Origin of the sequence: Sinomonas albida (assembly GCF_004919045.1) — a bacterium.
In the GTDB taxonomy this organism is placed as follows: domain Bacteria; phylum Actinomycetota; class Actinomycetes; order Actinomycetales; family Micrococcaceae; genus Sinomonas; species Sinomonas albida.
The window spans coordinates 1-56,820 of the sequence record NZ_SWDW01000012.1 but is presented as its reverse complement, the minus strand read 5'-3'; the positions used below and the strand labels follow the sequence as shown (position 1 = coordinate 56,820).

The 56,820-nt window shown below is 68.9% G+C and carries 53 protein-coding genes and 1 tRNA gene (1 of these 54 only partly in view); 19 read left to right on the top strand and 35 right to left on the bottom strand.

Going from position 1 to position 56,820, the window contains the following annotated elements:
• The 3 genes in view from E6A26_RS12860 to E6A26_RS12850 are tightly spaced (at most 57 nt apart) and all read right to left on the bottom strand, a layout consistent with a single transcriptional unit that may run on beyond the window.
• A protein-coding gene (locus E6A26_RS12860) for a metal ABC transporter permease (protein ID WP_136611599.1) crosses the window boundary here: on the bottom strand, nt 1-531 show its 5' portion. Its footprint begins 381 nt before the window's first position; 531 of the gene's 912 nt are visible here — the first part of the coding sequence; the start codon lies at nt 529-531; its stop codon lies beyond the left edge, outside the window.
• Nucleotides 518-1,372: a metal ABC transporter ATP-binding protein gene (locus tag E6A26_RS12855; protein ID WP_211129121.1), complete on the bottom strand. Its 855-nt coding sequence runs from the start codon at nt 1,370-1,372 to the stop codon at nt 518-520. The genes E6A26_RS12860 and E6A26_RS12855 overlap by 14 nt, the downstream gene beginning before the upstream one ends.
• 57 nt (nt 1,373-1,429) lie before the next feature.
• Nucleotides 1,430-2,401: a metal ABC transporter solute-binding protein, Zn/Mn family gene (locus tag E6A26_RS12850; RefSeq protein WP_136611598.1), complete on the bottom strand. Its 972-nt coding sequence runs from the start codon at nt 2,399-2,401 to the stop codon at nt 1,430-1,432.
• A gap of 341 nt (nt 2,402-2,742) precedes the next feature.
• Between E6A26_RS12850 and E6A26_RS12845 the strand changes: the two genes are divergently transcribed.
• Nucleotides 2,743-2,826: transfer RNA gene (locus E6A26_RS12845), tRNA-Leu, on the top strand.
• Nucleotides 2,827-2,909: 83 nt separating this feature from the next.
• Here the strand turns inward: E6A26_RS12845 and E6A26_RS12840 are convergent.
• From E6A26_RS12840 to E6A26_RS12830, 3 genes are read right to left on the bottom strand one after another with little or no spacing between them, the layout of a single operon-like run.
• Complete coding sequence (locus tag E6A26_RS12840; protein WP_136611680.1) at nt 2,910-3,788, bottom strand: MaoC/PaaZ C-terminal domain-containing protein; 879 nt, start codon at nt 3,786-3,788, stop codon at nt 2,910-2,912.
• Between the two features lie 41 nt (nt 3,789-3,829).
• Entirely contained in the window at nt 3,830-5,209 is a 1,380-nt protein-coding gene (locus E6A26_RS12835) for a 3-oxoacyl-ACP reductase (protein WP_136611597.1), read from the bottom strand.
• A 10-nt stretch (nt 5,210-5,219) separates the two neighbouring features.
• A complete protein-coding gene (locus E6A26_RS12830) occupies nt 5,220-6,524 on the bottom strand; it encodes an acetyl-CoA C-acetyltransferase (protein ID WP_136611596.1) in 1,305 nt (434 codons plus the stop codon).
• Nucleotides 6,525-6,611: 87 nt separating this feature from the next.
• Between E6A26_RS12830 and E6A26_RS12825 the strand changes: the two genes are divergently transcribed.
• The 3 genes from E6A26_RS12825 (at nt 6,612) to E6A26_RS12815 (ending at nt 9,992) form a co-directional block, all read left to right on the top strand.
• Nucleotides 6,612-7,334 carry a TetR/AcrR family transcriptional regulator gene (locus E6A26_RS12825; RefSeq protein WP_136611595.1) on the top strand — a complete coding sequence of 241 codons (723 nt, stop codon included), beginning with the start codon at nt 6,612-6,614 and terminating at the stop codon, nt 7,332-7,334.
• Nucleotides 7,331-9,421 (top strand): acyl-CoA dehydrogenase family protein, encoded by a 2,091-nt coding sequence (locus E6A26_RS12820; RefSeq protein ID WP_136611594.1) that lies wholly within the window; start codon nt 7,331-7,333, stop codon nt 9,419-9,421. Before E6A26_RS12825 ends, E6A26_RS12820 begins: the two co-directional genes overlap by 4 nt.
• A gap of 121 nt (nt 9,422-9,542) precedes the next feature.
• A complete protein-coding gene (locus E6A26_RS12815; RefSeq protein ID WP_234865454.1) occupies nt 9,543-9,992 on the top strand; it encodes an Hsp20/alpha crystallin family protein in 450 nt (149 codons plus the stop codon).
• 88 nt (nt 9,993-10,080) lie between these two features.
• Here E6A26_RS12815 and glgA read toward each other — a convergent pair whose 3' ends face one another.
• Nucleotides 10,081-11,283 carry a glycogen synthase gene (gene glgA / locus E6A26_RS12810; protein ID WP_136611593.1) on the bottom strand — a complete coding sequence of 401 codons (1,203 nt, stop codon included), beginning with the start codon at nt 11,281-11,283 and terminating at the stop codon, nt 10,081-10,083.
• A gap of 110 nt (nt 11,284-11,393) precedes the next feature.
• Between glgA and glgC the strand changes: the two genes are divergently transcribed.
• Both glgC and E6A26_RS12800 read left to right on the top strand, forming a co-directional pair.
• Complete coding sequence (glgC, locus tag E6A26_RS12805; RefSeq protein WP_136611592.1) at nt 11,394-12,851, top strand: glucose-1-phosphate adenylyltransferase; 1,458 nt, start codon at nt 11,394-11,396, stop codon at nt 12,849-12,851.
• Nucleotides 12,852-12,862: 11 nt separating this feature from the next.
• Complete coding sequence (locus E6A26_RS12800; RefSeq protein WP_136611591.1) at nt 12,863-14,332, top strand: SDR family NAD(P)-dependent oxidoreductase; 1,470 nt, start codon at nt 12,863-12,865, stop codon at nt 14,330-14,332.
• Nucleotides 14,333-14,530: 198 nt separating this feature from the next.
• Here E6A26_RS12800 and E6A26_RS12795 read toward each other — a convergent pair whose 3' ends face one another.
• From E6A26_RS12795 to E6A26_RS12780, 4 genes are all read right to left on the bottom strand, one after another.
• Nucleotides 14,531-15,454 carry a hypothetical protein gene (locus tag E6A26_RS12795; RefSeq protein WP_136611590.1) on the bottom strand — a complete coding sequence of 308 codons (924 nt, stop codon included), beginning with the start codon at nt 15,452-15,454 and terminating at the stop codon, nt 14,531-14,533.
• A 205-nt stretch (nt 15,455-15,659) separates the two neighbouring features.
• Nucleotides 15,660-16,511, bottom strand: coding sequence for a transglutaminase family protein (locus tag E6A26_RS12790; protein ID WP_136611589.1), 852 nt, complete (start codon nt 16,509-16,511; stop codon nt 15,660-15,662).
• Complete coding sequence (locus E6A26_RS12785; protein ID WP_136611588.1) at nt 16,508-17,434, bottom strand: alpha-E domain-containing protein; 927 nt, start codon at nt 17,432-17,434, stop codon at nt 16,508-16,510. The genes E6A26_RS12790 and E6A26_RS12785 overlap by 4 nt, the downstream gene beginning before the upstream one ends.
• 55 nt (nt 17,435-17,489) lie before the next feature.
• Entirely contained in the window at nt 17,490-19,046 is a 1,557-nt protein-coding gene (locus tag E6A26_RS12780; protein WP_136611587.1) for a circularly permuted type 2 ATP-grasp protein, read from the bottom strand.
• 110 nt (nt 19,047-19,156) lie between these two features.
• Here E6A26_RS12780 and pepN point away from each other — a divergent pair, with 110 nt between their 5' ends.
• On the top strand, nt 19,157-21,778 hold the full coding sequence (gene pepN / locus E6A26_RS12775; protein ID WP_136611586.1) for an aminopeptidase N: 2,622 nt from the start codon (nt 19,157-19,159) through the stop codon (nt 21,776-21,778).
• Nucleotides 21,779-21,882: 104 nt separating this feature from the next.
• Here the strand turns inward: pepN and E6A26_RS12770 are convergent, their stop codons facing one another.
• From E6A26_RS12770 to E6A26_RS12750, 5 genes are all read right to left on the bottom strand, one after another.
• Nucleotides 21,883-22,941 carry a lipoate--protein ligase family protein gene (locus tag E6A26_RS12770; protein WP_136611585.1) on the bottom strand — a complete coding sequence of 353 codons (1,059 nt, stop codon included), beginning with the start codon at nt 22,939-22,941 and terminating at the stop codon, nt 21,883-21,885.
• A gap of 114 nt (nt 22,942-23,055) precedes the next feature.
• Nucleotides 23,056-23,313, bottom strand: coding sequence for a type B 50S ribosomal protein L31 (locus E6A26_RS12765; RefSeq protein ID WP_136611584.1), 258 nt, complete (start codon nt 23,311-23,313; stop codon nt 23,056-23,058).
• Nucleotides 23,314-23,442: 129 nt separating this feature from the next.
• On the bottom strand, nt 23,443-24,249 hold the full coding sequence (locus E6A26_RS12760; RefSeq protein ID WP_136611583.1) for a TrmH family RNA methyltransferase: 807 nt from the start codon (nt 24,247-24,249) through the stop codon (nt 23,443-23,445).
• Nucleotides 24,246-25,043, bottom strand: coding sequence for a sulfite exporter TauE/SafE family protein (locus E6A26_RS12755; protein WP_407695384.1), 798 nt, complete (start codon nt 25,041-25,043; stop codon nt 24,246-24,248). Before E6A26_RS12755 ends, E6A26_RS12760 begins: the two co-directional genes overlap by 4 nt.
• Before the next feature lie 2 nt (nt 25,044-25,045).
• Nucleotides 25,046-25,849, bottom strand: a complete 804-nt coding sequence (locus E6A26_RS12750) for an ABC transporter ATP-binding protein (RefSeq protein WP_136611581.1) — start codon at nt 25,847-25,849, stop codon at nt 25,046-25,048.
• A gap of 66 nt (nt 25,850-25,915) precedes the next feature.
• Here E6A26_RS12750 and serB point away from each other — a divergent pair, with 66 nt between their 5' ends.
• Complete coding sequence (gene serB / locus E6A26_RS12745) at nt 25,916-26,794, top strand: phosphoserine phosphatase SerB (RefSeq protein WP_136611580.1); 879 nt, start codon at nt 25,916-25,918, stop codon at nt 26,792-26,794.
• A 202-nt stretch (nt 26,795-26,996) separates the two neighbouring features.
• Here the strand turns inward: serB and E6A26_RS12740 are convergent, their stop codons facing one another.
• On the bottom strand, nt 26,997-27,764 hold the full coding sequence (locus E6A26_RS12740) for an SDR family oxidoreductase (protein WP_136611579.1): 768 nt from the start codon (nt 27,762-27,764) through the stop codon (nt 26,997-26,999).
• Between the two features lie 41 nt (nt 27,765-27,805).
• Nucleotides 27,806-28,531: a beta-ketoacyl-ACP reductase gene (locus E6A26_RS12735; RefSeq protein WP_136611578.1), complete on the bottom strand. Its 726-nt coding sequence runs from the start codon at nt 28,529-28,531 to the stop codon at nt 27,806-27,808.
• A gap of 192 nt (nt 28,532-28,723) precedes the next feature.
• Between E6A26_RS12735 and E6A26_RS12730 the strand changes: the two genes are divergently transcribed.
• Genes E6A26_RS12730 through E6A26_RS12715 form a run of 4 tightly spaced genes read left to right on the top strand, consistent with a single transcriptional unit; the run spans nt 28,724 to nt 30,876 of the window.
• Nucleotides 28,724-29,236: a DUF3099 domain-containing protein gene (locus E6A26_RS12730; protein WP_136611678.1), complete on the top strand. Its 513-nt coding sequence runs from the start codon at nt 28,724-28,726 to the stop codon at nt 29,234-29,236.
• Nucleotides 29,237-29,247: 11 nt separating this feature from the next.
• Nucleotides 29,248-29,478, top strand: a complete 231-nt coding sequence (locus tag E6A26_RS12725) for a hypothetical protein (protein ID WP_136611677.1) — start codon at nt 29,248-29,250, stop codon at nt 29,476-29,478.
• A gap of 1 nt (nt 29,479) precedes the next feature.
• Nucleotides 29,480-30,394, top strand: a complete 915-nt coding sequence (locus tag E6A26_RS12720) for an SURF1 family cytochrome oxidase biogenesis protein (protein WP_136611577.1) — start codon at nt 29,480-29,482, stop codon at nt 30,392-30,394.
• Entirely contained in the window at nt 30,391-30,876 is a 486-nt protein-coding gene (locus tag E6A26_RS12715) for a YbaK/EbsC family protein (protein ID WP_136611576.1), read from the top strand. Before E6A26_RS12720 ends, E6A26_RS12715 begins: the two co-directional genes overlap by 4 nt.
• Before the next feature lie 146 nt (nt 30,877-31,022).
• Here E6A26_RS12715 and E6A26_RS12710 read toward each other — a convergent pair whose 3' ends face one another.
• Nucleotides 31,023-31,295: a hypothetical protein gene (locus tag E6A26_RS12710; protein WP_136611575.1), complete on the bottom strand. Its 273-nt coding sequence runs from the start codon at nt 31,293-31,295 to the stop codon at nt 31,023-31,025.
• Nucleotides 31,296-31,406: 111 nt separating this feature from the next.
• Nucleotides 31,407-32,141, bottom strand: a complete 735-nt coding sequence (locus tag E6A26_RS12705) for a hypothetical protein (RefSeq protein ID WP_136611574.1) — start codon at nt 32,139-32,141, stop codon at nt 31,407-31,409.
• Nucleotides 32,142-32,656: 515 nt separating this feature from the next.
• Between E6A26_RS12705 and E6A26_RS17645 the strand changes: the two genes are divergently transcribed.
• On the top strand, nt 32,657-32,803 hold the full coding sequence (locus E6A26_RS17645; RefSeq protein WP_168928746.1) for a hypothetical protein: 147 nt from the start codon (nt 32,657-32,659) through the stop codon (nt 32,801-32,803).
• Nucleotides 32,804-33,018: 215 nt separating this feature from the next.
• Here the strand turns inward: E6A26_RS17645 and E6A26_RS12700 are convergent, their stop codons facing one another.
• The 8 genes from E6A26_RS12700 to fdh form a co-directional block, all read right to left on the bottom strand.
• Entirely contained in the window at nt 33,019-33,768 is a 750-nt protein-coding gene (locus tag E6A26_RS12700) for a hypothetical protein (RefSeq protein ID WP_136611573.1), read from the bottom strand.
• Between the two features lie 30 nt (nt 33,769-33,798).
• Nucleotides 33,799-35,808 (bottom strand): Tox-REase-5 domain-containing protein, encoded by a 2,010-nt coding sequence (locus E6A26_RS12695; RefSeq protein WP_136611572.1) that lies wholly within the window; start codon nt 35,806-35,808, stop codon nt 33,799-33,801.
• A gap of 71 nt (nt 35,809-35,879) precedes the next feature.
• A complete protein-coding gene (locus tag E6A26_RS17935; protein WP_234865452.1) occupies nt 35,880-36,299 on the bottom strand; it encodes a DUF6507 family protein in 420 nt (139 codons plus the stop codon).
• On the bottom strand, nt 36,256-37,338 hold the full coding sequence (locus E6A26_RS12685) for a DUF6177 family protein (RefSeq protein WP_136611570.1): 1,083 nt from the start codon (nt 37,336-37,338) through the stop codon (nt 36,256-36,258). The genes E6A26_RS17935 and E6A26_RS12685 overlap by 44 nt, the downstream gene beginning before the upstream one ends.
• 125 nt (nt 37,339-37,463) lie before the next feature.
• Complete coding sequence (locus E6A26_RS12680) at nt 37,464-39,065, bottom strand: ABC-F family ATP-binding cassette domain-containing protein (protein ID WP_136611569.1); 1,602 nt, start codon at nt 39,063-39,065, stop codon at nt 37,464-37,466.
• Nucleotides 39,066-39,102: 37 nt separating this feature from the next.
• A complete protein-coding gene (gene nrfD / locus E6A26_RS12675; RefSeq protein WP_136611568.1) occupies nt 39,103-40,038 on the bottom strand; it encodes an NrfD/PsrC family molybdoenzyme membrane anchor subunit in 936 nt (311 codons plus the stop codon).
• Nucleotides 40,035-40,853, bottom strand: coding sequence for a 4Fe-4S dicluster domain-containing protein (locus E6A26_RS12670; RefSeq protein ID WP_136611567.1), 819 nt, complete (start codon nt 40,851-40,853; stop codon nt 40,035-40,037). Before E6A26_RS12670 ends, nrfD begins: the two co-directional genes overlap by 4 nt.
• On the bottom strand, nt 40,850-44,095 hold the full coding sequence (gene fdh, locus E6A26_RS12665) for a formate dehydrogenase (RefSeq protein WP_136611566.1): 3,246 nt from the start codon (nt 44,093-44,095) through the stop codon (nt 40,850-40,852). Before fdh ends, E6A26_RS12670 begins: the two co-directional genes overlap by 4 nt.
• 250 nt (nt 44,096-44,345) lie before the next feature.
• On the opposite strand from fdh, the gene E6A26_RS12660 reads away from it, so the two are divergent.
• From E6A26_RS12660 to E6A26_RS12650, 3 genes are read left to right on the top strand one after another with little or no spacing between them, the layout of a single operon-like run.
• Nucleotides 44,346-44,972: a biotin transporter BioY gene (locus E6A26_RS12660; RefSeq protein ID WP_136611565.1), complete on the top strand. Its 627-nt coding sequence runs from the start codon at nt 44,346-44,348 to the stop codon at nt 44,970-44,972.
• Nucleotides 44,969-45,685 carry an energy-coupling factor ABC transporter ATP-binding protein gene (locus tag E6A26_RS12655; protein ID WP_136611564.1) on the top strand — a complete coding sequence of 239 codons (717 nt, stop codon included), beginning with the start codon at nt 44,969-44,971 and terminating at the stop codon, nt 45,683-45,685. The genes E6A26_RS12660 and E6A26_RS12655 overlap by 4 nt, the downstream gene beginning before the upstream one ends.
• The gene (locus tag E6A26_RS12650) at nt 45,682-46,308 is read left to right on the top strand and encodes an energy-coupling factor transporter transmembrane component T family protein (protein ID WP_136611563.1); all 627 of its coding nucleotides are present in this window, start codon (nt 45,682-45,684) and stop codon (nt 46,306-46,308) included. Before E6A26_RS12655 ends, E6A26_RS12650 begins: the two co-directional genes overlap by 4 nt.
• Before the next feature lie 3 nt (nt 46,309-46,311).
• On the opposite strand, the gene E6A26_RS12645 is transcribed toward E6A26_RS12650, so the two are convergent.
• The 7 genes from E6A26_RS12645 to E6A26_RS12615 all read right to left on the bottom strand — a co-directional run bounded on the left by E6A26_RS12645 (nt 46,312) and on the right by E6A26_RS12615 (nt 53,776).
• Nucleotides 46,312-47,517 (bottom strand): thiolase family protein, encoded by a 1,206-nt coding sequence (locus tag E6A26_RS12645; RefSeq protein WP_136611562.1) that lies wholly within the window; start codon nt 47,515-47,517, stop codon nt 46,312-46,314.
• Entirely contained in the window at nt 47,498-48,898 is a 1,401-nt protein-coding gene (locus E6A26_RS12640) for a class I adenylate-forming enzyme family protein (RefSeq protein ID WP_136611561.1), read from the bottom strand. Before E6A26_RS12640 ends, E6A26_RS12645 begins: the two co-directional genes overlap by 20 nt.
• A gap of 132 nt (nt 48,899-49,030) precedes the next feature.
• Nucleotides 49,031-49,378 carry a metal-sulfur cluster assembly factor gene (locus tag E6A26_RS12635; protein ID WP_136611560.1) on the bottom strand — a complete coding sequence of 116 codons (348 nt, stop codon included), beginning with the start codon at nt 49,376-49,378 and terminating at the stop codon, nt 49,031-49,033.
• Between the two features lie 9 nt (nt 49,379-49,387).
• Nucleotides 49,388-50,167, bottom strand: coding sequence for a Fe-S cluster assembly ATPase SufC (gene sufC, locus E6A26_RS12630; protein WP_136611559.1), 780 nt, complete (start codon nt 50,165-50,167; stop codon nt 49,388-49,390).
• Nucleotides 50,168-50,242: 75 nt separating this feature from the next.
• Nucleotides 50,243-51,523 (bottom strand): Fe-S cluster assembly protein SufD, encoded by a 1,281-nt coding sequence (gene sufD / locus E6A26_RS12625; protein ID WP_136611558.1) that lies wholly within the window; start codon nt 51,521-51,523, stop codon nt 50,243-50,245.
• On the bottom strand, nt 51,523-52,992 hold the full coding sequence (gene sufB / locus E6A26_RS12620; protein WP_136611557.1) for a Fe-S cluster assembly protein SufB: 1,470 nt from the start codon (nt 52,990-52,992) through the stop codon (nt 51,523-51,525). Before sufB ends, sufD begins: the two co-directional genes overlap by 1 nt.
• A gap of 31 nt (nt 52,993-53,023) precedes the next feature.
• A complete protein-coding gene (locus E6A26_RS12615) occupies nt 53,024-53,776 on the bottom strand; it encodes a helix-turn-helix transcriptional regulator (RefSeq protein ID WP_211129119.1) in 753 nt (250 codons plus the stop codon).
• 125 nt (nt 53,777-53,901) lie between these two features.
• Between E6A26_RS12615 and E6A26_RS12610 the strand changes: the two genes are divergently transcribed.
• The 3 genes from E6A26_RS12610 to E6A26_RS12600 are packed head-to-tail and all read left to right on the top strand — an operon-like array spanning nt 53,902 to nt 56,602.
• Nucleotides 53,902-54,894: an ABC transporter ATP-binding protein gene (locus tag E6A26_RS12610; protein ID WP_234865448.1), complete on the top strand. Its 993-nt coding sequence runs from the start codon at nt 53,902-53,904 to the stop codon at nt 54,892-54,894.
• Nucleotides 54,891-55,631, top strand: a complete 741-nt coding sequence (locus E6A26_RS12605) for an ABC transporter permease (protein ID WP_268815407.1) — start codon at nt 54,891-54,893, stop codon at nt 55,629-55,631. Before E6A26_RS12610 ends, E6A26_RS12605 begins: the two co-directional genes overlap by 4 nt.
• A 41-nt stretch (nt 55,632-55,672) precedes the next feature.
• Nucleotides 55,673-56,602 (top strand): COX15/CtaA family protein, encoded by a 930-nt coding sequence (locus E6A26_RS12600; RefSeq protein WP_136611555.1) that lies wholly within the window; start codon nt 55,673-55,675, stop codon nt 56,600-56,602.
• The last annotated feature ends 218 nt before the right edge of the window (nt 56,603-56,820 follow it).

Genomic DNA, 56,820 nt, shown 5'->3' with positions numbered 1-56,820 from the left:
AGCAAATAGCAGCCTGCGGCCGATCACCGCAAGGATCACGAGCACTCCCGCGCCGACTGCACCCAGGATCGCGACCTGCCCCGTCGTGATACCCAGGAAATCGCCGAATAGGATCGCGGTAGGGCCTTCCAAGAGGCCCTTGTAGAGGCTCATGAACAGATAGCCGCACGCCAGCGCGAAGGCCTGCACCGTGCCGGTCAGAGCGGACTCCTCCGCGCCGCCCTCCCGGTCCCGGCGGGGAAGTGCGGCGATCACGAGGGCGGCCGCGACACAGAACCCGAGGTAGCCGAGGGTCGTGCTCGCACCAAGCAGGACCGCCATCGATGCCCCGGGGAACGCCACGACCGAGAGCGTGTGCGCCGCGAATGTCTGCCGGCGCAGGACCACGAACCACCCGACGACTCCGCACACGAGGGCGACTATCAGGCCCGCTCGGAAGGCGTTGACCATGTATAGGTAAGACCACATGTCCTGGAAGTCCGCCACGAGGTTCCAGGAGAATACGGGTGCGCCCGCCTCAGCCGGCCGCATCGCGGACCCCTGCGCTGTGCCGGTCCGTGTGGGCCGCGGGGGCTTCCGGCTGCCCGACGACGACCAGCCGGCCGTCGCCCGTGCGCAGCACCTCGACGCGGGTCCTGTACAGCCGCGTCAGCGTCTCGGAGGTGATGACCTCGGCTGGCGTGCCAGCCGCCGCGCCCCCCTCGGCGATATACACGACCCGGTCCAGATGGTGCAGTATCGGGTTCACATCGTGCGCCACGATCACCACGGACACCCCCTCCTCGGCGCAGATCCGGCCCAGCAGGCTGGCCACCGCACTCTGGTTCGGCAGGTCCAGGCTGTCCAGGGGCTCATCGAGCAGGAGCAGGCGGGGGCCGCGCACGAGCGCCTGGGCAATCAGGAGCCTCTGCTGCTCCCCTCCTGAGCACTGCCCGATGGGTCGGTGCGCATACGCCTCGGCTCCTACGAGCTTGATCACTGCTTCCACTCGGTCGCGGGCCTCCCTCGCGCGCGACCGGCCGAGGCCCGGCAGCGGAATGCCCCAACGGTCTCCGTCGAGGCCGAGACGGACGATGTCCGTTCCCCGGATCCGCACTCCCGCATCGAAGCTGCGCCGCTGCGGCAGGTAGCCGATCGCGGTGTTGCGCTGCCCGGGTGCCGCGCCCAGTACCGTCACCTCGCCCTCCGCCGTCGGCTGCATTCCCAGGAGGACCTTGATCAGGGTGGACTTGCCGGCCCCGTTGGGGCCCAGGACGGCGGTGAACTCCCCGGGGCCGACGGTGAGGTCCAGGCCCGACCAGAGGGGTCCGTCCGGCCACGCGAACAGCTGCGCCGCGCACCGCGAGCACTGGTTCCGGGCCGGGCACTTCATGACCCTTGTCCATGTGGGCCTCCTGGGCCGGGCGGGCCCCTCTGGTCGAGCGGACGCTCACTTGCCCGTGGCCTGCTTCAGCGCGTCGGCGATGCCCTGCAGCTCCTGCGTCTGCCAGTCCTGGAAGCTCGCGCTGGCCGGGGCGAGCGTCTCGGTCACCTGGGCGACCGGGATGCCCTTGGCCTTGGCGGCCTCGACCTGCGCGGCGACGTCCGGGTTGGAGTTCTGGGTGTTGTAGACGTAGATCTTGATCTGCTTGTCCGCGATCTGCTGGTCGATCGTGGCCTTGTCCGCCGCGGTCGGGTCGGTCCCCTCGCTCTCGGCGTCCAGGAAAGTCTCCGGGGTCAGCATCTGCAGGCCCAGGCTCTCGGCCATCGGGGTGACGATCGACTCCGACGCCCCGATCGGCGAGCCGCCGTAGGTGGACTTGATGTTGGACTCGAGCTGGTTGTACTTGGCCAGAGTCTGGGTGGTGAACGTCTGCTTCTGCGCGTCGAAATAGGACGCGTCGGCGGGGTCGATCTTCTTGTAGTCGGCGGTGATCTGGTCGATGACCTTGTTCACGCTCTCCGCCGAGTACCACTGGTGTGGATTGTCGCCTTCCTTCTTCCCCAGCAGTGTGCCGACATTAAGCGCGGTCCTGGCCGTGGACGGATTCGCGGAGAGCAGCTTGTCCGACCACGAGTCGTAGCCGATGCCATTCGCGATCACGTAGTCCGAACCAGCCACGGTCCGGCCGTCTGCGGCTGTGGGCTCGTAGGAATGCGGGTCAGTGTCCGGGTTGGTGATGATGCTCGCGACCTTCACGTGGTTCCCGCCGAGCTGAGAGGCGATCGAGCCCCAGAAGTTCTCGGCGGCCGCGACCTGGATCACCTTCGAGCTCCCGCTGCTGCTCGGGCTTCCCTGGGCACTCGCTGTCGGCGCGGTCGTGGAGCACGCGCTCGTGGCGGCGACGGCCGCGATGGCCGCCGCGCCGAGGACCGCGCGGGCAGAGCCGCGACGAGCGCGGGAAGACAGGGGCACATGCATGATACAAAACTCCTTCGAATGGGCTGGGCCCTCCCCGCAGGGTCCAGCTCGGGTCAACACCCCCACCTACTTGATAATGCATCTCATTAACAACACATTGCACCCGTCAGTGCAAACTGACGCTCGGGAGGCGGATCAGGCGGTCCCGGACCGGCAGGCCTCCAACGGCACGGCCATCCCGAAGGTCCGATTCCTGCCGTCGCACCGCCCGTGGACACACGGCGGCGACGGCGGAGCGGCGCGCCCATCGAAGGGTCATCGAGCCCTCCGTGATGGTGTAAAGTATTTACTCGTTGCCCCGAGGGAAATTGCTTGATGCGGGTTCTTTTGGGCGTCGCTCTGCGCGGGTGGCGGAATGGCAGACGCGCTAGCTTGAGGTGCTAGTGCCCGATTAGGGCGTGGGGGTTCAAGTCCCCCTCCGCGCACAAAGAGAACACCCCGGTCCGATGGACCGGGGTGTTCTCGCTTAAGCGGCTGTTCTGGCCTCAGCGGTTGTTTGGCTAAGCGGCTAGAGCCGCTCGACGCTGCCCACGAAGTGCCGCCGGCCCGACGTCGGACTCCACCCGACGAAGGCTGAATGAACCCACGCGCCGTGGGCGTCGGTCGAGTCGCCGATGTTCAGGCACACCCGCGCCGGCAGGAACACCGGTGCCTCGAACTTGACGTCCCACGCGAACGCATCGCCCTTCTGGGCCCCGACCTCCGCGAGGGCGCGCGATGCGGTGTACATGCCGTGCGCGATCGATCGCCGCATGCCGAGAGCACGGGCCGAGATCGAACTCAGATGGATCGGATTGAAGTCCCCTGAGACGGCCGCGTACTCGCGGCCCGTCTCGGATCCGAGCCGCCACAGGGCCGTGGGGAGCGGCGCACGGAACTCTTCCCGCGGCTCCGCGACCCGAGGCTTGTCGACGGACGGCAGGAACACGCCCTTGGCCAGATACGTCGAGACGCCGCGCCAGACAACGTCATCGCTTCCCGCATGCCGCACCTCGGTGACCACGTCAACCTGGGTTCCCGCGCGATGGCCGATCAAGCCCTCTGCCCACGCCGTCACGTCCAAGAGGTCTCGGTACAGGACCGGCTTGCGGTACTCGACATGGTTCCGCAGATGCACCATGCCGAGCAGGGGCAGCGGGAAGTCGTCCCGCCCCATGACGGACATGGCAGCCGGAAAGGAGAGGGCGTGGAGATAGCCCGCCGGTGCTATATCGAGCTTGGTCTCGCTGAGCAGCGCCTGGTACTCCGTCATCTTCACGAGATCGGGCAGCACCCCCGTGACGTGGTGGCGCGCGGCGGGCAGCGTGGCACGCCCCTTCCCCTTGCCGACGAGCTTCTTCGCGGCCTCGCGCGCCGCGCCGACGTAGAGCCGCGAGAGCGAGGGCATCTCGGGGAGCTCGACCGTCTCGATCCCGCGGGCCGGCGCGCTCACTGCCCCACCAGATTCTGGCCGCAAACGCGCAGCACGTTGCCGGAGATTCCGCCGGCCGCGTCCGAAGCGAGGAACGCGATGGCCTCCGCGACGTCGACCGGCAGGCCGCCCTGCTGCAACGAGTTCAGTCGGCGGGCCACCTCGCGGGTAGCGAACGGGATCTTCGCGGTCATCTCTGTCTCGATGAAGCCCGGCGCGACCGCATTGACGGTGCCGCCTCGGGCGGCGAGCCGCGCCGCCGTCGACCGCACCATGCCCACGACCCCGGCCTTCGACGCCGCATAGTTCGTCTGGCCACGGTTGCCGGCGATGCCGCTCGTCGAGGAGACCGAGACGATATGGGCGCCGTCGCCGAAGTGATCGGACGCGAGCAGCGCGTCGTTGATGCGCAGCTGGGCCGCGATGTTCACCGCGATGACCGAGTCCCACTTGGCGGCATCCATGTTGGCCAGGAGCTTGTCCCGCGTGATGCCCGCGTTGTGGACCACGATGTCCAGGCGGCCGTGACGCCCTACGGCGTGCTCGAGGATGCGCTCGCCGGCGTCAGTTCGCGTGATGTCGAGCTGCAGCGCCGTCCCGTGGACCTCGTTCGCCACCCTCGCGAGGGACTCGCCGGCTGCGGGCACGTCGACGGCAACGACCTTGGCCCCGTCGCGCCCGAGAGTTCGCGCGATCGACGCACCGATGCCGCGTGCCGCGCCGGTGACCACGGCGACCTTTCCGGCGAGCGGCCGATCGGGGTCGAGCGGCAGCGCTCCCCCGTCGGTGCCGACCGTGAGGAACTGCCCGTCGACAAAGGCGGACCTGCCCGACAGCAGGAAGCGCAGCGCCCCCAGCACGCTCGGTGCGTCCGCCCCAACACCCTCGGCCAGGAGGATCCCGTTCGCCGTGGACCCGGACCGGAGCTCCTTCGCCAGCGATCGCAGGATGCCCTCGACGCCCTGTCGCGCGGCCGCGAGGGACGGCTCGTCCGCCGCCGACGCGCGGCGCGACACCGTCACGACGCGCCCACACGCGGCAAGAGAACGGAGAGCGCGCCCGGCCGCAAGCACGGGGGCGCTCAGCCCCTCAGGGCCCTCGACGTCGTCGAGGACGAGGATGATGGCCCCGAGCTTGGGGCGGCGAGCACCGTCGGAGCCCGCCTCAGGCGACGCCCCGCCGTCGTCCGCCCCGTCGCGCCGTACCTCGACGCCCCAGCCTTCAAGCGCATCCGCGAGCGCCTGGGCCGAGGGCCCGGAGCCGACCACGAGCGCTGGGCCGGGGAGCCGTTCGTCCGCCGCGTACCGGCGCAGGGCGACCGGCTGCGGGAGCCCGAGACGCTTGGCGAGGTCACGGCCCCAACCGCGGCTCACGAATGCTGTGTACTTGTCCGTCATGCCGTCCCCCTCAGCGAGCCTCGAGCACCGCGGCGACGCCCAGGCCACCGGCCGCGCACACCGAGATGAGGCCGCGGGCCGGGCGCCCGTCGACCTCGCCCCGCTCGTGCAGCTGCTTCGCGAGCGAGGCCACGATTCGTCCGCCCGTCGCCGCAAACGGGTGCCCGGCGGCGAGGGACGAACCGTTGACGTTGAGCTTGGCGCGGTCGACCTTGCCGAGCGCACCGTCGAGCCCGAGCCGCTCACGGCAGAACTCCTCGTCCTCCCACGCCGCGAGGTGCGAGAGCACGGTTCCGGCGAACGCCTCGTGGATCTCGAAGTAGTCGATGTCCTCGAACGTGAGCCCAAGCCGCCCGAGGAGCCGCGCAACGGCAAACACGGGAGCCATGAGCAGCCCGTCCTTGCCGTGCACGAAGTCCACCGCTGCTGCCTCTCCATCCACGACGTCCGCGAGGATGGGCAGGTCCCGCGACTGCGCCCAGTCCTCCGACGCCAGCAGGACGGTCGAGGCGCCGTCGGTGAGCGGGGTCGAGTTCCCCGCCGTCATCGTGGCGCGATCCCCGAGCTGCCGCCCGAACACGGTCTTGAGCTTCGCCAGCTTCTCGAGCGACGTGTCGGCGCGCAGGTTGCTGTCCCGCGTGAGGCCTCGGTACGGGGTCACGAGATCGTCGAAGAAGCCACGCTCGTAAGCCTCGGCGAGGTTGCGGTGGCTCGCGAGCGCGAGCTCGTCCTGCGCCTCGCGCGTGACGTTCCACTGCACTGTGGTGAGGGCCTGATGCTCCCCCATGGAGAGGCCGGTGCGCGGCTCGTTCGTGCCGGGCGCGACTGGAGTCACGTCTTTGGGCCGGATCTTGGAGACGGCCTTCAGCTTCTGCTGGAGGGTCTTGGCCCGGTTGAGCTCGAGGAGCGCGTGGCGCAGGCCCTCGCTGACCACGATCGGCGCGTCGGAGGCGCTGTCGACCCCGCCCGCGATCGCGGATTCGATGCGCCCGAGCTTGATCTTGTCGGAGAGGCCGAGGACGGTCTCGAGGCCGGTCGCGCAGGCCTGCTGGACGTCGTACGCCGGAGTCTCCGGGGACAGGGAGGAGCCGAGCACGGCCTCGCGGGTGAGGTTGAAGTCGCGGGAGTGCTTGAGCACTGCGCCCGCGGCGAGCTCGCCGATGCGCTCATCCTGGAGCCCATACCGGGCCACGAGCCCGTCGAGCGCGGCCGTCAGCATGTCCAGGTTCGAACTCATCGCATAGGCACCGTTCGATCGGGCGAACGGGATGCGGTTGCCGCCGACGACGACGGCCTTGCGCACAGTGGACATCATGCCTCCGTATACGTGGGCCGGGCGCGCGCCCGGCCGCTGATGTGAGCTGAGTTACCGATACCAAGCGTACCTGATACGCTGGGTATCGTGAACCTCCCCCGAGCGGCGCGCCAAGCGGCGCGCGCACCCGAGCTTCCAGCGCACGACGGCGCCACGGCGGCGCCCGTCGATGGCCGCACCGCCCGCTGGGCGACCCATCGCGAGGAGCGGCGCACGGAGCTCATCCGCTTGGCGCGCCGAGCGGTCCACCGCCTGGGCTCCGAGGTCCCCATGGAGGACATTGCGGCCGCCGCCGGAACCTCCAAGTCCGTCTTCTACCGCTACTTCGGGGACAAGGCGGGCCTCCAGGCCGCAATGGGGGAACTCGTGCTCGCACAGATGCAGACCCGGATCGGCGAGGCAGCCCGGGCGGCACAGACGCCGCATGAGGGGATCCGCGCAATGGTCGCCGCCTACCTCGGAATGGCGGCGAGCTCACCCCACGTGTATGAGTTCGTGACGCGAGTCCCGTCCGGCGGCCCCGCAGACGCCGAAGCCGGCGCGGCGTTCGGGACCTTCTTCGACGCCGTCGGCAGCATGATCGAGGAGCCCATGCAGCGCCTCCTCTCCCCCGGGCGCCACGCCACGATCCTCTACTGGCCCACGGCGGCGATGGGCCTGGTCCGCGCCGCTGGCGAGCGCTGGCTCGAAGCCCCGGAAACGCCTTCCAAGCCCACCCTCGACGCGATGGCCGCGATGATCGCCGATTGGCTCTTCGCCGGCATCGTCGCCGAATCAGACACCCCGAATTCGAGCAAGGAGACGCCATGACAGAACTCGCCCCCGGCGCCACCGACTCCGCGGCAGATCTCGCCGAGGATCCCACCGAGACCGCCGATGACGTGCGCGTCGACGTGGCAGCCCTGAGCGACCAGCTCCTGGGCACGTGGGCGGAGACGCGCCGCGTGGCCCGCGCGCTCGCCGGCAACGCGGAGCTGCACAAGCTCGAGGGACTCACGCACCACGAGCACCGCGAGCGCGTCTTCGGCCAGCTCAAGTACCTCGTGGACCACAAGGCGGTCCACCGTGCCTTCCCGAAGGAGCTTGGCGGCGACGAGGACCACGGCGGCAACATCGCGGGCTTCGAGGAACTGGTCACGGCGGATCCTTCGCTGCAGATCAAGGCCGGCGTCCAGTGGGGACTGTTCGGTGCGGCGGTCCTGCACCTGGGCACCGAGGAGCACCACGCCAAGTGGCTCCCCGGCATCATGTCGCTGGACGTGCCCGGCTGCTTCGCGATGACGGAGATCGGCCACGGTTCGGACGTGGCCAGCATCGCGACGACCGCAACGTACGATCCCGAGACCGAGGAGTTCGTGATCCACACGCCGTTCAAGGCGGCGTGGAAGGAATTCATCGGCAACGCTGCCAAGGACGGCCTCGCAGCCGTGGTCTTCGCGCAGCTCATCACGAAGGGCGTCAACCATGGCGTCCATGCGCTCTACGTGCCCCTCCGTGATCCCGACACGAAGGACTTCCTTCCCGGAGTTGGCGGTCAGGACGACGGGGTCAAGGGCGGACTCAACGGCATCGACAACGGCCGGCTCCACTTCGACCACGTCCGCGTGCCCCGCACGAACCTGCTCAACCGCTACGGCTCGGTCGCCGCGGACGGCACCTACTCCTCTCCGATCGCGAGCCCCGGCCGCCGCTTCTTCACCATGCTCGGCACGCTCGTGCAGGGACGCGTCTCGCTCGACGGCGCCGCGACGGCCGCCTCGAAGCTCGCCCTGTCCGCGGCGATCCACTACGCGTCCGAGCGGCGGCAGTTCAATGCGTCCTCGGAGACGGCCGAGGAAGTGCTGCTCGACTACCAGCGCCACCAGCGCCGCCTGCTCCCCCGGCTCGCGACCGTCTACGCCATGAACTTCGCGCACGAACAGCTCCTGGAGAAGTTCGACGGCGTGTTCTCCGGCCGCGCGGATACGGACAAGGACCGCCAGGATCTCGAGACGCTCGCCGCCGCGCTCAAGCCGCTCGCGACGTGGAACGCGCTCGACATCCTGCAGGAGTGCCGCGAGGCCTGCGGTGGCGCGGGCTTCATCATGGAGAACCGCTTCGCCTCGCTGCGGGCCGACCTCGACATCTACGTGACGTTCGAGGGCGACAACAACGTGCTCCTCCAGCTCGTCGCCAAGCGGCTCCTCAACGACTACGCCAAGGAGTTCCGGGGCATGGGCGTCGGGGCGCTCGCGAAGTTCGCGCTCGGCCAGGCCGCCGGCGTGGCCTACAAGACGGGTCTCGGGGCAGTGGCCCAGTTCGTCCGCGACAGCGGCCGGGCCCAGCGGGCGGCCCTCGCACTGCGCGACGAGGACACCCAACGGCTGCTCCTCGCGGACCGGGTCCAGACGATGGTCGCGCAGACAGCGCAGGCGCTGCACGGCGCCAACAGGCTCCCCCAGGCTGAGGCCGCGGCTCGCTTCAATGCCCACCAGAACGAGCTCATCGAGGCCGCGTACGCGCATGCCGAGCTCCTCCAGTGGGAGGCGTTCACCGAGGCGCTCGCCGGGGTCGAGGACCCCGGGACCAAGAAGGTCCTCACGTGGCTGCGGGACCTGTTCGGCCTCACGCTCATCGAGAAGCACCTCTCGTGGTACCTCATGAACGGCCGCCTCAGCATGCAGCGGGGCCGCACCGTGGGCGAGTACATCAACCGCCTCCTCGCGCGGCTCCGTCCGCACGCCCTCGACCTCGTCGATGCCTTCGGCTACGGTCCCGAACACGTCCGCGCGCCGATCGCGACCGGCGGCGAGGCCGAACGGCAGGACGAGGCCGCGGAGTACTACGCGGCGCTCCGGGCGGCCGGAGCCGAGCCTCGGCGCGAGAAGCAGGCCAGGACCGCGAAGGCCAAGGGCTAAGCCCATCCACTGACGTGTTCGCTCAGAGCCGCCGCGACGAGCCTTCCACGCCCCTGTGGCCGGGGTCTAGCCTGAGGGCAGGGCCCGGCCACGGGGCTGGGCACACCTCGAGGAGGATGCCATGGGTGATGGATGGGCCCGCCGTGGGCCTTGGGACATGCCGGTCCCGCCGCCGTTCCGCCGCTTCGGACTCCCTGAACACGTCCGCCGCTTCATGGAGGGCGACTGGGACACCGGCTGGCTGCGCGTCGAGGAGTTCCGCGATGGGGACGACCTCGTAGTGCGGGCCGAGCTGCCCGGAGTCGACCCCGACAAGGACGTCGACGTGACTGTCAGCGAGGGCGAACTGAACATCCGCGCCGAGCGTCAGGAGAACCCTGAGAATGCGGCCAAGGAGGGCTACCGCTCCGATTTCCGGTACGGCTCGTTCTCCCGCAGTGTCCAGCTCCCGCGGGGCGCGCGGCAGGAGGACATCCGGGCAAGCTACAAGGACGGCGTGCTCGAAGTCCGCGTCCCGTCCGCGCCCGAGAGCGGCCCGGGGCCGACGAAGGTCAACGTGAGCCGCGACTAGTCAGCTCATCCGACCGGCTCGCGCGACGAACGACGACGGCGAGGCACCCTGCGCGGGTGCCTCGCCGCCGTCGTCCGCTGGCCCGGTCTCAGCCCTCGGCGAGGACCGAGCTGTACACGTCGAGGGTCGCTTGGCCGATCGTGTCCCACGAGAAGTTCTGCTCGGCGCGCACGCGCCCGGCCTCCCCCATCTCGCGCGCCCGCGCCGGATCCGACACGACCTCGGTGAGAGCCGCCGCGAAGTCGGTGACGAACTTGTCGGGATCCAGCGGAGTGCCGGTCCCGTCGCTCACCTGCTCGATCGGCACGAGCAGGCCCGTCGAGCCATGGTCAACGACTTCGGGGATCCCGCCCGTGGCCGTCGCGACGACCGCCGCGCCGCACGCCATGGCCTCCAGGTTCACGATGCCGAGCGGCTCGTAGATGCTCGGGCACGCGAACGCGGTCGCGTGGCTCAGGACCTGGATGAGCTCGGCACGCGGGAGCATGCGCTCGATGAGGACGACGCCCTCGCGCTCAGCCTTGAGGCCATCGATGAGGGCCGCGGTCTCCCGGGCGAGCTCGGGCGTGTCCGCCGCCCCGAGGCACAGGACGAGCTGGACGTCGGCCGGAAGCTTCGCCGCCGCGCGGAGAAGGTACGGGACGCCCTTCTGGCGCGTGTTGCGGCCCACGAACACCACCGAGGGCTTCTCCGGGTCGATCCCGAGGGCCCGGATGAGGTCCGTGCCCTCGTCACGGCCCCAGCGCGAGACGTCGATTCCGTTGTGGACCACCTGCACCTTCGCGGGGTCCACGCCGGGATAGCAGCGCAGAATGTCGTCCCGCATGCCGTGCGAGACGGCGATGATGGCCGCGGCGGCCTCGTACGCCGTCTTCTCGACCCACGACGAGAGGCGATAGCCGCCTCCGAGCTGCTCCGCCTTCCACGGGCGGAGCGGCTCGAGGCTGTGGGCACTCAGGACGTGGGGGATCCCGTACAGGATCGATGAGACGTGGCCGGCCATATTCGCGTACCACGTGTGCGAATGGACGACGTCGGCGCCCGACACCTCGGGCACGATGTCGACGTCGATGCCGAGCGTCTGGAGCGCGGCGTTGGCGCCCGCGAGCTGGGACGGGACCTGGTGGGAGGTGACGGACGCGCCGTCGACCGTCGCCTCGCGCGGCGCGCCGAAAGCGTGGACCCGCAGGTCCACCTCACGCGCGAGAACCTTGCTGAGCTCAGCGACGTGCACCCCGGCACCGCCGTAGATCTCCGGAGGGAATTCCTTGGTCACAATGTCAATTCGCACGGCACCAACGTAGTCGCTGCCCGGGAGGTGTTCTAGTGTGAACCCCGAGGCTTCCTCCAATGTCGGATGGAGCCGCACCTGACCGGAACACGGAAGACGGGGGTTGCGCCATGGCGCCGAAGAGAGTGTTGGCTATCGTCTTGGCCGGTGGGGAGGGCAAGCGGCTCATGCCGCTCACGGCGGACCGGGCGAAGCCGGCCGTTCCGTTTGCCGGGGCCTACAGGCTCATCGATTTCGCCCTGTCCAATCTGGTGAACTCGGGATACCGGCACATCGTCGTCCTGACCCAGTACAAGTCCCACAGCCTGGACCGGCACATCTCGGAGACCTGGCGCCTCTCGACGCTCCTGCAGAACTACGTCGCTTCGGTCCCCGCCCAGCAGCGCGTGGGGAAGAGCTGGTTCCTCGGCAGCGCGAACGCCATCTACCAGTCGCTCAACCTCATCAAGGACGAGAAGCCGGACATCGTCGTAGTGGTCGGCGCGGACCACGTCTACCGCATGGACTTCTCCCAGATGGTGGAGGCGCATGTCGCCTCGGGCGCCAAGGCAACCGTTGCCGCCGTCCGCCAGCCGCTCACGATGGCCAACCAGTTCGGTGTCATCGAAACGGACGCCGCGGATCCGTCGCGGATCTCGGCCTTCGTCGAGAAGCCCCCGACCACGCCCGGCCTCCCCGATGCACCCGACCAGTTCCTCGCGTCGATGGGCAACTACGTCTTCGACTCGGACGCGCTCGTCGAGGCGCTCAAGCACGACGCCGAGCGCCTCGACACGAAGCACGACATGGGTGGCGACATCGTGCCGCACTTCGTGCAGCGCGGCGAGGCCGGCGTATACGACTTCACGAAGAACGAGATCCCGGGATCGACCGAACGCGACCGGACGTACTGGCGCGACGTGGGCACCATCGACTCGTTCTACGACGCCCACATGGACCTCATCTCGCCGCTGCCCGTCTTCAACCTGTACAACTCGCAGTGGCCCATCTACACGCGCCAGAGCATCTCGCCGCCCGCGAAGTTCGTGCGCGGCGTCGGCGGGCGGGTCGGATCTGCGCTCGATTCGATCGTCTCGAGCGGCGTTGTCGTGACGGGAGGCTCCGTCGAGGGCTCCGTGCTCTCGAACGACGTCCGCGTCAACGCCGGCGCCCGCGTCCTCGACTCGGTGCTCATGGACGGGTGCCTCGTCGGCGAGGGGGCCGTGCTGAACCGCGCCATCCTCGACAAGAACGTCGTAGTGCCGCCGGGTGCGACGATCGGCCTCGACCCCAAGCTCGACAAGCAGCGCGGCTTCCAGGTCACGGACTCCGGGATCACGATTCTCGCCAAGGACCAGACCGTGCCCGAGCCGGACGACGACGAACGGAAGCTCGCCGCTGCCTGGGCCTCCAAGCACCCCGCGGACTTCGAGGACCGCGTCGGGTCGACGGCCGACGGCGCGCGCCCGGTCATCTCGGGAAGCGGAACCACCCCTGCCCACGGCGACCCCCTGCTCACGGATGCTGCACGCTCTGGTGAGGAGGCGCCGTCGTCCGCCTCGGAAGCGGCGGACGCTCAGCCTCGGTAGACTAGGAGGCCATGAGCTTCACCGATCCTTCGTCCCCGGGGTCCTTGACCCCGGAGGAGATCCAAGCCTGCCTCAAGGTACTCGAGACAATCCACGAGTACGACGAGGAGCACCCGGACTTCGTCGCCGTGCGCCGCGCCACCGGCAAGATGTTCAAGGCACACCGCCGGTTCTCGCGGAACCAGAAGCGGGACGCCGTGGCCGCCGCCGACCGCGCCGTCATCGCGCAGACGGCCACTGCGGCGCCGGATCGGATCGACGACGAGACGAAGGGCAACAAGCTCTCGTCCTCGGCCACGGGCGAAGTCGCCGGGCACCTCCTGCGGCCGCGGCCTTGCTACATCTGCAAGCAGCCCTACACCCAGGTCGATGCTTTCTACCACCAGCTGTGCCCGGACTGCGCTGCGTTCAGCCACGCGAAGCGGGACGCGCGGACGGACCTGACCGGCCGGCGCGCGCTGCTCACGGGCGGGCGGGCCAAGATCGGGATGTACATCGCGCTGCGGCTCCTGCGGGACGGCGCACACACGACCATCACGACGCGCTTCCCCAAGGACGCGGCGCGCCGGTTCGCGGCCATGGAGGACAGTGCTGACTGGCTTCACCGGCTGCGGATCGTGGGCATCGACCTCCGCGATCCGTCCCAGGTGATCGCCCTCGCCGACTCCGTGAATGCCGAGGGCCCGCTCGACATCATCATCAACAACGCAGCCCAGACGGTGCGCCGCTCGCCCAATGCCTACCGCCCCCTCGCCGAGGCGGAGGACGAACCGCTGCCCGCCGAGCTGCTCGCGTCGAACGGCGGCCCGGAGCTACTGACCTTCGGCCACGCGCATGACCGCCACCCCCTCTCGATTGCGGGCAGCGTGACCGGGCATCCCGTCCTGGCACCCGACGCCGTGACGGCGCTCGCCCTCTCGACGGGGTCCACGACCCTGGACCGCATCGAGGCGGGGACCGCGATCGACGCCGGAGGGCTTGTGCCTGACGTCGCGAAGTTCAACTCATGGACTCAGGTCGTGGACCAGGTGGATCCGCTTGAACTGCTCGAGGTCCAGCTGTGCAACGTCACGGCGCCCTTCCTCCTCATCAGCCGCCTCAGAGGGGCCATGCAGCGTTCGACGGCGCGGCGCAAGTACATCGTCAACGTCTCGGCGATGGAGGGGCAGTTCGGGCGGAAATACAAGGGGCCGGGCCACCCGCACACCAATATGGCGAAGGCCTCGCTCAACATGCTCACCCGCACGAGCGCTGGGGAGATGTTCACGTCCGACCGCATTCTGATGACCGCCGTGGACACCGGGTGGATCACGGACGAGCGGCCGCACTACACCAAGATCCGGCTCGCCGACGAGGGCTTCCACGCTCCTCTGGACCTCGTCGACGGCGCGGCCCGGGTGTACGACCCGATCGTGGTCGGCGAAGAGGGCACCGATCTCTACGGGGTCTTCCTGAAGGACTACAAGCCCTCCCCCTGGTGACCGGCCCCCTCGGGGTTGCGGGGTCCCGTCCCACGGGTTGCGGGGTCCCGTCCCGCGCGTTGCGGGGTCCCGTCCCGCGGGTTGCGGGGTCCCATCCCGCGGGTTGCGGGGTCCCATCCCGCGGGTTGCGGGGTCCCGTCCCGCGCTTTGCGGGGTCCCATCCCGCGGGTTGCGGGGTCCCGTCCCTCCAGCTCCGGCTCAGGCTGCGCGTTTCCGAATCAAGACGCTCAGTTCCCGACGAACTCGGATGAAATCGTCTGCTAGATCGGCTGCGACAACGTGGATCGTCGCCCATCCAGATCTTGCAAACCTCGCATCGCGCCACCGGTCCTTAGCCTGCTGCTCTGCCAGTTCGTGATGTTGCCCCTCGTATTGGAGGGCAATCTTCAAGTTGCGATAGCCCTGATCGGCACTCGGAGAATACGGGTCGGACGGGTCCAAGAGAATCTGTAGGTCCGGCTCAGGAAAACCGTGGGCGACCAGGGAAAGTCGGAGCAGGGTCTCGGGCACCGAATCGGATCCCACCCGCATATCCGCCAGCGCGTCCTTGCACCTCCCCACACCTTTGACCTTCGGGTGGGCGCGAAGCAGGTCAAGAAGAATCGCTCTGGTCGAGTACGGGGTGGTGCGACCCTCGAACCCTGCTCTGGGCTGTCTGATGAGTTGGTCGCCCAAGGCGATCAGAGTTGCGGGGGTCATTTCGGCGGCCAAGTCGAGCCATGTCCTGGCGGGCGACGAAACCCACAGACCCTGAACCTGAATGACCTCTCCCGGCAGAATTCTGACTCGGTGCCCAACGATTCCTGGGCGACGAATTCTGGGAAGATGAGTAGGTTTACTCAGGTGAAGTTGGGCGTGCTCATCGAGCGACGGCGGCAGCCACAGCCCGTGGATCGTTGCCGCGGTTCTGTGAGATCCCCACGCATCGGGCTGGACACTCAGCTGTGTCCTTACGCGGTCAAGGACGCCAACTCCCGGACCCGAGGCGGGCTCGAAAATCCCGCGACTCGTCTCCCGGACGTCGGCCATCCGAAGAGCCCTAGGCTCAATTCCCAAGGCTGCCGCCTCGTGAATAGTGAACGAGCGCTGAATGAGATCGTGAAAGCTGTCCCCCGAAGCCATGACTTTATGCTCGCACGAACCGTCACGTCGCCCGCCCGGTTATCCACAGCCCGCCGGACGGGACCCCACAACCGGCCGGACGAGACCCCACAACCGGCCGGACGAGACCCCACAACCGGCCGGACGGGACCCCGCAACCCGCCGGACGAGACCCCACAACACGCCGGACGAGACCCCGCAACCGGCCGGACGGGACCCCGCAACGTCAGGCGAGGCGCGTGAGCTCCACGGAGACGTCGAGGTGCGAGCCTCCCCCGCCCGAGAGGATGCCCTTGAGCGGCGGCACGTCTCGGTAGTCGCGGCCGCGCGCCACCGTCACGTGGAAGTCGCCCGCGGGCTTGTGGTTGGTGGGATCCCAGCTGCGCCACTCGCCGTCCCACCACTCCAGCCAGGCGTGGGACTGTCCGGCCACGACCTCGCCGACCTCCGCCGTCGACCGCGGATGAAGGTACCCCGAGATGTAGCGCGCGGGAATCCCGATGCTGCGGAGAGACCCGATCGCAAGGTGCGCCAAGTCCTGGCAGACGCCCTGACGCTGGTTCCACGCCTGCTCGGCGTCCGTCGTCACGCCCGTCGAGCCAGGCATGTAGCGCATCTCGCCGCGGAGCCAGTCGAAGATCGAATGCGCCGCGGCGTTGGGATCGCACCCCTCGACGAGGCCGGGAACGATCCCGAGCACCTCGGATCCGGGTCCCGACAACCGCGACTGCGGGAGCCAGTCGCTGAACTGGTCCTCGACCTCGGCGCTCCGGAGCTTCTCCCAGGGAACCACCGATCCCTCGGTGGGGACACGTTCGACGCGGTGCACCTCGACGGTCGTCGTCGACGTGACCTCGAGATACTCGTGCGGGAGCTGCATGTCGAACGCCGTGACGCGCGTTCCCCAGTAGTCCTTGTACGAACTCACGGCGGCCTGCGACGGCAGGACGCGGACCTGCGACTCGAGGACGACCTGCTGCGGCTCCGTGAGCGGCGTCATGCGCGCCTCGTTGTAGCTGAGCGTCACGCGCTGGTTGTAGCGGTACGCGGTCCGGTGGAGGATCCTCAGCCGGGTCATGACACCTCTCCCACCCAGGCCTGTTCATCGGCCTGATTGAAGTACTTGCGCGAGATCGCGTCCGAAGCCTGCGCGACGGCGCGCTGCACGCGCTCCATGTGCTCCGGCAGCTCGACCATGAGGTCGTCTGTCCTGTGGAACTCGAGGAACGTACGTGCCTGGCCGACGATGCGGCGAGCGTCATTGATGAGGCCGAGGCGGGTGTCGGACGGATCGAGCTTTGCGAGCGAATCGTCTGCGTCCCGGAGCGCGTACACGATCGAACGCGGGAACAGCCGGTCCATGAGCAGGAACTCGGCGGCGTGACGATCGTCGAACGCTGCGCGGCGGGTCCTGAGGAAGGACTCGTACGCGCCGGCGCAGCGGAGCATGTTGACCCACGACATGCCGGCGGTGTGGACCTCGCGCGTCGACAGCATGCGAGCGGTCATGTCGGCCCGCTCGAGCGAGCGGCCCAGGACGAGGAACAGCCAGCTCTCGTCGTGGCTCATCGTCGTGTCCGTGAGGCCCCCGACCATGGCGGTCCGCTCAAGGACCCAGTGGCAGAAACGGTATGTGCCCACCACGTCCTTGCGGTGCTGGCTCAGTCCGTAGTACGTCGTATTGAGGCACTCCCAGAGGCTCGAGGACACGGTTTCGCGCGCCCGCCTGGCGTTCTCGCGCGCCGCGCCGAGAGAGCCGGCGATGGACGTCGCATGCGTGCGGTCGTACGCGAGGGTGTGGAGCAGCTCCGCGAGGCCGAAGTCCTCGTGCTCGGGCCGCGAGCCCATGACGGCGAGCAGCTCCTTCGCCACGCTGTGCTGATCCTCGGGCGGAAGGTGGTTGAGGCGCTCGAGGTGCACATCGAGGATGCGCGCGGTCCCGTCGGCACGCTCGACGTAGCGCCCGATCCAGAACAGTGATTCAGCGATGCGGCTCAGCAAGGAAGCCTCCTCCTGTGGTCGGGGCGTAGGGCGGCGGGGAGCACGGCCACAGGACTCACTGTTGCTGTTCCGCCTGACGGTCGCGCCAGCTGCTCTCGACAGGCCACACGCTCGTGCGTTCGCGAATGCTGATCGAGTGCCGCGGTTCCGCCTCGATGGGCACGTTGCGGGATTCGGCGAGCACCCACGTGTCCTTCGACCCGCCGCCTTGGCTCGAGTTCACGATGAGGCTGCCCTCCTTGAGCGCCACTCGCGTGAGCCCCCCGGGGAGCACCCACACGTCGTCGCCGTCGTTGACCGCGAATGGGCGCAGGTCCACGTGCCGGGGCCCGAACTTGTCCCCGCTCAGCGTCGGCACGGTGCTGAGCTGGAGCACGGGCTGGGCGATCCAGCCGCGCGGATCGGCCACGAGACGCTGGCGCAGCGTCTCGAGCTCCTCCTTCGAGGCGTCCGGCCCGATGACCAGGCCCTTCCCGCCTGACCCGTCGACCGGCTTGACCACCAGTTCCTCGAGCCGGTCGAGGACCTCCTCGCGCGCCGCCTGTTCCTCGAGCCGGAACGTATCGACGTTCGCGACAATCGGCTCCTCGCCCAGGTAGTAACGGATCAGATCGGGCACGTAGGAGTACACGAGCTTGTCGTCCGCGACGCCATTGCCCACCGCATTCGCGATCGTCACCCCGCCCGCGCGCGCCGCGTTCACGAGGCCAGGGCAGCCGAGCATCGAGTCGGACCGGAACTGCAGCGGGTCGAGGAAGTCGTCGTCGATGCGCTTGTAGATGACGTCGACGCGCTGCTCGCCCGCGGTGGTCCGCATGTACACACGGTTGCCGCGGCAGATGAGGTCGCGCCCCTCGACGAGCTCGACGCCCATGAGGCCGGCCAGGAGCGTGTGCTCGAAGTACGCCGAATTGAACACGCCTGGGGTAAGCACGACGACGGTCGGATCGTCGACTCCTGCGGGCGCCGTCTTCCGCAGCGCCGAGAGGAGGCGGCGCGGATACTCCTCGACGGGACGGATGGGCTGCTGGCTGAAGGCCTCGGGGAGGCCCTTGGCCATGGCGCGCCGGTTCTCGAGGACGTAGCTGACGCCGGACGGCACGCGCACGTTGTCCTCGAGGACGCGGAACGTGCCGCCGCCATCTCGGACCACGTCGATGCCGGAGATGTGCACGCGGACGCCGCCGGCCGGCTCGAAGCCGTGGACTTGGCGGTGGAAGTGCTTGCTCGACGTGATGATACGGCGCGGGACCACTCCGTCCGCCGCGACGGCCATCTTGCCGTAGACGTCGTCGAGGAACGCCTCGAGGGCACGCACCCGCTGGGCGACGCCTCGCTCGAGGACGCCCCACTCGGTCGCAGAGATGACCCTCGGGACGAGATCGAGCGGGAAGGGCCGCTCCTCCCCCGCGTAGTCGAACGTGACGCCGCGGTCCAGGAACGTGCGCGCCATCGAATCGGCACGCGAACTCACATCGGTGAGGTCGAGGCTGGCCAAAGCTCCGGCTAGCTGGCGGTAACTGGGGCGCGCCACCTGGTCCGGCGCGAACATCTCGTCGTAGGCGCCCGTGCGGGCAGCGGCCACGGCGTAGTCCTCGAACAGATCCGACATGGAGACAGCTTTTCACCAATCGGCGACGCGCGCATGTCGGGCAGAAGTCCGGCGTGTTTCCGCGGACCCGGGCCGCCGCGCCGCCTCACGGCCGTGGTTGAATGTCCTGCGTGCCCACCGAGAACCTGAGCCGCGACGAAGCCGCCGAACGGGCCCGCGTTGTCGCCGTCGAGTCGTACCGCATCACTCTGGACCTGCGCTCCGCCGGTGATCCCGCGAGCGCTGTCTTTCCGACGCAGAGCATCATCGAGTTCCGCTCCGAGGCCGGGGCCGAGACGTTCGTGGACTTCGTCGGCGAGAGCGTCACCGAGGTGGTGCTGAATGGCCTCCCCCTCGACACGGAACGGGCGTACGACGGCGCGCGGGTCCACCTCACGGGCCTCGCCGAACACAATCGCCTCGAAGTGAGCGGACTCGCGCGTTACAGCCGCACCGGTGAGGGACTCCACCGCTTCGTCGACCCCGCGGACGGACTCACGTACCTCTACACGCAGTGCGAGCCCGCTGACGCGCGGCGGTACTTCGCGAACTTCGAGCAGCCTGACCTCAAGGCCACGTTCTCGTTCACCGTGATTGCCCCCGCCGACTGGGTGGTCAGCGCCAACGGCGCGCCCGCGGGGAAGGCGAGCGTCCGCGCGGGAACCGGGGAACCCGCCGTCGCCCGTTGGGACTTCGCGCCGACCCCGCGCATGCCCAGCTATCTCGCAGCGGTCCTCGCCGGGCCCTATCACCGGGCCGACGATGAATGGCTGGGCACGACGGGCGACGGCGCGCAGCTCGCCGTTCCGCTCGCGGCCTACTGCCGCGCGTCGCTCGCGCCGCACTTCGACGCAAGCCGCATCTTCGGGCTCACGAAGCAGGGGCTCGACTTCTACCATTCCGTCTTCACGCCCGCCTACCCGTGGGGCAAGTACGAGCAGGCATTCGTGCCCGAGTACAACCTCGGCGCGATGGAGAACCCGGGGCTCGTCACGTTCACCGAGCAGTACGTGTTCGCGTCGCGGGCCGCCGATTCGCAGTACGAGGCGCGCGCCAACACGCTCATGCACGAAATGGCGCACATGTGGTTCGGCGACCTGGTGACGATGCGCTGGTGGGACGACCTTTGGCTCAAGGAATCGTTCGCCGAGTTCATGGGCACCCTTGCGGTGGAGCGCGCGACCGACTGGACCACGTCATGGGTCAACTTCGCGAACCGCCGCAAGGCGTGGGCCTACGTCCAGGACCAGCTGCCCACGACCCATCCGATCGTCGCCGACATCCCCGACCTCGAGGCGGCCGAACAGAACTTCGACGGGATCACGTACGCGAAGGGCGCGTCGGTGCTCAAGCAGCTCGTGGCCTACGTGGGCGAGGAGGCGTTCTTCGCCGCTGCGCGGGAGTACTTCGCGAAGCACGCCTACGGCAACACCACTCTCGCCGACCTGCTCGACGCGCTGGGGCGCGCATCCGGACGGCCCATGGAGGCTTGGGCCGCCGCGTGGCTCCAGACGGCCGGGCTGCCGGTGCTCGAGCCCGAGCTCGAGTACGACGGCGGGCGGCTCGCCCGGGTCGCGCTGCGGCAGACCGCGGTGGATCCGGTGACGGGCCGGGACGCGCCCCGTCCCCACCGGCTCCGCGTGGGACTGTATTCGCGGACCGTCGACGGCGCGATCGTGCGCACCCACAGCGTCGAGGCCGACGTCGACGGCGAGCTCACGGAGCTCCCCGAGCTTGCGGGGCTCGAGGCGCCGGATCTCCTTCTGGTCAACGACGAGGACCTCACGTACGCGAAGGTCCGCCTCGACCACGCGTCCGAACAGACCGTGCGCTCATCGCTTGGGGACGTGTCGGATCCCCTCGCCCGGGCCCTGTGCTGGACCGCCCTGTGGCACGACGCGAGGGACGGCGTCTCCCCCGCCCGCGACTACGTCCGCGCCGTCGCCCAGTTCGGACCGTCGGAGACGACGATCGGCGTCCTGCTCACGGTGCTCGACAACGCTCGTCACGCGATCGAGCGGTACTCGTCCGCGAGCGAGCGGGACGCGCTGCGGGACGAGTACCTCGCAGCCGTCGCGGCGCACCTGCGGGCCGCCCAACCGGGATCCGATCACCAGTTGGCCTGGGCGCGCGCGCTGGCCAAGGGCAGCCGGTACGGCGGCGGCCAGCTCGACTTGGCCCGTTCCCTCCTGACCGGCGGCGGCCAGGTCGAGGGCGTGTCGGCCGACGCCGAGCTCCGGTGGTCCCTGTGGCAGGCACTCGCCGCTCAGGGCCTCGCGAGCGAGGCGGACCTCGACGCGGAGCTCGACCGCGACGCGACCGCGCGGGGCCGGGTGGGCCATGCGCTCGCCGTCGCCGCGCGGCCCACCCCGGAGGCGAAGAGCGCCGCGTGGAGCGAGTCGGTGGAGTCGGAGGCGCTCTCCAACGATCTTCTCGGCGCGACGGTCCAGGGCTTCTCTCTGGGTCCAGCTCACCTGCGAGCCGGGTACGAGGATCGCTATTTCACGCTGCTGGAGCCGATCTGGCGCGAGCGGTCCAATGAGATCGCGAGCCGGATCATCAGGGGCCTGTTCCCCGCGGACGCGACGCTCGCTCCGGGCGAGGCGCCGGAGGAGAACCGGATCCTGCGACAGACGGACGCATGGCTCACCGCCCACGCGGGGGCCCCGGCTGCGCTCCGGCGTCTGGTCATCGAGGAGCGCGACCATCTCCGCCGTGCGCTCGTGGCGCAAGCGCGGTCTCACACGACGTAGGCACAGGCTCGCCTCCGACCGGCCGGCCGGACTCGGCGCGGGCTTGGCTGCGGACGGTCAGTATCCGCTGCGGCCCGCGGTCCCGCAGGGCCTGCGCCCCGGGACTACGGCACGCGGTGAAGCCACGCAGGCGTGGCGAACTTCGTGGCGGCGAGTTCGCGCGCGGCTCCGAGCGAGGCGTCGGACAGTTCGACGCGCCGCGCGCCGTACCGCCGCGCGAACGTGGCCATCATCTCCTCGATGATGGCCGAGCGGGAGAGCCCCGTCTGGCGCTTGAGAGGATCGACGCGCTTCTGGGCGCTCGAGATGCCCTTGTCGGAGATCTTCTCCCGCCCGATCCGGAGCACCTCGGTCATCTTGGTGGCGTCGATGTCGTAGCTCATCGTCACGTGATGGAGCATCGCACCGTTGCCGAACCGCTTCTGCGCCGCTCCCCCGATCTTTCCTGCCTCCGTGGCAATGTCGTTGAGCGGCTTGTAGAACGCCTTCACGCCCACCGATCCGAGCGCCTCCATGACCCACGCGTCGAGGAACGGATACGAATCCGCGAACGAGAGTCCGTCCACGAGCGACGTCGGGAGGTAGAGCGAGTAGGTGATGCAGTTGCCGGCCTCCATGAACATGGCCCCGCCGCCGCTCACACGACGCACCACCGTGATTCCGTGGCGCGCGACGCCGTCTGGATCGACCTCGTTCCGGTAGGACTGGAACGTCCCGATCACCACGGACGGCTCGTCCCAGTCCCACAGCCGCAGCGTCGGGTTACGGACGCCCGCCCCGACCTCGCGGGTGAGGATCTCGTCGAGCGCGACCTGCTCGGTGATGTGCAGCGGCCTCGGCGGAATGATCTCCCACTCGTGGTCGGCCCACGACGTCGCGTGGCCGAGGGCCCGGCGCACCGCTACGGCGATGGATTCCGGATCGAAGCCGAACATGACCGTCCCGGGACCGGCAGACTCGGCGATCGCCGCACTGATCGTCGCGTTCGGCGAGTCGGTCGAGAGTCCGACGAGCGCCGCGTTGAGGTCGGCGAGGGCCTCGTCCGGCTCCAGGAAGAAGTCGCCGTTGATGCTCGCCCACGTGATTGCTCCACGCTCCGTGGCGAGGTCCGCGACCACGAGCTTGCCGCCGGGCACCTTGTATTCGCCGTGATGTTCAGCCACGGCACCCAGCCTAGTCCCGCCGTCGTACGCTCTCGCGCGCGACAGCCGGGGGGAGAAAAGGCGAAGGCGCCCTCCCCCACCGGGGACGGCGCCTTCGCTTGGCGGCAGGAGGCGTCAGGCCTTCTTGCCGAAGCTCTTGAAGCGCGCGTTGAAGCGCTCGACGCGGCCGGCCGAGTCCATGATGCGCTGCTTGCCCGTGTAGAACGGGTGCGACTCCGAGGAGATTTCGACGTCGATGACCGGGTAGACGTTGCCGTCCTCCCACTCGATGGTCTTGTCCGAGGAGACGGTCGAGCGCGTCAGGAACTTGGCGCCGGAAGCGAGGTCGTTGAAGACGACCGGTGCGTACTTCGGGTGGATGTCAGACTTCACAATGGGCCCTTTGCTTACGCCCCTGGATTTTGCCAGAGGCCAGGTGTGAACGCCCTCCCGATTGGAGGGCCAGCTTTAAATCCTAGCACGACGGCGGGGCCTCCTGCCGCGTCCCGCTCGGCGTCGCGCCTAGCGCGCCCGCAGCTCCCAGAACGCGACGGCGCTTGCCGCGGCGACGTTGAGCGAGTCGACTCCGGGGCGCATAGGGATCTTCACGGCGAGGTCGACGGCGTCGAGCGTCTCGGGCAGGATTCCCGCGCCTTCGGTGCCGAGCACGAGCGCGAGCCGCTCGATGCCTCTGGCCGCGAGCACGTCGAGGTCCACGGCGTCCTCGGTCAGCTCCATGGCGGCGACCGTAAAGCCGAGATCGCGCAGGGTGTCGACGCCCGAGGGCCACGCGTCGAGCCGGGCCCACGGAACTTGGAAGACGGTCCCCATGCTCACGCGGATGCTTCGCCGGTACAGCGGATCCCCGCAGCGGGGCGTGACGAGCACGGCGTCAACGCCGAGGGCCGCTGCGGAGCGGAAGATCGCGCCGACGTTCGTATGGTCGGTGATGTCCTCGAGCACCGCCACGCGGCGGGCGTCGGCGAGCAGCGCCTCGACGGGCACCGGCGCGGGCCGGTGCATGGCCGCCATCGCGCCTCGGTGCAGGTGGAAGCCCGTGATCTCCTCGAGGAGCTCGGGCGGCCCCACGAACGCGGGCACGTCCGGGTGAGCCGAGAGGACGTCGCCGAGCCCTTCAAGCCACTTGTCGGCGAGGAAGAAGGAACGCGGGCGGTGTCCGGCGGCCAGGGCGCGCCGCAGGACCCGCGAGGACTCTGCGATGTACAGGCCTTCCGCTGGTTCGCGGACCTTGCGGAGGTGCACGTCGGTGAGGTGGGTGTAGTCGGCCACCCGCGGATCGTCGGCGCCGTCGATCCGGACCACGCTCAAGCTGCCACGAGCTTCCCGATCATGTTGACGAGCGCGATCACGCCGAGGATCACGATGACGACGCGCAGCACCGTCGGCGACATCCGGCGCCCGATACCGGCCCCGAGGAAGCCGCCCAACAGAGAGCCGACGGCGATCAGCAGCACGACAAGCCAGTTGATCCGGTCGAAAGCGAGGAACAGGTAGGAGACCGCGGCAATGAGGTTCACGACGAGACTCAGGATGACCTTGATCGCATTGGACTGCTGGAGCGTCCCATGGAAGAAGATGCCCAGGACCCCCATGAGGAGGACACCCTGCGCCGCCGTGAAGTAGCCGCCGTAGACGCCGATCAGGAACGTGAGGACGTAGAGGATGAGCGGGAGCTTCTGATGATCCGCCTGCTCCGGGGTCACGTGCGTGAGCGCCTGGCGCCTCTTCGCCCAGGCCGAGAGCCGGGGCTGGAAGATCACGAGGAGGATCGCCACGACGATCAGCACCGGGGCGACGTAGCCGAACACGCTCTCCGGAAGATGCAGGAGCAGGTATGCCCCGAGCAGGCCCCCGAAGAACGAGACGGGCAGGAGCCGGAACAGCGTGCGCCGCGCGCTCGCAGCCTCGCGCCGATAGCCCCACGCGCCCGAGACGCCGCCGGCCACGAGACCCATGGCATTGGAGATGATCGAGTTGACCGGCGGGAACCCGAGCGAGACGAGGATCGGGAACGTCACGAGCGATCCGGAGCCCACGATCGTGTTGATCGTCCCGGCCCAGAGGCCGCCGATGAAGATCAGGAGATCGCGCCAGAACTCCAGCATCAGACGGCGGCGGCCGCGGGGGTGCGGCGCACTGCCGTGTAGCGGCCCCCGTTTGCCGTGACGTCAAGCGGCAGTCCGAACGTCTCGCTCAGGTGCTCCTCGGTCAGCACGCTCGTGATCTCGCCCTGCGCCACCACCTTGCCGTCGCGCAGCAGGAGCGCGTGCGTGAAGCCCGGGGGGACCTCCTCGAGGTGGTGGGTGACGAGCACGAGGGCCGGGGCGACATCGTCCTGCGCCAGCTCGCTCAGCTTGTACACGAGCTCCTCGCGGCCGCCGAGGTCGAGGCCCGCGCCGGGCTCATCCAGGAGAAGCAGCTCGGGGTCGGTCATGAGGGCGCGGGCGATCTGCACGCGCTTCCGCTCGCCCTCGCTGAGCGTCGAGAAGACGCGGCCGAGGAGCGGGCCCATGCCCCACTCGTTGAGGAGGCGGAACGCCCGCCGCTCGTCGTCCCTCTCATACAGCTCGCGCCAGCGGCCCGTCACGCCGTAGGCAGCCGTGACGACGACGTTGAGCACCTTCTCGTGCTCCGGGATCTGGTTCGCGAGGGCGGCGGACGCGAGTCCGATGCGCGGGCGCAGCTCGAAGACGTCGACCTTGCCGAGCGTCTCATCGAGGACGCCCACCGTGCCCTTCGTCGGGTGCATCCGGGCCGCCGCGAGCTGGAGGAGGGTCGTCTTGCCTGCGCCGTTGGGACCGAGGACAACCCAGCGCTCCCCCTCGCGCACCTGCCAATCGACGCCGTCGAGCAGCGTCTTGGTGCCGCGCACCACGCTGACGCCAGACAGCTGGAGAACATTGGTCATGGTGAAGACCCTATTCCAGACTTCCGCCGTCGGCGAACCGCATGCCGCCTCGGTAGAATCGCGGCTATGCCTTCCCGCTTCGCCCTCGTTCTCTCTGCCCGCGCGCTGTCTCCCGCCGTCGGCGCGGCGGCGGCGGCCCTGCTCGCCCCGGTGGGCGCCACCGTCGGGCCTTTCGAGGCGGCGGGCGACGCGCGGTACGAAGTCTTGACCGCCGTCGTCGAACTTGATCCGGCGCGTCTGGGCGACGCGCGGACGGCCCTCGCGGGCCTCGCCGAGGCGGACGCCGCGCTGGTGCCGGCAAGTGTGCGCGAGGCAGAGCGGAAGTTCCTCATCATGGACGTGGACTCCACGCTCATCCAGCAGGAAGTGATCGAACTCCTCGCGGAGCACGCCGGGAAGCGCGCCGAGGTTGCCGCGGTCACCGAGGCGGCGATGCGCGGCGAGCTCGACTTCGCACAGAGCCTCCATGCCCGGGTCCGGACTCTCGCGGGCCTCCCGGCCGACGTCATCGATCGGGTCCGCGAGGCTGTGCTCTTGACCCCCGGGGCCGAGGAGCTTGTGGCGGCCTTCCACGCCGCCGGGCATGCGGTCGCCGTCGTCTCGGGAGGATTCAACCAGATCCTCGCCCCGCTCGCCGAGGGACTGGGCCTCGACTACTGGCGCGCCAACGAGCTCGAAATCGTCGACGGCGCGTTGACCGGGCGGGTGATCGGCGAAGTCGTGGATCGCGCCGTGAAGGAGCACAGCCTGCGCGCGTGGTCGGCCGAACGCGGCGTGCCGCTCGAGGCCTGCATTGCCGTGGGCGACGGCGCGAACGATCTCGACATGCTGGGGGCGGCCGGGCTGGGCGTCGCGTTCCATGCGAAGCCGGCCGTGCGCGCCGCGGCCGATGCCGCCGTCGACCTCCCGTACCTCGACGTCGTCCGGCACTTCGCCGCAGTCTGACGACGGACGGGACCCACAATCCCCACCGGCTCCCAGTTGGGACGGGACCCCACAACGGTCGGGACGGGACCCCACAATCCCCACCGGCTCCCAGCCTTCGCAAGCTCAGGCCGGGGCCCTCGCCGGCGTGGCCCCAGTCGGGACGGGACCCCACAACACACGATGTTGCGGGGTCCCGTCCCTTAGCTTGTGGGGTCGCTGGTCAGCCCTGGAAGTGCTCGGCGCCGCCCACCAGCTCGGTGTGGCCCGTGGGCACCTCGGCTGTGACCATCTTCGCGACCTCGGCCGCGAACTCGTCGACGGAGTACAGCTTCCCCGCGGCCTCGCGGCGCGACTCGATCGCACCCGGCGCCGCGCGCTCGAGGAGCGTCGCGGTGATGGTGCCCTCGATCATGTCGCCGGAGACGACCACGAACGTGATCCCCTTCTCCTCGAGCCACGGGATGAGCTCGCGGAGCGCGACCTCGCCTGCCCGCTTGGACCGAGCCACCGGCTCGTAGGCGTCCATCGTCGGCGTCGAGTCGATGAAGTGGGCCTGGTGGCTCGTGACGAACACCACGCGCGCGCCCGGCTTCATGCGCTCGGCCGCAGTCTTGAGCATGCTGACCTGGGCGTCACGGTTGAGCCGCAGCGCGTAGTCCTCGCCGAGCCCGGACTCCATGCCGCCGGACGCGTTCAGGACCAGGACGTCGAGCGAGCCGAAGTTGTCGAGCGCCGCCTGGGCGAGGGCAGCGACGTCGTCCGCGTTCGTGAGGTCGCCGCCCACGGCGACCGCTCGGCCGCCCGCGGCCTCGATCTCCGCGACGACCTTGTTGGCGCGCGGCGCCTTCTGCCGGTAGTTGATGACGACGGCGGCGCCCTCCCCCGCGAGGATCTTCGCCGTCGACGCGCCGATGCCGCGCGACGAGCCCGTGACGATCGCCGTCTTGCCGGCGAGCGGACCGCCCTGTGCCGTTCCCTGCTCTGTCATGTGAGGTTTTTCCCTTCCATCGCTGAAGAAGTTCGTTGGGCTCAGTGGCCCATGCCGAGGCCGCCGTCGACCGGGATGACCGCGCCGGAGATGTAGGCCGCCTCGTCGCTCGCGATCCAGCGGACCACCTCGGCCACCTCCTCCGGCTCGGCGAACCGGCCGGCGGGGACGCGCGAGAGGTAGTCCTTCTGGGTGTCCTCGGGCAGCTCAGCCGTCATGTCCGTCTTGATGAAGCCCGGCGCGACCACGTTCGCCGTGATGCCGCGCGAGCCGAGCTCGCGGGTGAGCGAGCGCGCGAGGCCCACCAGGCCGGCCTTCGACGCGGAGTAGTTGATCTGCCCCGGCGCGCCATACAGCCCCGACACCGAGGAGATGAGCACCACGCGGCCCTTGCGCAGGCGGATCATGCCCTTGGACGCGCGCTTCACGACGCGGAACGCACCCGTGAGGTTCGTGTCGAGAACGGACGTGAAGTCGTCCTCGCTCATGCGCAGAAGCAGCGTGTCCTTGGTGATGCCGGCGTTGGCCACGAGGACCTCGACCGGACCGTGTGCCGCCTCGACCTCCTTGAACGCCCGGTCGATCGACGCCTCATCCGTCACGTCGGCCTGGACGCCGAGGATGCCCTCGGGCAGCGCCGTCTCGGAGCGATACGTGACCGCTACTTTGTCTCCGTTGGCCGCGAACTCCTTCGCGATCGCGAGGCCGATCCCGCGGTTGCCTCCGGTGATGAGAACGCTGCGCGGGGTGTGGGCTTCCGTGCTCACGGTGCTCCTTGGGGTCGTAGTCAGGCCGACTCGCTCGGAACGCGGGCACCGCGTCCGACTGCCGTTGTCTGTCGAGCATCCTAGCCGTCGGCGCCGCGGGCCGCCGCCTACCGCGCGTCAAGCACGCCGAGAGGCCCGCCGGATTGGCCCGGCTGGGGACGCCGGTGGGACAATGGATCGACTGGGAGTGTGATGGAAAGACTGACGAGCGGGGCCGACTGGGTGCCGGAGGAAGACCGGTCCTCCGACGACCCCGAGATCCACAGCATCACGACGGCTGCCCCCGGCCACAGCGAGGACATGCACAAGCGCATGGTCCGCTACGCGACCGCGATGGGCATCCGCATGGTGTGCATTGTGCTGCTCTTCGTGGTCGACGGGTGGTTCAAGCTGATTGCCGCGATCGGTGCCGTGTTCCTTCCATGGGTCGCGGTGGTGATCGCGAACGCGGGCGATCGCGCAGACTCTTCGAGCGATTCGCTCCTCGACAACCCTCCGCTCGCTGAGCTCGAAGGCGGCCTCGCGGGGCCCGGCGACGACGACGTCCTGCCCGGCGAGGTCGTGGAGAACGAGGACGACGGCGCCGATTCGGCTCCGGCGGACCGCTCCGGCGAGGCAGGACCCACCTCGCCCGAGGACGACACTCGTGATGGCCGCGGGCGGGCCTCCGGCCAGGAGCCGGGCAACGAGAAGAGGAGCGCGTGAGTCTGTTGGGAATGCTGCCCGGGGAAGGGCCCGAGGAGGCGGTGTGCTCGCGGAAGGGCTGCAGTGCCGCCGCCGCGTGGGAGCTCCTGTGGAACAACCCCAAGATCCACACGCCGGAACGGCGCAAGGTCTGGCTCGCGTGCGACGAGCACCGCGACTGGCTCGAGGACTACCTGAAGACGCGCTCGCTGTGGCGTGACACCGTGCCGCACGGCCAGCCTGCAGCGAGCGAGGGCCGCTGACGTGTACCGCTTTCTCTTCTCGCGCCGCTGGCTCACCTATCTTGGCCTCGCCATCCTGTTCGCGGTCGCGTGCGTCCTTCTGAGCCGCTGGCAGATCTCTCGGCTTGACGAGGCCCAGGCCGTCATCAACTTGGTGAATCGGAACTACGATGCGGCCCCCGTGCCGTTCGCGCAGGCCTCCGACCAGTTCACGCACCTCGCGAGCGACCACGAGTGGGAGCAGGTGAGCCTCCACGGCACGTATGACGTGGCGGACACTCGCGTGGTCCGGAACCGCCCCCTCAACGGCCAGCCCGGCTACGAGGTCGTGGTCCCGCTCCGGCTCGATTCGGGCCAGACGGTGATCGTTGACCGCGGGTGGCTCCCGATCGGCAACCAAGAACAGGGCCGGCCCGACTCGGTCCCGGCCCCGCCCTCGGGCGAGGTGACCGTCGTCGTCCGTCTGCGCCCGAGCGAACCCAACCTCGATCGGGGGGCTCCCGCCGGCCAGCTCGCGTCGATCGACCTCGCGACGTACGCGGGGCAGGTCCAGTACCCGATCCTCACGGGTTCGTACGGACTGATGGCGAGCGAGACACCTGCCGCGGCAACCACGCCAACCGCGCTGCCGAAGCCGCAGCCGGATGACGGGACTCATCTTTCCTACGCGCTGCAGTGGCTCGCGTTCGGCGTGCTCATGTTCATCGGTTTCGGCTACGCCGCGCGTCAGCAGGCCCGAAACCGCGCCATCGACGCGGCCGCGGATGCCGCAGAAGCAGCCGAGACGGCGCGCGCCCAGGGCGAGGATCACGCCGAAGCCCAGCAGGCGGCCGACGCCGCCGCGGCCCGCGCCGCCCGCTTCACCCCGAAGAAGCGCAAGCGGCCCACCGCGGAAGAAGAAGAGGACGCCATCCTCGACGCCCAGGGCTTCCGGTGACTGGCACGAACGACGGCGACCGCCCCGCCGTCGACCGTGTGCGCCGCGCCCTGCTCGCCTCCGGGTTGCCGGACACCGTGACAACGTTCGACGACGACGTCCCCACCGCGGTCGCGGCGGCCGAGGTCCTGGGGTGCGAGGTCGGCGCGATCGCGAACAGCCTCGTGTTCGAGCTCGACGGCGCCCCGCTGCTCATCCTTGCGAGTGGCGCGGCCCGCGTCGACACGAAGCTCGTGGCGCGGCAGCTCGGTTCCGGGAAGATCAAGCGCGCGACCCCCGAGTTCGTGCTCGAACACACCGGTCAGCGCGTGGGCGGCGTGGCCCCCGTGGGGCATCCGGAGCGCCTGCGGACTCTCATCGACGTGCACCTGAGCGGGTATCCCCTGCTTTGGGCGGGGGCCGGCGACCACCAGTCGATGCTCTCGATCAGCTACCCCGATCTGGCACGTGTCACCGGCGCGGAGCCGCTCGAGGTGCGTTAAGGCATCTGAACCCGCCGGACGGCAGGGGCGGATGCGTTCTTTTTGCCACTGTGCGCGTTGCCACTGTGCGCGAGGTGCCGCGCGATCTTTTCATTCCCGGCCACCAGCTTCGTCGGCCATGCTGTCGACGAGGGAAGGGGCCGAGCTTAGGTCGAGTCCTCCACCAAAATACGGTGAGAGTCGAGATCTTCGGGTCTCCCATCTGCCAGGATCTCGTAGACCGTACGCATCGGGTTCTCGACCGTGTTCCAGAGGTCCTCCATGCGCTTGGCTTCGTGCCTAACAAAATCGAAGTCAAATGCCACAGATCTCGGCGGCTTAGGGTCGAGCACCGTGTTTTTCGCGATGTCGGACTGGGCGATTCCCGTCCTCGCCCTCTCGTCCGTTCCCAAAAAACGGGAGAGGAGGACCTGCGACACATAATGCTGCGCTTTGGTGCTTGACCTCCCGGTCTACTCATGGCGCCCCCAAATATCCCCAACCGCGCCAGACCACGCCCGAAAGGAGAGTCTTAAAAGACCCATACATCGTCAGCGTTCCCCGCTGTGAGTTCGTCTTCTTCTCGTGAGGTAGTAGGCGATGACGAGCGCTGCGAGCAGCACGGAGAGTATCGCGATGGTTCCGCGGGATACGGGCACTTGGCCGGTGATCCACATGATGAGGATGATGGCGGGATTCCACCCCATTCCGTCGGTCGAGTACCAGTCGGTGCCTGTGGGTGTGAGCTGTTCCCCGCCCCACGCAGAGATGAGGACGGCGCCCAAGAAGAGGACGATCCACAGAGCTGGCCCACGGTAGGGTTTCCGCGCCGAATCCACTCGGGTCGAACGTAGTCCCTTTGGAAAGGCGGCCGTCGGTGGTGTCAGCATCGAGCCCGTCGGTTGGATCATGCGTGCCAGCGCCCGCGACCGCTGAACGAGAGCACTAAATTCGGATCCATCCAGATAGTCTTCCCCGGCCGCCCGAATGACCGCCCCAAGATATGGGTCTCGCTGTTCGAGCTCCTTGTATCTAAAGGGAAAGGTCGTGTAGCCGGCCCGCTTTTCTGCGCGCTCCTTGGCCGAAGACCAGGCATAAGACACGGTGTGCGAAGAAAGCGGCAGAAACCCCATCAGGACGAGTGTCGTCGTGAACCACGAGCCCGGGACCTTTAGCCACATCAGAAGGAGAAGGAACAGGTACCACCCGCCTGTGACGAAAGCCATCCTGACTGCGGCCCCCAGAAGCACGTACGCAGACGGTCCCTTGAGCAGGTCACGGTTCACGGACACCCCCAATCTCTTGCCGCCTCAGACGGCAGCGAAAGCTTACGCCCCGAAAGGAGACCGTTGAAAGACACGTCCGGCTCACGCTGGCGACACGTGCCCGCCCGCGCTAGCCGATGGCCCGCGATCGGCTGGGATGAGGATCAAGGGTTCCGCCGACCCGTCGAGATGGTCTTCCAACCGAAATAGCAGAGCAGCACGACCCCTGCGGCCATAAGGAGCGACCCCAGCCCGTAGGTGTCCAAGAACTGATCCGGCAAACCTCCGAGAATAAAACCGGCAACTATGGCGGGCAAACCATTGGCGGCAAGACGCGCCTGATATTTCCGCTCCAAATGGATCTCCAAACGGGTCTCATCGCCTGCCGAAACGGGGCGCAGATGCGGCCATCACAAGGCGGCCCGCTACTCCCAGGAGCGGCGGGCCGCACCCTTTTTGACCTATCGTGACCCGACCGGCGAGCAGGCCGTGGGCAACATCATCCGCGCACAGCGCGAGAAAGGGGCGTCGCGCTGATGCCGTGGTTCAATGCGGACTCGAAGATGCACTCGCACCCGAAGATCCGGGCGGCAGGGCTCGAGGCCATGGGCCTGTGGCCTGTCTCTGGGACGTACGCGGCGGAGTTCCTCACGGGCCGCCCGGTCTCCACATTCCGCTCATAGCCCTGATCGACCAGATGGTCCAGAACCCGCCGATCTCCTGTCACTGGCTGAAGCTCGGTAGACCAGAATCTATTCGCGAGTGACCCGCGGGCCGAAGAAAAGACTGCGAGAAGAGACGAGATGCGGTGAGTCAATTCCGCCGCCGATTCCTCGCGGGTGCCCCAGCCGGCTCGCAGCAGAAATAAACTTGGGATCGTCACTAGAGCGCCGCCGTGTCATTCACCCTGCATAGCCGGGATAGGACGCATAAGTCCAGCCTTGAAGACCTGATCCACGAGCGCAAGACCATCTTCGAGGAGTCGGTCGCCGGTAAGATCGACGCTCAGGAGCGTGCCGTTCGCGAAACGTTCGAGGTGCGCCACTTGAACTCGAGACAAGTCGCCGGCCACGACATTGTCTGCGAGCCAGGTCACGAACCCGATCGTCGGATATGTGATTCCCTGAACTTTTTGCGCACGAAGAAGGTCAGTGCAATCCAGAGAGGCGGCATCGGGCTCCCAAACACGGACGAACTTTTTCACGAGCTCTACCGCACGAGGCAGCACCTCGGCCTCTATCGGGAATCGCTCCTCGTTCCGCTGCGGGCCGAGTCCCCCGAAAGTTACCAACGCCGAGTTGACGGCAAGACCTTGAATCCCGGCCTCGGCGCCAAGGGTGGAAGTTAAATCCACAGCTGCGGGCCTCTCCGTGCTGTATGGCTCCTGCAAGAGCGATACGTGAGTTCCGGCGGCCCAAATTGGTTGTCCGGTCGCATCGTCCTTCTCGTACCGGGCTAGAACTATCTTCTCAAGCTCGACCCGATCGCCGGTCACCAAGACGGGCTCCGCCGACCACATCGGCTGACCAATTCTCCCCCCCAACGACTCCAGATAGCCTAGCAACTCCCATATCCGGTCCACAATCGATTCAAGGCTTTCACCTCGCCCTCCCCATTTTGCACGCAATAACATCTTTCCTGGAATCATGATTGGTTCCTTCTTCTATTCTTCAAGTCATTACGCTTTCGGCGTGTAGTAAACTTCGACGGAAATATCCGAATCTAAGAAGACGTCTCGCACAGCATCCGCGACGTCCCGATTTGAAAAGTGCCATTCGATCCTAGCCTCTGGACACAGTCGCCGAACTGCTTCGGCTTGGCTCCTGGCTTGTTCAATAAATTCCTGTCCATGCTTCGTGAAGAAGAATCTTGGCTTCGCCGGATCGACCATGATTCCATACCCATCCTTAGCTTCAAGGAATATCTCGCGTGGTGGCCGCCCGCGCCACACGTGACCGTCGAACTGAACTGGCTTTCCGAATTCCCTTGGGACAAGATACTCGGGAACGTAACCTTGGGCGTTCCGGCGAATGCCGGCGATCTGTTCTTGGTAGACCTTCCATTCTTCACCTGGAGAATTTCGCTTAATATACTCCCATGTTCCAGCGCTTCCATCAGAGTCACCTGAGGCCGGTGTTCGAGGTGGGTCACCCCCTGGATGGTGGAGGCCCGGGGCGTATGGGTCTCGCGGGAGCCTTCCCGTTTCGTCCGGCGAAGCATGAACGCCTGGCCCGAGGTGTACCTCGGAGTCACTGCGGGGAAAGGAGTTGCCTCCGTCTGCCGAGCCAGCGATACCGAGATCTACGCTACGGGTATCCGACGCTGAGTGGCCCGGAAGTTCTGATTGGCTGAGGCCGTCGAGATCGAGTTGGGTTTCGCGGGTGCCCAAGTCGGAGAGTGTCTCCCGCGCGTGCCCGCTCTGCCCGGCCACGTCCGCACCGGTCTTCTCGCGATCGGCGAGGCGTTGCTCGATCGACTCGGTGGCGTGACCGGCCGTCTTGCCCGCGCTTGCAGCGGCATCCTCCGCCGCCTTCCCGCCTTGGGCTGCTTCCTCGGCGGTCTTGGACCCCTTGGCGAGCTTCGCGGCCACGCCCGCGCCCTTGAGCGCTCCCGCCGCCTCACCCGGCCCCGGGACCAGGAAACCGCCGATGCCGACAGCCGCCATGCCCAGCGCCTCGCCAGGGTTCTTTCCCCAGGTGTCCCATGCGACGAGCGACTTGGCCATGGCCTGGACGTTCTCGTTGGCCTCCTTGAACACCGGCACGCCCATCGAGCCTAGGATCGGCGCAAGCGGGTTCAGGGACAGCGCCAAGGAGCCGATCCCGAGACCGAATCCCTTCCACGCGCTGGCATAGGCGTCGCCCCGCCAGTACTCGTTCCGCTGCGGGTCGTACCCCACAGCGAGGCCACCGAGCCCCTGGCTTGTCTCCTTCAGGGCGTTGCCCGCGCCCCACCACATGCTCTCCCCGCAGTTGCGGTCCTCGTCCGCGCGCTGGCCCCACGGCAGGTCCACCGCTTCAGCTCCAGACTGCTTGAGCTCCCACGCCTCCACGCGGGCCACCGGAGCACTACCGCCTGTGCGCTGTCGGTTGATCTCGTCGGCGCAGTCCGCCTCGGCCTGGCTCAGCTTGGCGTAGGCGTCTGCGACCCGGTCGAGCAGGCGGTTGTTCCGGTCCACGTACGATCCCGATTCGTGCCACGGCGCGAGGATCTGCGGGCCGTCAGGCCCTGAACGGGCGGTCTCCCCCTTCGAGATCAGGTAGTCCACCGGATCCTGAGGCGACAGCAGCGCGCCCATCGCGGCGCCGTCGACCATTCCGGAAGCGCCCATCCCAGCCGTAGCCAGCGCATCAAACTCGTAGCGCTTGGTCTCGGACGCGTTCACCCATACGAGCCCGTCCGGGCCGACCTCATCAACGAACGCCGCCGCGTCGGCTCGAACGGCCGCAAGCTCGGCCTTGATCGGCTGAATTCGGTCCGCGTACTCCTCGAGCGTGCGCGACACGGCATCGAGCCGCCCAGCGAAATCACGAGCGGCCCGGTTCGCAGGCTCCATCGCGCGGTACACGATAGCCGCCTCCGGTGACTCGAACACTGCAGGGAGCCCGGCCCAAGCCGCCTCAACCCCGTCAGCCCCGGCCGCAATCCGGCGACGCGACGCAACCAGGCCGTCCGCGACAGTTCGCACGCGACCAGGATCCAGTTCCTCCCCAGGGATCCGATCCGGGACGATGAGCCCGTCCGCTCGGGCTGCGCCCGCTACCACGCCGTTCCCCGACGAGTGAACTGAGGCGAGTCCTCGGTCGATGCCACCTGCCCTGCATCGCGCACAAAGTTTGCGGCCATCTCCTCGTCGCCCGCCACGTAGACTTCAGCGGCCGACGCCGTCGCCGTAACGGCCGCGGAATACCGCCCCATCATCGACGCGAGCGGGCCCGCGGCCTGCTCCTCGAGAAACGAGGCGAAGGCCGAAGCGACCACCCCGTCTCCCCCGGCTCCGCCAGCCAAGGACTCAGGCGCCGAAGACAGGTCAGTGAGTCCACTCCGAAGTTGCTCCACCGAATCCTGCGCCGCGACCAAGGCGCTCCCCACCCCGGCCGGGGCGAGCCTCCAGCCATTCACCACCGTTCCCCCCTCACCTCGCGACGACCTTTTCCACCAGATCGGCACCGGAACCATCAGCTGCGCTGCCCGAACCTCCCCGACGAGAAGGCGCGAACGCCCGGCTGATTGCTTCGCTTCCGAGCGCTTCTGCAAGCCTTCGCGCCTCGTCCCACGGCGGAAGCTCGGCGCCGGCGAAGCTCGCGACGAGCGACGGCACACGAAGCTTCCCTGCCGTACGGAGGGCAAAATCGCGACTCAGCCCATCGACGTCGCACGCCATGGAGCGCACGGCGCGCGGCCCGATGAGCGCCGCGACGGGCACGGACGGCGGCGCCGGAGCGAGCGTGCTCGTGAGATCAGCAGCCCCGAGCTGCGCGGTCACCGTACCGAAGATGGGCAGGGGCACCTCATGGGCGACGGCGGCAAGGCTGTTCGCGGCCTGCTCGCCGACCGTGTCGAGATCCATCGACGCCGGGCCGAGCAGCCCGACGCCGCTCACCGTCTCCTCGACGCCCGTCCGAGTCCGCTTGATGAGGGACGTCATGTGAACTCCCGGGCCCGCGAGGACGAGGCGGAGGTCGCCGGGCATCCGCCGGCGGGCGGTCTCAGTGAGCGCGATGGGGTCCCACTGAAGGGTCGCCGGCTCGTGAGGTCCCCACGCCGCGAGCGGCGCGCCGGCCAGATGCAGTGACAGGAGTTCGGCAGGCTTGCCGAGGATCGTCGTCTCGTCCGGCGGATAATGGACGCTCACCGAGAACGTCGCTTGGCAGGCGCCGAGGTCCGCCGCCGCCGCCGAGCCAGGCGGGTGGCCGCGGACCGAGGCCTGCCCGCCCAAGAGCGCGTCAAGCTCCTCGTGCAGCGTGCCGTCCCGCCCGTCCACGAATCCACCGTCGATCGCGCCGACCCGGAGCCCACCCGTACCCTCAAGCACAAAGCGAGCCAGCCACGTCCAGCGCGCGCTCGAGGCGCTCACAACGACCGGCACGAGACCGACTCTCACGGCCCCGACGATGAAATCCGCGAGCGGCTCACTCAGCGAGACGACGCGTCCCTCGAGGCGGGCGCAGGCGAAGCGCCCGACACACCGCTCGAGCAGCGGATGCTCGAAGCCCATGACCCCCCTGCATGTTTCACAACAAGCGTGCAAAACCCAAGCTAGGCGGCCTCAGGGCGTCATGACAATACTGTCAACCGTCCGTCAAAAATGTTAGGCAGATGTTAAGTGGGATCAAGCAGCGACTACGCGAGGGTGATGAGGTCCAAGTAGTCAGCGCTCCACAGGTCCTCGACCCCATCCGGCAGCAGCACGACGCGCTCGGGATTGAGCGCCTCGACGGCGCCCTCGTCGTGGCTCACCATGACCACGGCGCCCTTGTACGTCTGGAGCGCTCCGAGGATCTCGCGACGGCTCGCCGGGTCGAGGTTGTTGGTGGGCTCGTCGAGAAGCAGCACGTTCGCGCTCGAGGCAACGATCGTCGCGAGGGCGAGCCGTGTCTTCTCCCCGCCGGAGAGGACGCCTGCCGGCTTGTCCACGTCGTCGCCCGTGAATAGGAACGAGCCAAGGATGCCGCGCACGTCCGCGTCGCCGAGGTGATCCGGCGCCGCGCGGCGCATGTTCTCGAGGACGGTGCGGTCCGGATCGAGCGTCTCGTGCTCCTGCGCGTAGTAGCCGACCTTGAGCCCGTGGCCCGGGACGACCTCGCCTGTGTCCGGCGAGTCGACGCCCGCGAGCATCCGCAGGAGCGTCGTCTTCCCGGCGCCGTTGAGGCCTAGGATCACCACGCGGGAACCGCGGTCGACGGCGAGGTCCACGTCCGTGAAGATCTCGAGCGAGCCATACGACTTGGAGAGGCCTTCCGCCTGCAGGGGGGTCTTGCCGCACGGGGCAGGTTCCGGGAACCGGAGAGCGGCCACGCGGTCCGAGACCCGCTCCTCCGCGACCCCGGCGAGCAGGCGCTCGGCACGCTTCGCCATGTTCTGCGCGGCGACGGCCTTGGTCGCCTTGGCGCGCATCTTGTTCGCTTGGTCTATGAGGACCTGAGCCTTCTTCTCCGCATTGGCGCGCTCCCGCCGTCGTGCGCGCTCGTCAGTCTCGCGCTGGCTGAGGTAGCGCTTCCAGCCCATGTTGTAGACGTCGATCACGGCGCGGTTCGCGTCGAGGTGGAAGACCTTGTTGACGGTGGCTTCGAGCAGCTCGACGTCGTGCGAGATGACGATGAGGCCGCCCTGATGCGCCTTGAGGAAGTCCCGCAGCCACGCGATGGAGTCGCCGTCGAGGTGGTTGGTCGGCTCGTCGAGGAGCAGCGTGTCCGCTGCGGAATAGAGGATGCGCGCGAGCTCGACGCGGCGGCGCTGGCCACCCGAGAGGGTCCTCAGCGGCTGGTTGAGGATGCGGTCCGGGAGCGCGAGGTTCGCCGAGATTGCGGCGGCTTCGGCCTCAGCCGCGTAACCGCCGCCCGCGAGGAACTCCGACTCCAGACGGTCGTAGCGCGCCATCGCCTTGCGCTGCGTGGTGGCGTCGTCGCTCGCCATTTCAGCCTGCGCCTCCCGGAGCTTGCGCACGACGACGTCGAGACCTCGCGCTGAGAGGATGCGGTCCCGCGCGAGCTGCTCCATATCCGGCGTCCGCGGGTCCTGCGGGAGGTAGCCGATCTCACCGCTGCGGGTCACCGTCCCCGCGGCCGGGGTGCCCTCCCCCGCGAGGACTCGTGTGAGCGTGGTCTTGCCCGCACCGTTGCGGCCCACGAGCCCGATCTTGTCCCCTTTGTCGATCCTGAACGTCACCTCGTCCATGAGCAGGCGCGCGCCAGCGCGGAGTTCGAGGTCCTGGACAGTGATCACGAGGGTAGGCCTTTCGGGTTTGTGGCCCGGATTGGGCCTATCCCATGCTAGCCGCCGGAGCGGACACCCCCTCGCGCGCGTCGGCGCGCTCACGCTGCGGGACCACCACGTACTTCGGATCGCGAGTGGACGCGCGGCCCGCCTCGAACACCCCGAAACGCAGGAGCGCCGAGCCAGCGGCCACCGAAAGGCCGCTGAGCGCGCTCACGACGCGCGACGAGCGGCCCCCGAGGGCAAGCCCGACTGCCCCGCCCACGGTGCAGGCCTTGGACAGGCGCAGGAGCGTCCCGGCGCGGCCGGCGTGGAACGTCTCCGCTGACAGATGCCCGCTGCGCTCCATCCGCATGCTCAGGGCCGTCTCGAGAATCGCCCCGGCGACGGCCATTCGCCGGGCCGGAGCGCTTTCCTCGAGGGGTGCCAGCGCTGCGGCCACGCCGCCCGCCGACGCGGCAGCGGAGCTGGCGAAGACGAAGGGCAGCCTTCCGTGGGCGTCGTGCCACGTCGGCACCGCGGTGTCTGCGATGAGCACCGCCGTGTACGTGGCCACGGCCGAGCCGGTGATCCCCGCTCCGATGCCTGCCGCCCTGCCGGCCCGGGGAAAGATGCCCAGGAGATTCGCCGCGGCGGTCGCGCCCGCGAGCGGACCGTACGCAGAGAGGATCCATGATCCGACGCTCATGGGCGACGTGGGCTTGGCGACGCGGAGCATGTTGACGAAGCGCTCGGGGCGGCCCAGATCGTGGACGAGGGCGACGACGGACGCCCCGATGGCGGTGAGCGCCGTGACCTTCGCCGTCCGCTCCAGCCCGGGGCGGCCGCTGTGCTGGGCGCCCGCCGCCAGGATGGACGACGCTCCGGCGAGCCCTCCGGCAAAGATGTAGCCCGCGATGTCAAGCGCTTTCCACGTGGGCTCCTTGAGGATGGGCCGCCCGTAGTAGGACGTGAACTCCTCAGTGGGCCTGCGCCGGCTCACTTCCTGGCTCCCCAGAACATCAGGGCCGCGCCGGCGAGAAGGCCCGCCGCGGCACCTGCAGCGTGCTTCCACATCGACGGCAGGTCGCGCGTGGTGACGATCGGATCCGGCGGGAGGCCGTATGCCTCCGGCTCGTCGAGAAGGAGGAAGAACGCGCCGTCGCCGCCCACGCCGTCGTCCGGGTCGCGCCCGTACAGCCGGGCGCCCTCCTCGCCCCGCTCGTGGAGCTCGGCGAGCCGCGCATCCGCGCGCTCGTGGAGCTCGTCGAGTTCACCGAACTGGATCGACTTCGTGGGGCAGGCCTTCGCGCACGCCGGCTCCTCCCCCGCCCCGAGACGGTCATAGCACATGGTGCACTTGAAGACCCGGCCATCGTCCTTGCGCTGGTCGATCACCCCGTAGGGACACGCGGACACGCAGTAGCCACAGCCGTTGCAGATGTCTTCTTGGACGACGACGGTCCCGTGCTCGGTGCGGAACAGGGCACCCGTGGGGCACACGTCGAGGCACGCCGCGTGCGTGCAGTGCTTGCACACGTCCGAGGACATGAGCCAGCGGACACCGTCGTGCTCCGTCGGATCCTTCGCAGGAATCTTCTGTTCAATGAAGGCCACGTGGCGCCAGGTGTCCGCGCCGAGCGCCGAAGTGTTGTCGAAGGATTCGCCGGTCAGGCTCATCGAGGTATCGGCCGGGACTCCGTTCCACTCCTTGCATGCCACTTCGCAGGCCTTGCATCCAATGCACAGGCTCGTGTCGGTGAAGAACCCCTTGCGGGGCTCACCGATCGCCGGCATTCCGAGTTGCGTCACGCTCATGCCTTCGCTCCCTCCACTCCCGTGTGCTCCGTGATCCCTGCCCGACGGCGATACTCCTCGAGGAAAGCGGGCACCGCCGGACCGCGGGGCCGCCGGCCCGGGCGGATGTCCACGGTCAGCGCCTTGACCTCTTGGATGTGCACGTTCGGATCCATGGCAATGGACGAAAGCTCGTTCATTGCGTCGCCCTTGGAGAGCCCGTTGGGACCCCAGTGATAAGGCATGCCGATCTGATGGACGGTGCGGCCCTGCACGGTGAGGGGCTTCATCCGGTCGGTCACGAGGACACGCGCCTCGATGACGCCCCGGGCAGAGACGAGCGTGACCCACCCCTTGTGCGTCAGGCCACGCTCTGCTGCGAGCGCGGGCGAGACCTCGCAGAAGCTCTCCGGCTGGAGTTCGGCCAGATAGGGCAGCCAGCGCGTCATGGCCCCGGCGGTGAAGTGCTCGGTGAGCCGGTAGGTGGTCAGCACGTAGGGGAATACGTTCGAGCCCCGCTCCAGTCCGCTCGGGTGGTAGCGGTTGCCCTCTCTGGGGATGAGCTTGCGCACGGGGTTTCGCTGCTGCCCGTACAGGGCGTTCTCGAACGGCGACTCCTGCGGCTCGTAATGTGTCGGCAGGGGCCCGTCGACGAGCCCTGCGGGCGTGAAGAGCCAGCCCTTTCCGTCTGCCTGCATGATGAACGGGTCGATGCCGGAGATCGCTTCCACGCCGAGCACCCCGGGATCGGGTCGGTACGAGGGCGCCTTGGTCGGTTCGAAGTCGGGTACGTCGTCGCCCGTCCAGCGGCCCTCGCCCTCGTCCCACCAGATGAGCTTCTTGCGCTCGCTCCATGGCCGGCCGTCCGGATCGGCTGACGCACGGTTGTACAGCGCACGGCGGTTGGCGGGCCATGCCCAGCCCCACTCAAGGCTCGAGGCGCCCTGCTCGGTGTGCGGCTTTCGCCGCGCGGTCTGGTTCACGCCGTCCGCCCGGCACCCGCAGTAGATCCAGCACCCGCAGGTGGTCGAGCCGTCGTCCTTGAGCTCCGTGTAGGCCGAGAGCGGGGACCCATCAGCGGACGTCCCGTTGATCTCGGCGAGCACGGCCTCGGCGTCAGGCTCCGACTGGCTGCCGATCGTCGGGTAGTCCCACGTCAGGTCGAGGACAGGACGGTCAGCCGGGTCCGGCGAGCCGGCGAGCAGCGCCCGGATCCGCTTGCCGAGGTGCCACGTGAACCAGAGGTCGCTCCTCCGGTCTGCCTCAGGCTCTATCGCCTGGTCACGCCATTGGACAAGCCTGTTGGTGTTCGTGAAGCTGCCGGCTTTCTCGGTGTGCGCCGCAGCAGGGAAGAAGAACACCTCAGTGGCGATGTCCTCGGTCTTCAGCTCGCCAGTCTGGATCTCGGGGCCGTCCTTCCACCACGTGGCGCTCTCGATGAGGGAGAAGTCCCGCACCACGAGCCAGTCCAGGGCGGCCATGCCCATGCGTTGAAGGTGGGCGTTGGCGGAACCAACCGCGGGGTTCTCGCCATAGAGGAAATACCCCCGGCACGTGCCGTCCAGCTGGGCCACGACTGTGTCGTAGGTGCTGTGGCTTCCCGTGATCCTGGGCAGGTAGTCGAAGCAGAAGTCGTTCTCGGAAGTCGCCGCGTCCCCCCACCACGCCTTGAGCAGGCTGACCGTGTAGGCCCTCATGTTGGCCCAGAAGCCCCGGTCCGGGGAATCAGCCTCGACGTATCCGTCGAGGTCCAGATGGTGCTCGGCGTGAGGCATCGGCAGGTAACCCGGCAGCAGGTCGAAGAGCGTCGGGATATCGCTCGACCCCTGGATGCTCGCGTGCCCGCGGAGCGCCATGATGCCGCCACCGGGCCTGCCGATGTTGCCGAGGAGGAGCTGCAGGACGGACGCCGCCCGGATGTACTGCACGCCCGTCGAATGCTGGGTCCAGCCGACCGCGTACGCGAAGGCGGTGGTCCGGTCAGGGCCCGAGTTCGAGGTCATCGCTTCCGCGACTTCCGTGAAGAGCGCTGACGGAACCCCGCAGACCTCTTCGACCATCTCCGGGGTGTAGCGGGCGTAGTGGCGGCGGAGCACTTGGAAGACGCAGCGCGGATCCGTCAGGGTCTCGTCCCTCTGCCACGATCCCCGCAGCGAGGGCCCACCGGATCCGTGGGAGTGCGCGTGGCCCGATTCCCCCAGCGTGCCGGAGCCCTCGTTCAGCTCGGACTCCCGCTCGCCCGACGAGGCGGCCACTTCGGCGCCTTCGTACTGCCACGTCTCAGGATCGTAGGAGGGCCCTTCGGGATTGAACCCGGAGAAGACTCCGTCGAGTTCTTCGGTGTCCTGGAAGTCGTCGCGCAGGATCGTCGCCGCGTTGGTGTAGTTGACCACATAATCGTGGAAATACGCGTCGTGGGTGATGACCCAGTTGATCAGCCCGCCGAGGAACGCGATGTCGGTTCCTGCGCGGATCGGAACGAACGTGTCGGCGAGCGCACTTGTGCGGGAGAACCGCGGGTCGACGTGGATGATCTTCGCGCCGCGCTCCTTGGCTTCCATGACCCATTGGAAGCCGACGGGGTGGGCCTCGGCGAAGTTCGATCCCTGGATGACGATGCAGTCAGAGTGCTGGAGGTCCTGGAGGTAGGTCGTCGACCCACCACGACCGAAGCTCGTGCCCAGCCCCGCCACGGTCGAGCTGTGGCACACGCGGGCTTGATTCTCGACCTGGATGATCCCCAACGCGGTGAAGAGCTTCTTGATCGCGTAATTCTCTTCGTTGTCCAGGGTCGCGCCGCCGAGGCTCGCGATGCCGAGGGTCCGTCTGGTTCGCGTGCCGTCGACGTCCCACTCCCATGTGTCCCTGCGCGTCTCGACGACGCGCTGGGCCACCATGTCCATCGCCGTGTCTAGGTCCAATCGCTCCCAGTCCGTACCGTGTGGGCGCCGGTACAGGACGTACTTCTCCCGGGAATCGCCGGTGGTCAATTGGAGCGACGCGGATCCTTTGGGACACAGGCGGCCGCGGCTGATCGGCGAATCAGGGTTGCCCTCGATCTGGACGACCTTCTCGTCTTTGACGTACACCCTCTGCGCGCATCCCACGGCGCAGAAGGGGCAGACCGAGGACGTCACCCGGTCGGCCGTCGATATTCGGGCTCTCAGATGCTCCGTTGCTGGAGATTTGACCGAGTGGTGCCGCCCGGTCGGGTCGTGTTCGCGGAGTTGCCGCAGGACAGGCCATTGCAACGGATTCTTCACCTGGGATCCTCTCCAGCGAGCGACCGTGATCTCCCCCACCGTAGCTGGCAGGCACCCAAAACGGCAGGGCGCGAGCGGATTACCCCGCCCCGCGAGGCCCGAAACGAACCGATGCGGAGGCCGCAGTTGTAGGCGCTCCCCAACTGTGAGGAGGTCGATCTGGTGGGATGCCCACAAAATAGAGGACGACGGCGGTGCGTAGCCTTCTTCATCAAGGGTCCGGCGTGCGCTGGGCCGCCAGGGAGGAATCATGAGCCAGAAGACCGCGCCCCACGGGCAAGGAATCTCGCGACCGCGCCGCACGTGGGACGCCCAGTCCCTCGCGCTCGTCGCGGTGTTCGCCGCCCTCATCGCCGTGTCCGCGATCGTGCCGGGCATCCCCGTGGGAAGCTTCGGCGTTCCGATCACACTGCAGACCCTGGCCGTGGTGCTCACGGCGCTCGTCCTCGGGGGCACCAGGGCCGCCGCCGCCGTCGGCCTCTATCTCATCGTCGCGTTCGCGGGCCTGCCGATCTTCTCGGGCGGCCGCGCCGGGCTCCAGATCCTCGCGGGCGGATCCGCCGGCTACGTTGTCTCGTTCCTCGTCGGGGCGTACGTCCTCGGCGTCCTCGCGGAGCTCGTGATCCGCCGCTTCGCGGCCGCGCGCCGCGTGCTGTGGTTCTTCATCGCGTCGCTGCTCGTCTCGGTGGTCATCATCCACGGCTTCGGCGTGCTCGGCATGATGATCAACCTCAAGCTCTCGTGGAATGCCGCCTTCGTGGCTGACCTCGCGTACTACCCGGGCGATATCCTCAAGGACCTCGTCGCAGCGGTCGCGGCCTCGGCCGTGCACCGTGCCTTCCCCGACGTGCTGGTGCGGAGGGTCAAGCGCGCGTGAGCCGGATCGAGCTCGACGGTGTCACGGTGGCCGTCTCCCTCGAGGACCGCCCCGACAAGGTGGTCCTCGATGGCGTGTCCGCGACGCTCACCGAGCGCCGGGTGGGCATCATCGGGGCGAACGGCTCGGGCAAGTCGACGCTCCTGAGGCTCCTGAACGGGCTCGTCGAGCCCACCGCGGGCACCGTGAGCATCGGCGGGATGGACACGGTGCGCGACGGGCGCGCGGTGCGCCGACAGGTGGGATTCGTCTTCACCGATCCGCTTTCCCAGCTCGTGATGCCCACAGGTCGCGAGGACGTGGAGCTTTCGCTGCGGCGCTCGCATCGCTCACGCTCCGAGCGGGCTGCCGCCGCCCAGTCCGTCCTGGACCGCTTCGGCCTCGGCACGCTGGCGGACCAGAGCGTGTACGAACTCTCGGGCGGCGAACGGCAGCTCATGGCGCTCGCCGCGGTCCTCGCCGTCGACCCCGAGGTCCTCGTGCTCGACGAGCCGTCCACCCTCCTCGATCTCCGCAACCGCGATCTCCTGCGTCGCACCGTCTCGGGCCTCGACCAACAGGTGATCTTCTCGACCCACGACCTCGAGCTCGCGCTCGACGCCGAGCGGGTTCTCGTGGTGGACGGCGGGCGGATAGCGTTCGACGGCTCGCCCGCGGCAGGCGTCGCGTACTACCGCGAGCTCTGCGGGCTTCCGGCGAGGCCCCGCGCATGAGGGGGCGTCCCGCCGGGGGAATCCTGGCCGGCTACGTGCCGGGGAGCTCGTGGCTGCACCGCGCACCCCTCTGGGGCAAATTCCTCGGCGTCGTCGCGGCGGGGGCGGCGAGCTGCTTCCTGCTCGACTGGAAGGCATCCGGCGCAGTCCTGCTGGTCCTCGTGGCCGCGTGGGGTTCGGCTCGCCTCGGCTGGCGTCGCCTCGCGGGCTCGGGCAGGCTCATGCTCCCGCTCTGTGCCGTGCTCGGGGCGTTCCAGTGGTGGCAGCTCGGCCCTGCGACAGCCGCGAGGATCGTGCTCAACCTCCTCGTGTGCTTCGTCGCCGCAGGCCTCCTGACGGCGACCGTTCCGCTCCGCGAGCTGCTCGACGCGGTTGCCCGCCTCGCTCATCCGCTCCGGCGTTGGGGGGCCGACCCCGAGCGCTTTGCCCTCGCCCTCGCGATCATGCTCCGGAGCATCCCGGTGCTTGCCGCCTCGTTCGACGAAGTGGGTGACGCCGCCCGGGCCCGGGGGCTCGAGCGAAGCGTGCGTGCGCGCGCCCTTCCCGTGGTGCTCTCCGCGGTCGCGTACGGACGGCGGACGGGTGAGGCGCTCGCCGCCCGCGGCCTCGCCGACGGCGACTGACCGCTACGGGAGACGGCGCGTCTCGAAAAGGGCCGCCGTGCCGATTCCGCCTGCCGAGCTGATCATCGCGAGGCAGGGCGCGCCTTCCGGGAGCAGCTGGGCCCGCGCGAGGAGCCTGACGACCGAGACGGCCCCGGAGGCGCCGTAGGCGTGTCCCAGGGCCAGCGCACCGCCTTCCGTGTTGAGCACCGCGTCGAGCGCCGCGTCGTCGAGCCCCAGCCGGTCGGTGCAGGCGAGGACCTGACCCGCGAACGCCTCGTTGAACTCGATCGCGGCCAGTTCGGAAGCGACGAGCCCGTGCTCCCGGAGGAGCCGCTCCGCGGCCACCGCGGCGCCCAGCCCGAGCCGGCGCGGGTCCACGCCGACGGTCGCCGCCCCGCGGAACTCGAGCGCGGCCAGCCCGGCGAGCCCAGGGCACTCCGCGTGCGGCGCGATGACGACGACGGCGGCTGCGCCGTCCGCGTCGAAGCACGAATTGCCGGCGGTCACCGTGCCACCGTCCACGAAGGCCGCCGGGAAGCGAGCAAGCAGCCGGGCGTCGAGCCGCGCCCGCGGCCCGTTGTCAGCCGTGACCGTGCCAGTGGGCGCCGGCACGGGGACGAGCTCGCCGTCGAATGCGCCCCCGGCCGCCGCAGCGAGCGCACGCCGATGGCTCCGCAGGGCGAGCGCGTCTTGGCGTTCGCGGGACACGCCAGCCTCGCGCGACACTGTCTCGGCGGCCCACCCCATGTCGGGATCGCCGGGCTCCGACTCGCCCAGGCGAGCGGGCGCGTGCTGGGCGCGCCGGTAGAACTCGACGCCGCCGTCGGCCGTTCTGCGCCCCCGCACGGGTGCCGTGCTGATCGACTCCGCGCCCCCCGCAAGGAATGCCTCTCCGCCGCCCGCCTGCGCGAGCCGGCAGGCGAGGACGATCGCGTCGAGCCCAGACCCGCACTGCCGGTCGATCGTCAGCCCGGGGACCGGCTCGGGGATGCCCGCCTCGAGCGCGGCGAGGCGTGCGAGGTTCCCCCCGCCGGCCACGGCGTTGCCCACCACGACGTCGGCGAGCGGAAGGCCCGGGACGTCGGCACGGAGGGCAGCAAGGACCGGCGCGAGGAGGCGGTGCACCGGCACATCGGCGAGCTCGGTCCCCGAACGGGCCAGCGGCGTGCGCCGGCCCGCCACCACGAGAGGCCCGCGGGCCGCCTGCTCACGCGAGGGCGCGCGCACGCGGATCCCCTTCGAGCACCCAGCGCTGGAAGTGGGTGCGGCTCAGCTTGCCGCGCTCGGTCACGGGCAGCTCGGCGAGCTCGACGTACTGGGTCGGTCGCTTCGCGGGAGGGAGGCGCCCCTCGAGGCCCGCCCGGAGCTGGAGCTGGCACAGCCCCGCGTGCGAGGGCACCACGCCCGCGACGACGCGCTGTCCGCGGAGGTCGTCGGGAATGCCCGCCACGACGACCTCGGCGACGCCGGGCAGCATCGCCAGAGCGGCCTCGACCTCATGCGGGTAGACGTTGTGACCGCCGGTATTGATCATGTCCTGCGTGCGGCCGAGCACGTGGAGCTGGCCGTCCTCCAGAAAGCCTTGGTCCCGCACCGTGCACCATTCGCCGAGCCGCGTGAAGGCCTCGCCGTCGTCGCCCCACACGTAGCCCTGGCTCACGAGCGGGCTGCGCACGCTGATGTGCCCCGTCTGCCCGTCGGGGACGGGCGCGCCGTCGTCGCCCAGGACCGCGAGGTCCACCCCAGGGAAGGGACGTCCGACGGCGGTGCCCACCGCCGCGGGCGCCTCGCCCGGCCGGTGCGCGGTCGCCGCGACGAAGCTGAGCTCGGACGCGCCGTAGTACTCCCACACGACCGCGTGCGGCGCCCAGCGCCGCGCGGCCTCGAGCGTGCGCCGGTCGAGCTTCTGGCCGGAACACACGATCGCGGTGATCCCGCTCGCATCGACGTCCCCTGCGAGCCCCCGCTCGGCGATGACGCGCAGCATGGTCGGCACGAGCACGAGCCGCGTGATCCCCCGCTGCCGGATCTCGGCGTGAGCGTCGGCGACGTCGAAGTGCGCGAGGGTGTGGAAGGAGGCGCCCGCGTACAGGCACTCGGAGAGCGTGTAGAGGTTCAGGCTCGCCGAGAGCGGCCCGGGGGCCAGGACGCGGTCGGCGCCCGTGAGCCCGAAGAGGGCCGTCGACGCCTCGAACGAACGCCGCCACGACTCGCGGGTGCGGGAGAACGCCTTCGGCATCGACGTGGTCCCAGAGGTGAGGCCGACGAGGAAGCTCGCGGAAGGATCGCCGTCGGACAACACCGAGGGAGCGACGTCCGCGCCCGACCAGCGGCGGGCCAGGAGCTCGCGGACCTCGCTCGAAAGCTCGGCCGGCCACAGCGGGTCGAGCACGGCGCATTCCCGCTCGCCCGCGACCCCGGCGGCCCAGCGCGCCGCGAACGCGACGCCGTTCCGCTCCTGCAGCACGCGCACGTCCTCGCCGGAGGCCGCGAGCCGGCCCGCCTGCGCGGCCAGCTCGGACCACGAGGCGTGCGACGTCCCGCACACGACCGCGGGCTCGTGGGGCTTCTCCGCGGCCCACGCCGAGAGCCGGTTGAGGAAGGGCATCCTCCGAGTTTATGCGGCGCGGGCCTGCCGGGCGCGGCGCGATCCGCACGATGACGGCGCTTGACGCGCCTTGCGGGGCATCGCCGTCGTCGGTGGCGCTCAGGGCGCTCGAGGCGCTTGTTGAAGGACGCCTCAGATGTTGAAGCCGAGGGCGCGCATCTGGTCGCGGCCGTCCTCGGTGATCCGCTCGGGGCCCCACGGGGGCATCCACACCCAGTTGAGGCGCCATTCGTCCACGACGCCGTCGAGGGCCGTGCCGACCTGCTCCTCGAGGATGTCGGTCAGCGGGCACGCCGCCGTGGTGAGCGTCATGCTGATGAGCAGCGTCCCGTCTTCGCCGTACTCGAGGCCGTAGACCAGTCCCAGATCCACGACGTTCACGCCGAGCTCGGGATCGATCACGTCCTTGAGCCGCTCCTCGACGTCCTCGATCGCCGTCGGGGCCGGCTCGAGTCCAGCCGCAGGCTGGGAATCAGTCACAGTGTCTCCTTAGATCGAGGCCTGCACCGCGGAGCCGGCGCCGGCGAGGTAGCGGTCGTAGCCCTCTTCCTCGAGGCGGTCGGCGAGCTCGGGGCCGCCCTGCTCGGCGATCTTGCCGTCGACGAACACGTGGACGAACTCCGGCTTGATGTAGCGCAGGATCCGCGTGTAGTGGGTGATGAGCAGCGTGCCCATGTTGCCCTCCGCCTGGGCGCGGTTGACGCCCTCGGAGACCACCTTGAGGGCGTCGACGTCGAGACCCGAGTCGGTCTCGTCGAGCACCGCGAACTTGGGCTTGAAGAGCTCGAGCTGAAGGATCTCGACGCGCTTCTTCTCGCCGCCGGAGAAGCCCTCGTTCACGTTGCGCTGGGCGAAGTCGGCGTCGATGCGCAGCTGGGCCATCGCCTCCTTGACTTCCTTGGTCCACGTGCGGATGGCCGGGGCCTTGCCGTCGATCGCGGTCTTCGCAGTGCGGAGGAAGTTCGTCATGGTCACGCCGGGGACCTCGACCGGGTACTGCATCGCGAGGAACAGGCCCGCCCGCGCGCGCTCGTCCACGCTCATCGCGAGGACGTCCTCGCCGTCGAGCGTGATCGTGCCCGACGTGACCGTGTAGCGCGGGTGGCCCGCGATCGTCGAGGCGAGCGTGGACTTGCCAGAGCCGTTCGGGCCCATGATCGCGTGCGTCTCGCCCGTCTTCACGGTGAGCGTCACGCCTTTGAGGATCTCCTTGACGCCCTGCTCGGTCTCGATCGAGACGTGCAGGTCCTTGATCTCCAGAGTCGACATGTGTGTTCTCCTTGTGCCCGGCGCGCCGGGCTCAGTGCTGAGGGTTCCGGCGCCGCCGGAACCAATCCTTGGGGGTCAGTTGTCTCCGGCTTCGAGCTCGCGCTCGACCGCCTCGACGAGGTGCTCTTCGATGGACGGAACGCCGATCTTCTGGATGATCTCGTGCAGGAAGCCGCGCACCACGAGGCGGCGGGCCACATCCTCCGGGATGCCGCGGGCCATGAGGTAGAACAGGTGCTCGTCGTCGAAGCGGCCGGTCGCGCTCGCGTGGCCGGCTCCGGCGATGAGGCCCGTCTCGATCTCGAGGTTCGGAACGGAGTCCGCGCGGCAGCCGTCGGTGAGGACCAGGTTCTGGTTCTTCTCGTAGCTGTCCGTGCCCTCGGCCTGCTTCTGGATGAGCACGTCGCCGACCCACACCGTGTGGGCGTCCTTCCCCTGCAGCGCGCCCTTGAACAGGACGTTGGAGATGCAGTTGGGCTGCGCGTGGTCCACAAACGTCCGGTGCTCGAGGTGCTGCCCCGCGTCCGCGAAGTAGAGGCCGAACACCTGCGCCTCGCCGCCGGGCTCCGCGAAGCGGACCGTCGGCGTGAGGCGGACGAGCGAGCCGCCCAGGCTCACCGAAACGTGCTTGATCTTCGCCTCACGGCCCACCTTGACCTGCTGCGAGGAGACGTGGATCGAGTCGTCGGTCCACTCCTGCAGCGTCACGAGCGTGAGGTCGGCGCGGTCGCCGACCACGATCTCGACGTTCTCCGAGACGACCGCCTGGCCCTCGTGGTTGAGGACGACGACGGCACGCGCGCCTTCCTCGGCGACGATCACCACGTGCTGGGCGGACGCGGCGAGACCCGCGCCCGTGAGGTTCACGCTGATGCGCTCCTCGAGCTCGGCCCCGGCCGGGATGGTCACAACGGTCGCGTCGGCGAAGTGCGCCCACGCGTTCGCGGAGACCCGATCCTCGGGGATGCCGGCAGACCCGACGCGGGAGTCGTCACGGCCGACCGTCTCGACGCGGACCGACTCCGGCGCCTCGACCACGACCGCGGGGGCGGCGCCGTCGAGCGCGTCCTTGTGGAGCCCGCCAAGGCGACGCAGCGGCGTGAAGCGCCATTCCTCCTCGGTGCCCTTCAGCTCCGGGAAGTCGGCGAGCCGGTACGAGGTGAGACGGCCCGCGCGCGAGCTGTCCGGAATCCCGTAGCCGCCGCCGTGGGAGTGGCTCTTCGACGCGGCGCCGCCGAGGGGACCCGTGACGACGGGCGTCGGCGAAAGGCTCTCGCCCTCCTCGGTGAAGCCCTCGATCGACGGCGCGCCGATGCGGGCCCCGTCCTTCGTAGCCTCTTCAGTGATTCCAGTCATCAACCGACGGACCCTTCCATCTGCAGTTCAATGAGGCGGTTCAGCTCGAGGGCGTACTCCATGGGCAGCTCGCGCGCGATCGGCTCGATGAAGCCGCGCACGATCATCGCCATGGCCTCGTCCTCCGGGAGGCCGCGGGACATGAGGTAGAACAGCTGCTCCTCGCTCACCCGGGACACCGTGGCCTCGTGGCCGAGCACCACATCGTCCTCGCGGATGTCGATGTAGGGGTAGGTGTCCGAGCGGGAGATCGTGTCCACGAGCAGCGCGTCGCAGCGAACCGTGTTCGCCGAGTGCTTGGCACCCTCGCGGACCTGGACCAGGCCGCGGTAGGCCGCGCGGCCGCCGCCGCGGGCCACGGACTTCGAGACGATCGACGACTTCGTGTTCGGCGCGATGTGCACCATCTTCGAGCCCGTGTCCTGGTGCTGGCCCTCGCCCGCGAACGCGATCGAGAGCGTCTCGCCCTTGGCGTGCTCGCCCACGAGGTAGACGGCCGGGTACTTCATGGTCACCTTGGAGCCGATGTTGCCGTCGATCCACTCCATCGTGGCGCCCTCGTGGCAGATGGCGCGCTTCGTGACGAGGTTGTAGACGTTGTTCGACCAGTTCTGGATCGTGGTGTACCGGACGCGCGCGCCCTTCTTCACGACGATCTCGACGACGGCGGAATGCAGCGAGTCCGACGTGTAGATCGGGGCCGTGCAGCCCTCGATGTAGTGGACGTAGGAGTCCTCGTCCGCGATGATGAGCGTCCGTTCGAACTGGCCCATGTTCTCGGTGTTGATGCGGAAGTAGGCCTGGAGCGGGATCTCGACGTGGACGCCCTTCGGGACGTAGACGAACGAGCCGCCCGACCACACCGCCGTGTTGAGCGAGGCGAACTTGTTGTCGCCCACCGGGATCACGGTGCCGAAGTACTCCTGGAAGAACTCCGGGTGCTCCTTGAGAGCAGTGTCCGTGTCGAGGAAGATCACGCCCTGCTTCTCGAGGTCCTCGCGGATCTGGTGGTAGACGACCTCGGACTCGTACTGCGCCGCGACGCCGGCCACAAGGCGGCTGCGCTCGGCCTCCGGGATGCCCAGCTTCTCGTACGTGTTGCGGATGTCTTCGGGGAGGTCCTCCCACGAGGCAGCCTGCTTCTCGGTGGAGCGCACGAAGTACTTGATGTTGTCGAAGTCGATGCCCGAGAGGTCAGCGCCCCACAGCGGCATGGGCTTGCGGTCGAAGTACTTGAGCCCCTTGAGACGGAGGTCGAGCATCCATTCGGGCTCGCGCTTCTTCTCGGAGATGTCGCGGACCACGTCCTCGTTGAGTCCACGGCGAGCGTTGGCCCCGGCGTTGTCCGAGTCGGCCCAGCCGTACTCGTACGTGCCGATTCCGTGGAGCTCGGGGTTCTTCTCCAGAATCTCCGAGATGACCGTGGGCTCGACGTCCACGGCATGCTTCTCGGCCAATTGATCCGTCATCACGGCCTCTCAGTGTCGGATTGTTTCGTCGTCAGTGCGGAGTTGCGGTCTCCGGCACGGAGGTCCGGTGGACCCCGCGGCCGGTCGGAATATGGGTCGTGCACACGTGGCCGCCCCCGGCCAGGGTCGACAGACGGCGCACGTCGACGCCGAGCAGGCGCGAGAACACCGCCGTCTCGGTGTCGCAGAACACGGGGAATTCGGCCGCGAGCTGCTGGACCGGGCAGTGCCCCTGGCACAGCTGGACGCTCGCGAGGTGGCCCGGGAGCGGAACCCGGCTGGTGACGTCCGCGGCGGAGGCCACGAAGCCATCGTTGGTGAGCGCCTCGGCCAGCGCGCGCGAGCGAGCCGCGACGTCGTCGCCCGCGGCGTCGACCATGGGCTGGTAGCGGCGCTCCATGGCGGCGAAGCGCTCCTCGGCGAAATCCTCGACGGCGCCGGGCCCCGCGACCTCGGCGAGGCGATGCAGGGCGGTGCGGGCGATGTCGAGGTAGTCGTCGCCGATCGTGGACTGGCCGCGCGAAGTCAGGACATATCGGCGCGACGGGCGGCCCGCCCCCGTTCCCGAGGTCGCGATGCGCTTGACCTCGACCACGCCGTCCTTGGTGAGAGCGTCCAGATGGCGACGCACGGCGGCCGGCGTCACGCTCAGCATCTCGCCGAGCTCGGCTGCGCTCACCGGGCCATGCTCGAGGACGGCGCTGAGGACGCGATCACGCGTGCGATCCTCGACGTCTACAGGCACAGCTCGGCCGCGCGACTGCTGGTTGGCCACGGAATACACAAAACAATCATTGCCTAATATGCCCCACACCTCTAGTAAGGCGGGGCTTAGTTGGGTGACTGATGCGTCACATAGGCAGCGGTCCGCAACGGGCAGCGTTGTACTACCGTGCGTAGAATGATTGGGTGCTCAGAACCGGTACCCCCTGCCTAGAGATCGAGGGATTGATCCACGACGTCGGGCCGATCGCCGCCGAGGGGGGCCGCATGAAGCGGGTGCTCGCCGGCGTCGACCTCTCCGCCCACGCGGGCCAGGTGACGGTCCTGCTCGGCGTCAACGGCGCGGGCAAGACGACGACCCTCGAGTGCGCGCAGGGACTGCGCCGCCGCACCGGAGGCACGATCCGCCTCCTCGGCGAGGACCCGCAGACCGCCGACGCTGAGCTCAGGGCCAGGGTCGGGGTCATGCTCCAGGACGGCGGGCTCCCGCCGTCGTCCCGCCCGATCCCGCTGCTGCGTCACGTCGCGGGCATGTACCGGAATCCGCTGCCCGTCGACGAGCTCGCGGAGCGGCTCGGTCTCAACGAGTTCTCCGGAACCACGATCCGGCGGCTCTCCGGCGGCCAGAAGCAGCGCGTCGCGCTCGCTGCCGCTCTCGTGGGGCGCCCCGAAGTAGTGTTCCTCGACGAGCCAAGCGCGGGCCTCGACCCGCAGTCCCGCCAGATGGTCTTCGATCTCATCACCGAGCTCCGCACGCAGGGACTCGGCATCATCCTCACGACGCACCTCCTCGACGACGCCGAGCGGCTCGCCGACTGGGTCGCGATCCTCGACCGCGGCCGCATCGTCGCCGAGGGCACCGTGGCGGAGCTCCTGGGCACGTCCTCGCCGGCGGCCCGCCGCCTCACGCTCCGGGCGGCCGCGGGTCTCGACGTTGCCGCGGCGTTCGCCGACGCCCCGGACCGGCTGCGCGTCACGGAGGCGCCGGCGGGCCACTACACGGTGGAAGGGGAGCTCACCACCGCGCACCTCTCCGCGCTCGCGCAATGGCTCGATGCCCGGGGCATCATGCCCACTTCGCTCGAGCTGGGCAGCCGAAGCCTCGAGGACGTCTTCCTCGGTATCGCGGAGGCCTCCGCCCAGGAGGCCGTGTCCGCCACGGGAAGGGAGACCGCGTGAACGCCGCAACCCTGACGCAGCGCGTCTGGCAGCAGGGCCGCTACGAAACGATCGCGATGCTGCGCAACGGCGAGCAGCTCGTCCTCATGCTCGTACTCCCGCTCATTGCGCTCGTGGGCCTCACCGTGACGCCCTTCCTCGACGGCCTCGGGGCGAACCGGATCGACGTCGCCGCGCCGGGCGTGCTCGCCCTGTGCACCATGTCCGTCGGGTTCACGGGTCAGGGCATCGCGACCGGCTTCGACCGCCGCTACGGCGTGCTGCGCTTCCTCTCCACGACGCCACTCGGCCGTGGCGGGCTCATCGCCGGCAAGGTCATCGCAGTGCTCGTGGTCTTCGCGCTGCAGGTCATCGTTATCGGCGGCGTCGCCGTGCTCCTCGGCTGGCGTCCGCCGGTTGGCGGCACGATCCTCGGCCTCGTCCTGCTGGCCGTCGGCGCCGCGGTGTTCACGTCCCTGGGCCTGCTCATCGCGGGCACCGCGCGCCCTGAGGCCACACTCGCCGTCACGAACCTCGTCTGGATCCTCTTCGGGGTCTTTGGCGGCATCGCGATGCCGAGCAGCAGGCTCCCTTCGCAGATCGCCGGGATCGTGGGCTACCTCCCCTCGGGCGCGCTCGGCGATGCCGCTCGAGCCGCGTTCCTTCATGGGACCCTTGACCTTCCCGCTGCCATCGCGATCCTGGTGTGGGGCGCAGCCGCGGGCATCGCCGCCGTCCGCTGGTTCAAGTGGAACTGACCGACTTCGCACCGACACCTGACCCTGGAGAAGAACAGACCATGTCACAGACCGCCGTCCGCCGCTTCGTGGGCTGGCTCCCCGCCCAGGTCGACGCGCGCGTGCGCGCACTCGCGGCCGCGTCGCTCATCGGGCAGATCGTCCTCATCGTGACGGGCGGCGCCGTGCGGCTCACCTCCTCGGGCCTGGGCTGCCCGACATGGCCGCGCTGCACTGCCAGCTCGATCACCACGACACCGGAGATGGGGTACCACGGCGTCATCGAGTTCGGGAACCGCCTCCTGACGTTCGTGCTCGCCGCCGTCGCGGTGGCGATGGTCGTCGCGCTCTGGAGGCTGCGCAAGGAGCGTCGCGACTTGTTCTGGCTCGCGATCGCGCTGCTCGCGAGCATCCCCGCACAGGCCGTCATAGGCGGCGTGTCCGTTCTCACGGACCTCAATCCCTGGGTCGTGGCCCTCCACTTCCTCGTCTCGATGGCGCTCGTCGTCTTCGCGATGCTGCTCGTCAACCGGGCGTACGGCCGGACTGGAAGGCACATGGCGCAGGCCCTGTCCGCGCTCCCTAGTTCGATGCGGCCCGTCATGATCGCCACCGCGGCCGCCGTGGCACTCGCGGTGATCCTCGGCGTCGTCGTCACCGGCGCGGGCCCGCACGCCGGCGACGCCAACGCGCCTCGCAACGGCCTGGACTGGGACCTCGTCTCGCACATCCACGCCGTGCCCGCGTACCTCGTGACCCTCGGCGCACTGTTCGCGCTGGCCGTCGTGTTCTCCCGGCGCATCAAGGGCCCGTTCCGCTCCGCCGTCGTCTGGCTCCTCGTGCTCACCATCGTGCAGGCCGCCATCGGCATCACGCAGTACTACACGGGCATTCCGGCGCCGCTCGTGGGTGTGCACATGTTCGTGGCCGCCGTGCTCATGGCCGCCGCCGTCAACGCGGCCGATCTCGCCAAGTGGAGCCCCAAGGCCTGACCGGCGATCCTGCGCCTCTCCCCCTCGTCTCGTCTCCCACCCCTCCCACCGCCGTCCCACTCGTCTCGGGTACAGCTACACCCCCCGATTTGCCGTGTGATGTCTCAGGACCTCGTGGACACTTCCTGTCTCAGGACGTTGTTGACACTTGATGTCTCAGGACGTTGTAGGCACTTCGGTTTCTGGGCTCGGGCGGCGGAGGCCGCTGCGAGGGACGA

Bases quoted from the DNA above. Each gene is read 5' to 3' on its own strand.
- E6A26_RS12820 (WP_136611594.1), top strand. From the start codon at position 7,331: ATGACAGAACTCGCCCCCGGCGCCACCGACTCCGCGGCAGATCTCGCC.
- E6A26_RS12685 (WP_136611570.1), bottom strand. From the start codon at position 37,338: ATGGGCTTCGAGCATCCGCTGCTCGAGCGGTGTGTCGGGCGCTTCGCC.
- E6A26_RS12650 (WP_136611563.1), top strand. From the start codon at position 45,682: ATGAGGGGGCGTCCCGCCGGGGGAATCCTGGCCGGCTACGTGCCGGGG.
- E6A26_RS12700 (WP_136611573.1), bottom strand. From the start codon at position 33,768: ATGATTCCAGGAAAGATGTTATTGCGTGCAAAATGGGGAGGGCGAGGT.
- E6A26_RS12725 (WP_136611677.1), top strand. From the start codon at position 29,248: ATGCTGCCCGGGGAAGGGCCCGAGGAGGCGGTGTGCTCGCGGAAGGGC.
- E6A26_RS12830 (WP_136611596.1), bottom strand. From the start codon at position 6,524: ATGATGTCCACTGTGCGCAAGGCCGTCGTCGTCGGCGGCAACCGCATC.
- sufD (WP_136611558.1), bottom strand. From the start codon at position 51,523: ATGACTGGAATCACTGAAGAGGCTACGAAGGACGGGGCCCGCATCGGC.
- E6A26_RS12670 (WP_136611567.1), bottom strand. From the start codon at position 40,853: ATGAGCGTGACGCAACTCGGAATGCCGGCGATCGGTGAGCCCCGCAAG.
- glgC (WP_136611592.1), top strand. From the start codon at position 11,394: ATGGCGCCGAAGAGAGTGTTGGCTATCGTCTTGGCCGGTGGGGAGGGC.
- E6A26_RS12855 (WP_211129121.1), bottom strand. From the start codon at position 1,372: ATGAAGTGCCCGGCCCGGAACCAGTGCTCGCGGTGCGCGGCGCAGCTG.
- E6A26_RS12795 (WP_136611590.1), bottom strand. From the start codon at position 15,454: ATGGCTTCGGGGGACAGCTTTCACGATCTCATTCAGCGCTCGTTCACT.
- E6A26_RS12780 (WP_136611587.1), bottom strand. From the start codon at position 19,046: ATGTCGGATCTGTTCGAGGACTACGCCGTGGCCGCTGCCCGCACGGGC.
- E6A26_RS12840 (WP_136611680.1), bottom strand. From the start codon at position 3,788: ATGCCCTCGCTCTCGCGGCTCTACGTCGGCGCGGCGCGCGAGGCCGCG.
- serB (WP_136611580.1), top strand. From the start codon at position 25,916: ATGCCTTCCCGCTTCGCCCTCGTTCTCTCTGCCCGCGCGCTGTCTCCC.
- E6A26_RS12600 (WP_136611555.1), top strand. From the start codon at position 55,673: ATGTCACAGACCGCCGTCCGCCGCTTCGTGGGCTGGCTCCCCGCCCAG.
- E6A26_RS12790 (WP_136611589.1), bottom strand. From the start codon at position 16,511: ATGACCCGGCTGAGGATCCTCCACCGGACCGCGTACCGCTACAACCAG.
- E6A26_RS12815 (WP_234865454.1), top strand. From the start codon at position 9,543: ATGGGTGATGGATGGGCCCGCCGTGGGCCTTGGGACATGCCGGTCCCG.
- sufB (WP_136611557.1), bottom strand. From the start codon at position 52,992: ATGACGGATCAATTGGCCGAGAAGCATGCCGTGGACGTCGAGCCCACG.
- E6A26_RS17645 (WP_168928746.1), top strand. From the start codon at position 32,657: ATGCCGTGGTTCAATGCGGACTCGAAGATGCACTCGCACCCGAAGATC.
- E6A26_RS12740 (WP_136611579.1), bottom strand. From the start codon at position 27,764: ATGACAGAGCAGGGAACGGCACAGGGCGGTCCGCTCGCCGGCAAGACG.
- E6A26_RS17935 (WP_234865452.1), bottom strand. From the start codon at position 36,299: ATGGTTCCGGTGCCGATCTGGTGGAAAAGGTCGTCGCGAGGTGAGGGG.
- E6A26_RS12800 (WP_136611591.1), top strand. From the start codon at position 12,863: ATGAGCTTCACCGATCCTTCGTCCCCGGGGTCCTTGACCCCGGAGGAG.
- E6A26_RS12730 (WP_136611678.1), top strand. From the start codon at position 28,724: ATGGAAAGACTGACGAGCGGGGCCGACTGGGTGCCGGAGGAAGACCGG.
- E6A26_RS12835 (WP_136611597.1), bottom strand. From the start codon at position 5,209: ATGACGGACAAGTACACAGCATTCGTGAGCCGCGGTTGGGGCCGTGAC.
- E6A26_RS12660 (WP_136611565.1), top strand. From the start codon at position 44,346: ATGAGCCAGAAGACCGCGCCCCACGGGCAAGGAATCTCGCGACCGCGC.
- E6A26_RS12750 (WP_136611581.1), bottom strand. From the start codon at position 25,849: ATGACCAATGTTCTCCAGCTGTCTGGCGTCAGCGTGGTGCGCGGCACC.
- sufC (WP_136611559.1), bottom strand. From the start codon at position 50,167: ATGTCGACTCTGGAGATCAAGGACCTGCACGTCTCGATCGAGACCGAG.
- E6A26_RS12640 (WP_136611561.1), bottom strand. From the start codon at position 48,898: ATGCCCTTCCTCAACCGGCTCTCGGCGTGGGCCGCGGAGAAGCCCCAC.
- E6A26_RS12850 (WP_136611598.1), bottom strand. From the start codon at position 2,401: ATGCATGTGCCCCTGTCTTCCCGCGCTCGTCGCGGCTCTGCCCGCGCG.